Annotated in this window: 54 protein-coding genes and 1 tRNA gene (2 of these 55 cut by a window edge); 33 read left to right on the forward strand and 22 right to left on the reverse strand. The window is 60.6% G+C overall.

The window, feature by feature from the left end; translation table 11 throughout:
• Nucleotides 1–334: the 3' portion of an LPS assembly lipoprotein LptE gene (lptE, locus tag Q0677_RS01420; protein WP_298905229.1), read on the forward strand. Its footprint begins 164 nt before the window's first position; only the last 334 of its 498 coding nucleotides appear in the window; its start codon lies beyond the left edge, outside the window; its stop codon occupies nucleotides 332–334.
• Nucleotides 331–1,356 (forward strand): DNA polymerase III subunit delta, encoded by a 1,026-nt coding sequence (holA, locus tag Q0677_RS01425; protein ID WP_298905231.1) that lies wholly within the window; start codon nucleotides 331–333, stop codon nucleotides 1,354–1,356. Before lptE ends, holA begins: the two co-directional genes overlap by 4 nt.
• Here holA and Q0677_RS01430 read toward each other — a convergent pair.
• Both Q0677_RS01430 and Q0677_RS01435 read right to left on the reverse strand, forming a co-directional pair.
• The gene (locus Q0677_RS01430; RefSeq protein ID WP_298905233.1) at nucleotides 1,353–2,528 is read right to left on the reverse strand and encodes a TIGR03862 family flavoprotein; all 1,176 of its coding nucleotides are present in this window, start codon (nucleotides 2,526–2,528) and stop codon (nucleotides 1,353–1,355) included. The genes holA and Q0677_RS01430 overlap by 4 nt on opposite strands.
• Nucleotides 2,525–3,850 carry a mechanosensitive ion channel domain-containing protein gene (locus Q0677_RS01435; RefSeq protein ID WP_298905235.1) on the reverse strand — a complete coding sequence of 442 codons (1,326 nt, stop codon included), beginning with the start codon at nucleotides 3,848–3,850 and terminating at the stop codon, nucleotides 2,525–2,527. Before Q0677_RS01435 ends, Q0677_RS01430 begins: the two co-directional genes overlap by 4 nt.
• Before the next feature lie 45 nt (nucleotides 3,851–3,895).
• Between Q0677_RS01435 and Q0677_RS01440 the strand changes: the two genes are divergently transcribed.
• Nucleotides 3,896–4,228, forward strand: a complete 333-nt coding sequence (locus Q0677_RS01440; RefSeq protein WP_298905237.1) for an HNH endonuclease — start codon at nucleotides 3,896–3,898, stop codon at nucleotides 4,226–4,228.
• A gap of 18 nt (nucleotides 4,229–4,246) precedes the next feature.
• Here the strand turns inward: Q0677_RS01440 and Q0677_RS01445 are convergent, their stop codons facing one another.
• On the reverse strand, nucleotides 4,247–4,858 hold the full coding sequence (locus Q0677_RS01445) for an enoyl-CoA hydratase/isomerase family protein (protein ID WP_298905239.1): 612 nt from the start codon (nucleotides 4,856–4,858) through the stop codon (nucleotides 4,247–4,249).
• Nucleotides 4,855–5,610, reverse strand: coding sequence for an SDR family oxidoreductase (locus Q0677_RS01450; RefSeq protein WP_298905241.1), 756 nt, complete (start codon nucleotides 5,608–5,610; stop codon nucleotides 4,855–4,857). Before Q0677_RS01450 ends, Q0677_RS01445 begins: the two co-directional genes overlap by 4 nt.
• A 116-nt stretch (nucleotides 5,611–5,726) precedes the next feature.
• Here Q0677_RS01450 and Q0677_RS01455 point away from each other — a divergent pair, with 116 nt between their 5' ends.
• The 4 genes from Q0677_RS01455 to Q0677_RS01470 all read left to right on the forward strand — a co-directional run bounded on the left by Q0677_RS01455 (nucleotide 5,727) and on the right by Q0677_RS01470 (nucleotide 9,086).
• On the forward strand, nucleotides 5,727–7,073 hold the full coding sequence (locus Q0677_RS01455; RefSeq protein ID WP_298905243.1) for a TldD/PmbA family protein: 1,347 nt from the start codon (nucleotides 5,727–5,729) through the stop codon (nucleotides 7,071–7,073).
• The gene (locus Q0677_RS01460; RefSeq protein WP_298905245.1) at nucleotides 7,060–7,851 is read left to right on the forward strand and encodes a 3'(2'),5'-bisphosphate nucleotidase CysQ; all 792 of its coding nucleotides are present in this window, start codon (nucleotides 7,060–7,062) and stop codon (nucleotides 7,849–7,851) included. The genes Q0677_RS01455 and Q0677_RS01460 overlap by 14 nt, the downstream gene beginning before the upstream one ends.
• An 81-nt stretch (nucleotides 7,852–7,932) precedes the next feature.
• Entirely contained in the window at nucleotides 7,933–8,973 is a 1,041-nt protein-coding gene (locus Q0677_RS01465) for a LacI family DNA-binding transcriptional regulator (RefSeq protein ID WP_298905247.1), read from the forward strand.
• A gap of 36 nt (nucleotides 8,974–9,009) precedes the next feature.
• Nucleotides 9,010–9,086 (forward strand) — tRNA-Arg (locus Q0677_RS01470).
• Between the two features lie 744 nt (nucleotides 9,087–9,830).
• Here the strand turns inward: Q0677_RS01470 and Q0677_RS01475 are convergent.
• Nucleotides 9,831–10,682 carry a 1-acyl-sn-glycerol-3-phosphate acyltransferase gene (locus Q0677_RS01475; RefSeq protein WP_298905250.1) on the reverse strand — a complete coding sequence of 284 codons (852 nt, stop codon included), beginning with the start codon at nucleotides 10,680–10,682 and terminating at the stop codon, nucleotides 9,831–9,833.
• A 187-nt stretch (nucleotides 10,683–10,869) separates the two neighbouring features.
• Here Q0677_RS01475 and Q0677_RS01480 point away from each other — a divergent pair, with 187 nt between their 5' ends.
• A complete protein-coding gene (locus Q0677_RS01480; RefSeq protein WP_298905252.1) occupies nucleotides 10,870–11,799 on the forward strand; it encodes a bile acid:sodium symporter family protein in 930 nt (309 codons plus the stop codon).
• A gap of 52 nt (nucleotides 11,800–11,851) precedes the next feature.
• On the opposite strand, the gene Q0677_RS01485 is transcribed toward Q0677_RS01480, so the two are convergent.
• From Q0677_RS01485 to Q0677_RS01495, 3 genes are all read right to left on the reverse strand, one after another.
• A complete protein-coding gene (locus Q0677_RS01485) occupies nucleotides 11,852–13,375 on the reverse strand; it encodes an aldehyde dehydrogenase family protein (protein ID WP_298905254.1) in 1,524 nt (507 codons plus the stop codon).
• A gap of 127 nt (nucleotides 13,376–13,502) precedes the next feature.
• The gene (locus Q0677_RS01490; protein WP_298905256.1) at nucleotides 13,503–14,462 is read right to left on the reverse strand and encodes a helix-turn-helix domain-containing protein; all 960 of its coding nucleotides are present in this window, start codon (nucleotides 14,460–14,462) and stop codon (nucleotides 13,503–13,505) included.
• 78 nt (nucleotides 14,463–14,540) lie between these two features.
• The gene (locus Q0677_RS01495) at nucleotides 14,541–15,413 is read right to left on the reverse strand and encodes a LysR family transcriptional regulator (RefSeq protein WP_298905258.1); all 873 of its coding nucleotides are present in this window, start codon (nucleotides 15,411–15,413) and stop codon (nucleotides 14,541–14,543) included.
• Nucleotides 15,414–15,519: 106 nt separating this feature from the next.
• Between Q0677_RS01495 and Q0677_RS01500 the strand changes: the two genes are divergently transcribed.
• The 12 genes from Q0677_RS01500 to argE all read left to right on the forward strand — a co-directional run bounded on the left by Q0677_RS01500 (nucleotide 15,520) and on the right by argE (nucleotide 27,496).
• On the forward strand, nucleotides 15,520–16,119 hold the full coding sequence (locus Q0677_RS01500) for an amino acid synthesis family protein (RefSeq protein WP_298905259.1): 600 nt from the start codon (nucleotides 15,520–15,522) through the stop codon (nucleotides 16,117–16,119).
• Nucleotides 16,091–16,870, forward strand: coding sequence for an alpha/beta fold hydrolase (locus Q0677_RS01505; RefSeq protein ID WP_298905261.1), 780 nt, complete (start codon nucleotides 16,091–16,093; stop codon nucleotides 16,868–16,870). The genes Q0677_RS01500 and Q0677_RS01505 overlap by 29 nt, the downstream gene beginning before the upstream one ends.
• Nucleotides 16,867–17,790, forward strand: a complete 924-nt coding sequence (locus tag Q0677_RS01510) for a flavin reductase family protein (RefSeq protein ID WP_298905262.1) — start codon at nucleotides 16,867–16,869, stop codon at nucleotides 17,788–17,790. Before Q0677_RS01505 ends, Q0677_RS01510 begins: the two co-directional genes overlap by 4 nt.
• 3 nt (nucleotides 17,791–17,793) lie before the next feature.
• Nucleotides 17,794–18,828, forward strand: coding sequence for an LLM class flavin-dependent oxidoreductase (locus Q0677_RS01515; protein WP_298905263.1), 1,035 nt, complete (start codon nucleotides 17,794–17,796; stop codon nucleotides 18,826–18,828).
• An 8-nt stretch (nucleotides 18,829–18,836) separates the two neighbouring features.
• The gene (locus tag Q0677_RS01520; protein ID WP_298905264.1) at nucleotides 18,837–20,315 is read left to right on the forward strand and encodes an aldehyde dehydrogenase; all 1,479 of its coding nucleotides are present in this window, start codon (nucleotides 18,837–18,839) and stop codon (nucleotides 20,313–20,315) included.
• A gap of 249 nt (nucleotides 20,316–20,564) precedes the next feature.
• The gene (locus tag Q0677_RS01525) at nucleotides 20,565–21,842 is read left to right on the forward strand and encodes an NAD(P)/FAD-dependent oxidoreductase (protein WP_298905265.1); all 1,278 of its coding nucleotides are present in this window, start codon (nucleotides 20,565–20,567) and stop codon (nucleotides 21,840–21,842) included.
• Between the two features lie 22 nt (nucleotides 21,843–21,864).
• Complete coding sequence (locus tag Q0677_RS01530) at nucleotides 21,865–23,010, forward strand: SRPBCC family protein (protein ID WP_298905267.1); 1,146 nt, start codon at nucleotides 21,865–21,867, stop codon at nucleotides 23,008–23,010.
• 22 nt (nucleotides 23,011–23,032) lie between these two features.
• Nucleotides 23,033–23,449 carry a RidA family protein gene (locus Q0677_RS01535; RefSeq protein WP_298905269.1) on the forward strand — a complete coding sequence of 139 codons (417 nt, stop codon included), beginning with the start codon at nucleotides 23,033–23,035 and terminating at the stop codon, nucleotides 23,447–23,449.
• Nucleotides 23,450–23,522: 73 nt separating this feature from the next.
• On the forward strand, nucleotides 23,523–24,197 hold the full coding sequence (locus Q0677_RS01540) for a DUF1028 domain-containing protein (protein ID WP_298905271.1): 675 nt from the start codon (nucleotides 23,523–23,525) through the stop codon (nucleotides 24,195–24,197).
• A gap of 31 nt (nucleotides 24,198–24,228) precedes the next feature.
• Nucleotides 24,229–25,341 (forward strand): aromatic ring-hydroxylating dioxygenase subunit alpha, encoded by a 1,113-nt coding sequence (locus Q0677_RS01545; RefSeq protein WP_298905273.1) that lies wholly within the window; start codon nucleotides 24,229–24,231, stop codon nucleotides 25,339–25,341.
• A gap of 71 nt (nucleotides 25,342–25,412) precedes the next feature.
• Nucleotides 25,413–26,366, forward strand: coding sequence for a LysR family transcriptional regulator (locus Q0677_RS01550; RefSeq protein WP_298905275.1), 954 nt, complete (start codon nucleotides 25,413–25,415; stop codon nucleotides 26,364–26,366).
• Entirely contained in the window at nucleotides 26,363–27,496 is a 1,134-nt protein-coding gene (gene argE, locus Q0677_RS01555) for an acetylornithine deacetylase (RefSeq protein WP_298905277.1), read from the forward strand. Before Q0677_RS01550 ends, argE begins: the two co-directional genes overlap by 4 nt.
• 9 nt (nucleotides 27,497–27,505) lie before the next feature.
• Here the strand turns inward: argE and Q0677_RS01560 are convergent, their stop codons facing one another.
• From Q0677_RS01560 to glyA, 3 genes are all read right to left on the reverse strand, one after another.
• Nucleotides 27,506–29,131 carry a thiamine pyrophosphate-binding protein gene (locus Q0677_RS01560; RefSeq protein WP_298905278.1) on the reverse strand — a complete coding sequence of 542 codons (1,626 nt, stop codon included), beginning with the start codon at nucleotides 29,129–29,131 and terminating at the stop codon, nucleotides 27,506–27,508.
• 124 nt (nucleotides 29,132–29,255) lie between these two features.
• Nucleotides 29,256–31,685 (reverse strand): FAD-dependent oxidoreductase, encoded by a 2,430-nt coding sequence (locus Q0677_RS01565; RefSeq protein WP_298905280.1) that lies wholly within the window; start codon nucleotides 31,683–31,685, stop codon nucleotides 29,256–29,258.
• Nucleotides 31,686–31,840: 155 nt separating this feature from the next.
• The gene (glyA, locus tag Q0677_RS01570; protein ID WP_298905282.1) at nucleotides 31,841–33,115 is read right to left on the reverse strand and encodes a serine hydroxymethyltransferase; all 1,275 of its coding nucleotides are present in this window, start codon (nucleotides 33,113–33,115) and stop codon (nucleotides 31,841–31,843) included.
• A 121-nt stretch (nucleotides 33,116–33,236) separates the two neighbouring features.
• Between glyA and Q0677_RS01575 the strand changes: the two genes are divergently transcribed.
• Nucleotides 33,237–34,124 carry a LysR substrate-binding domain-containing protein gene (locus Q0677_RS01575; protein WP_298905283.1) on the forward strand — a complete coding sequence of 296 codons (888 nt, stop codon included), beginning with the start codon at nucleotides 33,237–33,239 and terminating at the stop codon, nucleotides 34,122–34,124.
• A 132-nt stretch (nucleotides 34,125–34,256) separates the two neighbouring features.
• Nucleotides 34,257–35,804, forward strand: a complete 1,548-nt coding sequence (locus tag Q0677_RS01580; protein ID WP_298905284.1) for a hypothetical protein — start codon at nucleotides 34,257–34,259, stop codon at nucleotides 35,802–35,804.
• A 111-nt stretch (nucleotides 35,805–35,915) separates the two neighbouring features.
• On the opposite strand, the gene Q0677_RS01585 is transcribed toward Q0677_RS01580, so the two are convergent.
• From Q0677_RS01585 to Q0677_RS01595, 3 genes are all read right to left on the reverse strand, one after another.
• Nucleotides 35,916–36,398 (reverse strand): hypothetical protein, encoded by a 483-nt coding sequence (locus tag Q0677_RS01585; RefSeq protein ID WP_298905286.1) that lies wholly within the window; start codon nucleotides 36,396–36,398, stop codon nucleotides 35,916–35,918.
• A gap of 227 nt (nucleotides 36,399–36,625) precedes the next feature.
• Complete coding sequence (locus Q0677_RS01590; protein ID WP_298905288.1) at nucleotides 36,626–37,330, reverse strand: helix-turn-helix domain-containing protein; 705 nt, start codon at nucleotides 37,328–37,330, stop codon at nucleotides 36,626–36,628.
• Nucleotides 37,302–37,586: a hypothetical protein gene (locus Q0677_RS01595; RefSeq protein ID WP_298905772.1), complete on the reverse strand. Its 285-nt coding sequence runs from the start codon at nucleotides 37,584–37,586 to the stop codon at nucleotides 37,302–37,304. Before Q0677_RS01595 ends, Q0677_RS01590 begins: the two co-directional genes overlap by 29 nt.
• Before the next feature lie 168 nt (nucleotides 37,587–37,754).
• Between Q0677_RS01595 and Q0677_RS01600 the strand changes: the two genes are divergently transcribed.
• The 4 genes from Q0677_RS01600 to Q0677_RS01615 all read left to right on the forward strand — a co-directional run bounded on the left by Q0677_RS01600 (nucleotide 37,755) and on the right by Q0677_RS01615 (nucleotide 40,986).
• Nucleotides 37,755–38,243, forward strand: a complete 489-nt coding sequence (locus tag Q0677_RS01600; protein WP_298905290.1) for a hypothetical protein — start codon at nucleotides 37,755–37,757, stop codon at nucleotides 38,241–38,243.
• A gap of 118 nt (nucleotides 38,244–38,361) precedes the next feature.
• A complete protein-coding gene (locus tag Q0677_RS01605; protein WP_298905292.1) occupies nucleotides 38,362–38,985 on the forward strand; it encodes a ribonuclease HII in 624 nt (207 codons plus the stop codon).
• 126 nt (nucleotides 38,986–39,111) lie between these two features.
• Entirely contained in the window at nucleotides 39,112–40,212 is a 1,101-nt protein-coding gene (locus Q0677_RS01610; protein ID WP_298905294.1) for a site-specific DNA-methyltransferase, read from the forward strand.
• A gap of 150 nt (nucleotides 40,213–40,362) precedes the next feature.
• Nucleotides 40,363–40,986, forward strand: coding sequence for a glutathione S-transferase (locus Q0677_RS01615; protein ID WP_298905296.1), 624 nt, complete (start codon nucleotides 40,363–40,365; stop codon nucleotides 40,984–40,986).
• A gap of 114 nt (nucleotides 40,987–41,100) precedes the next feature.
• Here Q0677_RS01615 and Q0677_RS01620 read toward each other — a convergent pair whose 3' ends face one another.
• Together Q0677_RS01620 and mutY are read right to left on the reverse strand one after the other, a co-directional pair.
• On the reverse strand, nucleotides 41,101–42,240 hold the full coding sequence (locus Q0677_RS01620; protein WP_298905298.1) for an alkane 1-monooxygenase: 1,140 nt from the start codon (nucleotides 42,238–42,240) through the stop codon (nucleotides 41,101–41,103).
• Between the two features lie 50 nt (nucleotides 42,241–42,290).
• Nucleotides 42,291–43,331 carry an A/G-specific adenine glycosylase gene (mutY, locus tag Q0677_RS01625; protein WP_298905300.1) on the reverse strand — a complete coding sequence of 347 codons (1,041 nt, stop codon included), beginning with the start codon at nucleotides 43,329–43,331 and terminating at the stop codon, nucleotides 42,291–42,293.
• A gap of 89 nt (nucleotides 43,332–43,420) precedes the next feature.
• Here mutY and Q0677_RS01630 point away from each other — a divergent pair, with 89 nt between their 5' ends.
• Nucleotides 43,421–43,939 (forward strand): DUF721 domain-containing protein, encoded by a 519-nt coding sequence (locus tag Q0677_RS01630; RefSeq protein WP_298905302.1) that lies wholly within the window; start codon nucleotides 43,421–43,423, stop codon nucleotides 43,937–43,939.
• 4 nt (nucleotides 43,940–43,943) lie between these two features.
• Complete coding sequence (locus Q0677_RS01635) at nucleotides 43,944–44,600, forward strand: DsbA family protein (protein ID WP_298905304.1); 657 nt, start codon at nucleotides 43,944–43,946, stop codon at nucleotides 44,598–44,600.
• A 27-nt stretch (nucleotides 44,601–44,627) separates the two neighbouring features.
• Here the strand turns inward: Q0677_RS01635 and lpxK are convergent, their stop codons facing one another.
• The 6 genes from lpxK to Q0677_RS01665 form a co-directional block, all read right to left on the reverse strand.
• The gene (gene lpxK / locus Q0677_RS01640) at nucleotides 44,628–45,626 is read right to left on the reverse strand and encodes a tetraacyldisaccharide 4'-kinase (RefSeq protein ID WP_298905306.1); all 999 of its coding nucleotides are present in this window, start codon (nucleotides 45,624–45,626) and stop codon (nucleotides 44,628–44,630) included.
• A complete protein-coding gene (locus Q0677_RS01645; RefSeq protein ID WP_298905308.1) occupies nucleotides 45,626–46,912 on the reverse strand; it encodes a glycosyltransferase N-terminal domain-containing protein in 1,287 nt (428 codons plus the stop codon). Before Q0677_RS01645 ends, lpxK begins: the two co-directional genes overlap by 1 nt.
• Nucleotides 46,913–46,995: 83 nt before the next feature.
• Nucleotides 46,996–47,913 carry an alpha/beta hydrolase gene (locus tag Q0677_RS01650; RefSeq protein WP_298905310.1) on the reverse strand — a complete coding sequence of 306 codons (918 nt, stop codon included), beginning with the start codon at nucleotides 47,911–47,913 and terminating at the stop codon, nucleotides 46,996–46,998.
• Nucleotides 47,914–47,922: 9 nt separating this feature from the next.
• Nucleotides 47,923–49,176, reverse strand: coding sequence for an organoarsenical effux MFS transporter ArsJ (gene arsJ / locus Q0677_RS01655; protein WP_298905312.1), 1,254 nt, complete (start codon nucleotides 49,174–49,176; stop codon nucleotides 47,923–47,925).
• The gene (locus Q0677_RS01660; protein ID WP_298905314.1) at nucleotides 49,173–50,177 is read right to left on the reverse strand and encodes an ArsJ-associated glyceraldehyde-3-phosphate dehydrogenase; all 1,005 of its coding nucleotides are present in this window, start codon (nucleotides 50,175–50,177) and stop codon (nucleotides 49,173–49,175) included. The genes arsJ and Q0677_RS01660 overlap by 4 nt, the downstream gene beginning before the upstream one ends.
• 76 nt (nucleotides 50,178–50,253) lie before the next feature.
• Nucleotides 50,254–51,273, reverse strand: coding sequence for an SAM-dependent methyltransferase (locus tag Q0677_RS01665; protein ID WP_298905775.1), 1,020 nt, complete (start codon nucleotides 51,271–51,273; stop codon nucleotides 50,254–50,256).
• Between Q0677_RS01665 and Q0677_RS01670 the strand changes: the two genes are divergently transcribed.
• From Q0677_RS01670 to Q0677_RS01690, 5 genes are all read left to right on the forward strand, one after another.
• Nucleotides 51,205–51,348 carry a hypothetical protein gene (locus tag Q0677_RS01670; protein ID WP_298905812.1) on the forward strand — a complete coding sequence of 48 codons (144 nt, stop codon included), beginning with the start codon at nucleotides 51,205–51,207 and terminating at the stop codon, nucleotides 51,346–51,348. The genes Q0677_RS01665 and Q0677_RS01670 overlap by 69 nt on opposite strands.
• Before the next feature lie 310 nt (nucleotides 51,349–51,658).
• On the forward strand, nucleotides 51,659–54,484 hold the full coding sequence (locus Q0677_RS01675) for a molybdopterin oxidoreductase family protein (protein ID WP_298905316.1): 2,826 nt from the start codon (nucleotides 51,659–51,661) through the stop codon (nucleotides 54,482–54,484).
• A complete protein-coding gene (locus tag Q0677_RS01680; protein WP_298905318.1) occupies nucleotides 54,484–55,215 on the forward strand; it encodes a 4Fe-4S dicluster domain-containing protein in 732 nt (243 codons plus the stop codon). Before Q0677_RS01675 ends, Q0677_RS01680 begins: the two co-directional genes overlap by 1 nt.
• A gap of 12 nt (nucleotides 55,216–55,227) precedes the next feature.
• Entirely contained in the window at nucleotides 55,228–56,097 is an 870-nt protein-coding gene (locus tag Q0677_RS01685; protein ID WP_298905320.1) for a DmsC/YnfH family molybdoenzyme membrane anchor subunit, read from the forward strand.
• Nucleotides 56,098–56,161: 64 nt separating this feature from the next.
• Nucleotides 56,162–56,756: the 5' portion of a ribonuclease D gene (locus Q0677_RS01690; protein WP_298905322.1), read on the forward strand. 17 nt of this gene lie beyond the right edge of the window; 595 of the gene's 612 nt are visible here — the first part of the coding sequence; its start codon is at nucleotides 56,162–56,164; its stop codon lies off the right edge, out of view.

Genomic DNA, 56,756 nt, shown 5'->3' on the forward strand with positions numbered 1-56,756 from the left:
GAAACGGATGGAAGAACGGCTGGGCCGTAACCTGTCTGCGCCGTATCGGTTGGACTATACGATCACCACACGCTCGGAAGGCGTCGGTGTGACGCCCGCACAGGAAATCACCCGCACACAGGTATTGGGCGCGGTTGAGTTCAGCGTGACCTCGGTTGCTACGGGCGATGTGGTCGAAAAAGGCACTGTGTCCAACTTCACGTCCTATTCGACCGAAGGCTCGACCGTGTCGACCGCCGCCGTCGAACGCGACGCGAATCGCCGTCTGATGGTGCTGTTGGCCGATCAAATCACCACGCGCTTCTCGGCCACGTTCTCGGGCTGGGGCGAATGAAGCTTTCCCCGCGGGACGCCAGCGGCTATTTCGCCAAGCCCGATCCCAAGCGGATGGGCGTGCTGATTTTCGGGGCAGACGCCATGCGTGTGGCGCTGAAGCGGCAAGAGCTGATTGCCAACCTGATCGGCCCCAATGGCGAAGACGAAATGCGCCTGACCCGCATTCCTGCCGCCGAGCTGCGCAAAGACCCCGCGATGCTGTCGGACGCAATCAAATCGCAAGGTTTCTTCCCCGGCCCGCGTGTGGCCTTTGTGGAGGACGCCACCGATACGCTCGCCAAGATCATCACCCCCGCCATTGCCGACTGGCAGGACGGCGATGCGCAGGTTGTGGTGACGGCGGGCTCGCTGACCGCGCGGTCCGCGCTGCGCAAACTGTTCGAGGGCCACCCGAACGCCTTTGCGGCGGGCATCTATGACGATCCCCCCACGCGGGACGAGATCGAGGCCGACCTGAAACGCGCCGGCATCGCACAGGTCAGCCCCGAGGCGATGAACGACCTGATGGGCCTGTCGCGCGATCTGGATCCCGGCGACTTCCGGCAAACAGTCGAGAAGCTGGGGCTGTATAAACTGTCCGATCCCGCGCCCGTCAGCCCTGACGATGTGCTGGCCGTTGCGCCTGCCTCGACCGAGGCGGCGTTGGACGATCTGCTACATGCGGTCGCCGAAGGTCGTGCAGGCGAAATAGGCCCTATTCTCGCCAAACTGCAGGCCCAGGGCGTCGCGGCCGTGGGGCTTTGCATCGGCGCCACCCGCCATTTCCGCGCGCTGCACGGCGCCAGCTCCGATCCCGCCGGGCCGGGCCAAGGCATCAACCGCCTGCGCCCGCCCGTGCATTTCAAATCGCGTGACCGGATGGTCCGGCAGGCCAATAAATGGGGGCTGCGGCGGTTGGAACAGGCGCTGGAAGTGCTGATTGACACCGACTTGACGCTACGATCGGCCCAGAAGGCCCCTCAAATGGCGCTGATGGAACGCACCCTGATCCGCTTGGCGATGATGGGTGGACGGCGTTAACGCCTAGCGTAATCCGCGGCAGCGCGCCCTGCATGGCGCCCGGTCGCGAAACATGTGGTCAACAGATAACCACCGGTCGGGGCTTCCCAATCCAGCATTTCACCGCAGGCAAAGACGCCGGGCAGCGCCTTGATCATAAGCCCCTCGTCCAGCGCCTCGAACGACAGACCGCCTGCGGTCGAGATCGCCTCGTCCAGCGGGCGCGGACCTTGATGGGGGATCGGCAGAGCTTTGATCAGCGCAGCGAGTTCGGCAGGGTCAGAGGGCAAAGGCCGCGAAAACTCCTGTAATAGAGACGTTTTTACCGGGTCCAGCTTCAGCGTCTTGCGCAGGTGGTTGGACAGGCTGGCCTTGCCGCGCGGGCGGGAGAGACGGGCGGTGATGTCCTCAAGGCTGCGCCCGGGGAGCAGGTCCAAAGTCAAAGGCGCCCCGTCGCGCATCGCACGGCTAACGGCATAAATCGCGGACCCTTCAATGCCCCGTGACGAGATGACGAACTCGCCCAGCACCGATTGATCCCCGGCAGTGACGCGTACGGATTTCACCGGCTGGCCGAAGTGACGCGCCATATGGGTGCTCCACGCGACGATGAAGCCCATGTTGGCGGGCTGGAACGGCGCGCAGGAAACACTGTTTTGGGCAAGAATAGAGACCCATTCTCCATCCGATCCCAACCGTGCCCAGCTGGCCCCGCCCAGTGCCAGGACGGTGACATCCGCCTGAACGGTTTGCAGCCCCTCGGGCGTCTCAAATTGCTTCGCACCATCTGCGATACCTACCCAACGCCAGTTCCGACGCAGCTCGACCCCGGCTTGATCCAACCGCGCCAGCCAATTGCGCAGCAGCGGCGACGCCTTCATCACCTTGGGAAAGACACGCCCCGACGACCCGGTAAAGACCTCTTGCCCCAGATCACGCGCCCAGTCCTGAACCGCGTCTGGTCCAAATCCAGCCACGATCTTCCGCAGGCTGTCTGGTCCATGAATATGGGACAAAAACGCCGAAATAGGCTCTGACTTTGTCAGGTTCAGACCCGACTTCCCGGCCATCAGGAACTTGCGCGCGGGCGATGGCTTGGCGTCAGCAACCACAACGGACAGCCCCGCCTTCGACAGCTCCTCTGCTGCCATCAGCCCTGCCGGACCTGCCCCAATGACCAGCGCAGTCTTCACGAGGATTTGGCCCCATCACCCAGCATCTCGACCACGCGGTGTGGATAGGGGATCTCGATGTGGTTGGCCTTAAGCGCCTTCCAGATCTGCATCATGACCCGCGGCGTGAACTTGTTGCGCCCGTCATCTATGCCGTTCACCCAGAACTCCAACGCGAAATCGACACCGCTGTCGCCAAAGGCGCGCAGCTCGCAATCGGGCATGTGTTCTTCAGTATCGGTCAGAACGAAATCCAGTTCGGCCACGGCTTTTTCGATGATGTCCGGCACGGCCACGATGTCGGCCTTATAGCTGACCGAGAACGGCGCCTCGTAGCGATTGGCGCTGCCTGCATCCGAGTAGTTCACCACACGAGTGGTGATAAAATGCTCGTTCGGCACCACGATCCATTTGCCGTCATACGTCTCTAATATGGCGGCGCGGGCGGTCATTTTGACGATCGTGCCGGTCTCGCCCCCGTCCAATTCGACGTAGTCGCCGACCGTGGCCTGCCCTTCCAACAGAAGGATAATGCCCGAGATAAAGTTCGACGCAATTTGCTGTAGCCCAAAGCCCAGCCCGACGCCAATCGCGCCCCCAAGAACAGCCAGAGAGGTCAGATTGACGCCCATGATGTTCATCAGGATCAGGAAGGCGGCACCGAAAATCGAGATTTCTGCGGCTTTGACGGCCAGCTCGCGGGTGGCCGGGCGCATCTCTTCCTGTTTCTTGATCGCTTGTGCGGTTTGGTCGTTCGACCAGCGCCCCAGCCAGAAGATGACGCCGCCCAGCACGGCAAAGCGGATGGCGAACAGCAGCGAGAAGCTCATATTCCCCAGCGGTACGACAGTTTCGTCCAGTTTGGTCGTCACCAGATCCAAAAGCCCGACGGTATAGAGCGCAGCCATTGGGATCAGGATGTATTTGCCCAAAAGCTTCAGGAACGGATCCTTGATGATCTCACGCGCGAAGGCGCGCACGGCGAGGAACAAGAACACGCGTTTCCCGAAGGCGATCACCGCACCCGAGCCAAAGATCGAGCGCGTGACCTGCTCGCCCATCGCCGTAAACGCCCAGGCCAGAAGCGGCATGGTCAAGGGCAGGAAGATCAACGCGAACAGGCGGACCTTGGCGATCGGATGGTTGCGATCGCCGTTCGGCGTCAGAATGCGGGTCAGGAATGGCTCGAGCTTCTTATCGGTGAAGCGCGCGGCCAGATAGGCAACGACCAAGAGCCCGAACTGAGACCACGCGGCGGGGGACAGAAGCCAGCCTTCAGCGATCTCCCACCCCTGGTTCAGATAGTCCAGCGCGGTGTCCACGATCTGAGGTCGATTTTCCATCTGCTTTTCCTTGCCTTCACGCGAACACTGATAAAACCTTTGGAAATGGATAGCGGTTTGACCTCAAAGGGCAAGGCTTCCTTGCCGGAATGCGCGCTGTGCGGGCGCGTGATCCCGCCGGATGTGGCGCAAAGCCAGCACCATCTGGTGCCGAAGCTGAAGGGCGGGAAAGGCGGGGAAACTGTTCTGCTGCACCAGATCTGTCACAATCAGATTCACCTTGAACTGAGCGAGGCCGAACTGGCGCGCAGCTATCACACGCCTGACGCCCTGCGCGCCCATCCGGTGCTGGCCAAGTTTATCCGCTGGGTCGCCAAACGCCCGCCGGATTTCTACGCCGTCACCAAAGGGGCGCGGCGTAGAAAAGGGCGACGTTAGGCCGGATTAGAGCCTATATTAGGGGATCATCCGCTTCATCGCCGCCACGTGATCGGCGCTTTGCGATCGGGCGTGGTCGGCAAGCTCTAACGCAGCGTCCATCAAGCTGTCAGGCGCGACCACGCGGTCGATCAGCCCCCATGAAAGCGCCTCGTCCGTTTGGATTTTCTGGCCCGCCATCAAAATCATCTTGGCCCGCGCGGGACCGACCAGCGCGGCCAGACGTGCGGGGTCGGACGGCTGAGGCAGATAGCCCAGCTTCATCACCGGATAGAAAAACTTGGAACTGGGGACCGAGATACGCAGATCACAGGCCAAGGCCATGCCGAACGCACCGCCTGCCAGCGTGCCGTTCAGGGCGGCGATGGTCAGGCAGGGCGCGGCGGCGATGGCACCGGACAGACGTTCCCACACATCGTCGGTGGCCAAACCAGCCTTCGCCTCGTCCAGATCCGCACCAGCGGAAAACACCTTGCCCGCACCGGTCAGCACCAACACGCGCGCATCCCCCGCCGCGTCCTGCGCGATCTGGGCGAGCCGCTCCAACATCGCCTTGGTCAACGAGTTCGCCTTGTCCGGACGGTTTATGGTCACCACCCAGACGCCATTTTCTTTCGTGAGGTCTATCATCCGAATACGTTCGCTCTTTTCCTGATATCCATGTCGCGGAGCGAGATTTCCTTGCCCAGAAACTCGTCTGCATCATCTGTGCACATCCACAACAGCGCGCGGGCGGGCCATTCGGCGGGGATGTGTTCTTCCCAGTTCAGCCGCGCCACCGCGTTGATGCCCGAGGCTTTGATCTCGCGCTGCATTTGGGTGGCAACGGTGCCCGGCGACAGACCGATCGCACGGATGCCCTTGCCCGAGGTTTCAAGGTGCAGAGCCTCGTTAAACATATGCATGCCCGCCTTCGAGGTGCAGTAATGTGCCCAGCCTTCCAGCGGGCGATGGGCGGCCCCAGAACTGATCGTCAGGATCGAGCCTCCGCCCTGTTCGATCATATGCGGCAAGGCGGCTCTTGCGCCGTAATAGACACCTTTTAGGTTTACATCGATGACATGGCTCCAGCCCTCGGGGTCCGAGGTTTCAAGCGGACCGATGGGTTCAATGACGCCCGCATTGTTGATCAGCACATCCACGCTGCCAAAGCGCCCGTGGGCCATATCAATGGCGGCTTTCACTTGGCTCCAATTCGACACGTCGCAAGTGACGGCCAAAGCACGCTCGCCAATGGATTCCGCGATGGCTTGGATCTGCGCCGCGCTGCGGGCGGTCAGCACCACGTTGGCCCCGGCCTGCGCAAAGATGTGCGCGGCGGCTTCTCCGATTCCGCGGCTTGCGCCCGTGATCACAACGGTTTTCCCTGTCAAATCATGCATATGGTGCCCTCCCTTCCTTTAATGCTAGCGCAGCATTCGCGCAGATGCCAGAGACACATCTTGCGAGCGGGGGGTGCAGAGGTTACCTGAGAGGCACGCAATTGAAAGGACGCCCCATGCGCGCATCGCTTGATAGCCTGACCCAACAGCTTTTGGACGCCGCCCGGAAGGCGGGGGCGGACGCGGCGGATGCGTTGGCGGTGGACGGGACGTCCGTGTCGATTGATGTGCTGAACGGCAAGCTGGAGCACGCCGAACGCTCCGAGGGCGTGGACATTGGCCTACGCGTGATGCTGGGCCAGCGACAGGCCTGTGTGTCGGCGTCAGATGTGTCCGAAGCGACAATCAACGCGATGGCCGAGCGCGCCGTGGCGATGGCCAAAGAAGCGCCCGAGGATCCCCATATCGCGCAGGCAGACCCAGCGGATCTGGCGAGCGACTGGGATCTGGAGGCCTTGGAAATGGCCGACCCCAGCGCCGAACCCGACCCCGCCGCGCTGGAACGTGATGCGCTCGAGGCCGAGGCCGCTGCGCTGGCCGTCAACGGCGTGTCGCAGGTCAGCAGCTCGTCGGCGGGTTACGGGCGGCATCAGTTCCATTTGGCATGCTCAAACGGGTTTTCGGGGGGCTATGGCCGCACCAACCGCGCAATCTCGACCGTGGCGATCACCGGCGAAGGCGCGACGATGGAACGTGACTATGCTGGCGAAATGCGCATCTTTCAGGCCAATCTGCCCAGCGCGGAAGAGATCGGCACCAAAGCGGGCAACCGTACTGTCGAACGGCTGGGCGCGAAGAAGCCGCCAACGGGCGCTTATCCTGTGCTCTATGACGAACGCATTTCGGCATCCTTGATCGGGCATCTGCTGAGCGCCTCGAACGGCGCGATGATCGCGCGTGGGTCGTCGTGGTTGCTGGATGCGTTGGGCGAACAGGTGCTGCCCGACGGCATTGACCTGATCGAGGATCCACACCGCAAACGTATTTCCGGCTCGCGCCCGTTCGACGGGGAAGGCCTGCCCACGCAACAGCGCAAGATCGTCGATAGCGGACTGCTGACCGGCTGGACGATGGACATCGCCACAGCACGCCAACTGGGGATGCAAAGCACCGCCAGCGCGTCACGCGGGACGTCTGCGCCGCCGTCACCGTCGATCTCGAATGTGGCTCTAACGCAGGGGAATTTGACGAAAGAGGACCTGATCGCGCAGATGGGCACCGGGCTCTTGGTGACATCGATGATCGGGTCCACGATCAACCCGAACACCGGTGATTATTCGCGCGGCGCATCTGGCTTTTGGATCGAGAACGGCGAAATCGCCTATCCCGTCAACGAATGCACCATCGCGGGCAATCTACGGGATATGCTGAAGCGGATCATCCCGGCGAATGATGCCGAACCGCATCTCAGCCGTATGATCCCCAGCCTGCTGGTCGAAGGGATGACCCTTGCCGGTGACTGATGATCTGAAACTTCTGATCGACGCGGCGCAAGCAGCGGGCAAGATCGCCTCGGGCTTTTTCCACGGCTCGGCCGAACGTTGGGACAAACCCGGCGGCCAAGGCCCCGTGACCGAGGCGGATCTGGCCGTGGATCGCATGTTGCGAAACGAACTGACCGGTGCCCGACCCGACTATGGCTGGCTGTCGGAAGAAACCGAGGACAACCCCGAACGTCTTGAGGCCGAACAGGTGTTCATCGTCGATCCGATCGACGGCACGCGCAGCTTCATCGAAGGCTCGACCACATGGGCGCACTCGCTGGCCGTGGCGCGCGACGGGATTGTCGAGGCCGCCGTGGTCTATCTGCCCGAACGCGGCAAGCTTTATGCTGCAGCCCTTGGGCAAGGTGCCACGCTGAATGACACTGCCCTGACCGTCAGCCAGAAGACCCGGATCGAAGGTGCCACGGTGCTCGCCGCAAAGCCCAATTTGAACCCCAGTTTCTGGCAGAATAGAGACGTTCCCCCAGTCGAGCGGGTGTTCAGAAGCTCGCTGGCCTATCGGCTTTCTCTGGTGGGCGAGGGTCGATTTGACGCGATGATGACACTGCGGCCCACTTGGGAATGGGACGTCGCTGCCGGAGCGCTGATCGTCGAAGAAGCAGGCGGAAAAGTGACCGATCAGGTCAAAGGATCCGCGCGCTTCAACAACCCGCATCCGCAGCTGCGCGGCATGGTCGCGGGCACCCCACCGGTGCAGGACGCGCTGGTCACACGGTTAGCGGAACCGTTAGTCTAACATCCCTTTGAAATTGGGGCATTGCCAAGCGGATATCTATCGCTAACATACGGCAACCCCCATATGTTCAAGGATGCCTACGTGACAGACAGACAGACCCCCCCGAACCGCCGCCCATTGACCCTTCGTGACGTGTCTGAAGCCTCGGGCGTCAGCGAAATGACGGTCAGCAGGGTGTTGCGAAACCGGGGTGATGTCAGTCAGGCGACTCGTGACCGCGTGCTGGAAGCCGCGAAAGAGCTGGGATATGTGCCCAACAAGATCGCGGGCGCGCTGGCCTCGCAACGGGTGAACCTTGTGGCGGTGATCATCCCGTCCCTGTCCAACATGGTCTTCCCCGAGGTCATGATGGGCATCAACGAGATTCTGGACGAAACCCCTTTGCAGCCCGTTGTGGGCGTCACGAACTACGACCCCAAACGCGAAGAAAAAGTCCTGTATGAGATGCTGTCCTGGCGTCCCTCAGGCGTAATTATCGCAGGGTTAGAGCATTCTGACGCTGCCAAGGCGATGCTGAAGGCCGCGGGCATTCCGGTGGTCGAAATCATGGACACCGACGGCGACGCGATCGACGCCTGCGTCGGCATCTCTCACCGTCGCGCGGGACGCAAGATGGCCAAGGCCATCCTGAAAGCGGGTTACAAAAACATCGGATTCCTTGGCACCAAGATGCCGCTGGACCACCGCGCCCGCAAACGTTTCGAAGGCTTCACCGAGGTACTGGCCAAAGAAGGGATCGAGATCGCGGATCGCGAATTCTACGAGGGCGGATCGGCGCTGGCCAAAGGTCGCGAGATGACCGAGGTCATGCTGGAACGCACGCCCGAGCTGGATTTCATGTATTATTCCAACGATATGATCGGCGCGGGCGGGCTTTTGTATTGTCTGGACAAGGGCATCAGCGTACCGGGTCAGATCGGCCTTGCGGGCTTTAACGGAGTCGAGCTTCTGGACGGTCTGCCGCGCCAGCTGGCCACAATGGACGCCTGCCGCAAGGAAATCGGCCGTGCGGCGGCCCAGATCATCGCGGATCGCAGCACCGAAGCCGGTGACACCGGCGGCGGCGAACGGATCGAGCTTTCCCCCAAGATCGAAGCTGGCGAGACCCTGAAACGCCGCTAGACAAGCCCGACCCGCTTGCCTATTTGCTGCGCAAACGGCCCCGTGGCTCAACTGGATAGAGCAGCCCCCTCCTAAGGGGCAGGTTGCAGGTTCGAATCCTGCCGGGGTCGCCAGAATAAGCTATTAATTATCTAACACTTGACGATTGCCAACCGCACGCACTTACCACACTTTTCGTGTGAGCTACATTTAATTGCGTGCATTCGAGGCCCTAGAGCCGTTTATAATTTAAAACCTTGATCCACGAGGATCTCAAACAATCTCAGAGAGATATGAGATACCTCAGCCGAACAAACTGCCAGCTGAGGTCAATTGGCCAAAAGCGAGTCCTATAATTACAAGCAAAGATACAGATTGTAGTTTTCGTAGGTATTCTGGTTCATGCGAGTTGACGCATACTCTGCCCTACTACGGCCACCAGTGCGGCAAATCCGGGTCGCCTCTGCTTGAGCGGCGGCCTTAGCTTCATCAACGTTTGACAAAGCTGAAGTGACAATAGTTACGCTATCTCCATTATACTCGGAGACGATTGGATTTGCTTTAACGCAGCCCGACAAAGCGCCAACTATCGGGAGAATGGCAACGATTTTGCGCACACGGATTTTCCTTCTTCTAGTAATGTCTATTTCTCAAAAAGTGACATTTTGAGACTCTGGAAGCTCAAATAGATTTTCTGTTTAAATTCAAGGTAACACACTCATTTTAAGATTTCCTCCTTAATCTATGGTGTTAATGCCACATTAATTACTAGTTTTACGGGCGTACTCAATATGTCCTGAAATTCATCTGATGATTGAAGTGCATCAATGCCTAACAACGGAGCAGCTTTAGGCATTGGCTTGCACAAAAACACTGCGTTATGCTGAACGATAAAGCCCGGGGATCAACTCCTCGGCCAATTCCTGCAATGCTTCCGGGGAAGATCCTGGTGGCTGCGTAGCCCCGTAAAACACCTCGTAGCTACCACCCAGTTTCGCCAGCAACTCGGACACATAACGCAGCGAAGCGACCTCGCGGCCGATATATTCGTTGTTGCCGCTGAGTACTCGGGCGAGCTTTCGGGTGCGGTAGTAATGACGCGAGTTTCGAAGGTCGGCGGAGGCAGGCACGATCGGGGCACCCGTTTCCGCAGACACGCGGGTGATGCCGGTGCGCCACGGGGGTTCGACCAGCAACCCACCTGCCATATCCGCCACGCGCCCAGAGCCGAAGACCAGCAACGCCCCGCCTTGTTCCAGATGCGCCTGCATGTCGGCACGCGTCTGCCGCGCGCCCAGCACCTTGTCCGAGCGGTCAAGGTCCACTGCGACGATGCGATCCGCACCCAGAAATCGCTCGGCCTCGCGGTTGGCGACGACTTTCAGATCGGGCCGGTGATCCAGCAACGCACCCGCGTGCGAGATGAAATCGAACGTGCCGACGGGATGCGTTGCGCCGATGACCACGGCCCCTTGGGCGGGAATGTTCTCGATCCCGCGCGCGGTGATCTGCGTGCCGCCCTGCATCTCCAACAGCGCTTTCACAAGATCCGGACCGGTACGGCCATCGAGGTCTCGCAACACCTGTTCCGTCTCGCGCAGGGCGAAGAAGGCCTGACCCGTCAGGGTGCGGCTGAACAGGTCGACGGACCCCATCAGAAGGCGCAAACCCTTTAGCCGGAAATGCGCACGATCCGTCAGCCGAAGGCGCGCGCGCAACAGTTCGTCCATTGGGTTTTCGGTCTTCTGTCGGGGCAAAATCGGCTCAGCGCTTGGAAGTGGGAATCCAAGACTGCAATCCAGTGCACCCTTGGTCAATTCGTTTATTGCTTGCCCAGAGGGCAGTCGGTGTACAAAACTTGACGTGTCACCAATCGGTTACAGGCCGAGACGGCAAATAAGGGACGGGGGAAGCAGCATGAGTACACCAGCACAAGCTGGCATTGACGAGGTGATGCTGAACTTCTCGCCCACAAGTCTGCAGATCCTGAACGCCGTGCTTGCCATCGTCATGTTCTCGATCGCGATTGACCTGAAACCCAGTGATTTCAAGAAGCTGGCGCGGGAGCCCAAGCCCTTGCTGACCGGGTTGGCGTCGCAATTCCTTGTGCTGCCCGCGCTGACTTTCTGTCTGGTTCTGGCGACCACCCCGCGCCCGTCGATTGCCTTGGGATTGATGCTGGTGGCGGCCTGTCCGGGGGGCAATATCTCGAACTTCATCACTCATCGGGCGGGCGGAAACGCGGCGCTTTCAGTGTCGATGACCGCCTTTGCGACGATCTTTGCGATCTTACTGACGCCTCTGAACATCGCGTTCTGGGGCAGCCTTTATGAACCGACGCGGGCGATCCTCCGGCAGACCTCAATTGATCCGGTGTCGGTGGCGATCACCGTGGGCGTCATGCTGGTGCTGCCCTTGTGCCTTGGGGTGTTGCTGAACGCCAAACGGCCCGACATCACGCGCCGTCTGCGCACGCCGCTTCAGTATCTGTCGATGGGGATTTTCATCGCCTTCGTCGTACTGGCGCTGGCCGCGAACTGGGCGCTGTTCTTGGAATATGCCGAGGCCGTCGCCGCCCTTGTCATTGCCCACAACGCGCTTGCGCTAGGGGCTGGGTTTGGTGTCGCCACGCTGGCCGGGCTGTCCGCCTTTGATCGCCGCGCCATCATGATCGAAACCGGCATCCAGAATTCGGGCCTTGGGCTGATCCTGATTTTCGGGTTCTTCAGCGGGCTTGGGGGCATGGCCGTAGTCGCGGCGTTCTGGGGGATCTGGCACGCGGTGTCTGGTCTGGCACTGGCCGGCGTGCTCGCGCGCGGGGGTGCGATCCATCCGTCCTATTCCTAGGCACAATCGCCATAGATAGGCCGGGGACCGCTTGGCCCCCGACACTTTTGTCCTAGAAGAAGCCCAACTTGTTGGGGTTGTAGCTCATCAAGATATTCTTGGTCTGCTGATAGTGATCCAGCATCATCTTGTGGGTCTCGCGCCCGATGCCGGACTGCTTGTACCCGCCAAAGGCCGCATGGGCCGGATAGGCGTGGTAGTTGTTGACCCAAACACGCCCGGCTTCGATCGCGCGGCCGAAGCGATAGCAGGTGTTGGCGTCCCGCGACCAGACACCGGCGCCAAGGCCGTACATCGTGTCATTGGCAATCGCCAGCGCCTCTTCTTCGGTTTTGAAGGTGGTGACGGACACCACGGGGCCGAAGATTTCTTCCTGAAAGACGCGCATCTTGTTGTGACCTTTCAGGATGGTCGGCTGGATGTAGTTGCCACCCGACAGCTCGCCATTGAAGCGGGCCGCGTCACCACCGACCAGTACCTCGGCGCCTTCTTCGCGGCCGATGGTCAGATAGGACAGGATTTTCTCCTGCTGCTCGGTCGAGGCCTGCGCGCCGACCATCGTGTCGGGGTTGCGCGGGTCGCCATGTTTGATGGCCTTCACACGCTCGATGCAGCGGGCGATGAACTCGTCATAGATGTCTTCCTGAACCAGCGCGCGCGAGGGGCAGGTACAGACTTCGCCTTGGTTGAAGGCAAACAACACAAAGCCTTCGACGGCCTTGTCCAAGAAGGCATCATCCTTTGCCATCACGTCCGAGAAGAAGATGTTCGGGCTTTTGCCACCCAGCTCCAACGTGACCGGGATCAGGTTTTCCGTCGCGGCCTGCATGATCTTCTTGCCGGTTTCGGTCGAGCCGGTGAAAGCGATCTTGGCGATGCGGCTGGATGTGGCCAGCGCGGCGCCGACCTCGGCCCCGTAGCCGTTCACGATGTTCAGAACGCCTGCGGGCAGGTATTCGGCCATGATCTCGGCCAAGATCATGATGGCGGCGGGGGTTTGTTCGGCGGGTTTCAGCACGATGCAGTTGCCGGCGGCCAGCGCAGGCGCCAGTTTCCACGCAGCCATCAGGATCGAGAAGTTCCACGGGATGATCTGCCCCACCACGCCCAAGGGTTCGTGGAAGTGATAGGCCACGGTGTCGGCGTCGATTTCGGACATATTGCCTTCTTGCGCGCGCAGAACACCTGCAAAGTAGCGGAAATGGTCAGCGGACAGCGGAATGTCTGCGGCCATAGTCTCGCGGATCGGCTTGCCATTATCCCATGTCTCGGCCTGAGCGAGGCGCTCCAGATTGGCGTCGATGGCGTCTGCGATTTTCAACAGCGTGTTCGAGCGTTCCGCAGCCGAGGTGCTGCCCCATGCCCCCTTAGCGGCGTGGGCGGCGTCCAGCGCCAGTTCCACGTCATCCGCATCAGACCGCGCACATTCGCAAATCTTTTCGCCCGTGATCGGGGTCACGTTGTCGAAATAGCGACCATTCACCGGCGGCGTGAAGGCGCCATTGATAAAGTTGTCGTAACGCGTGGCGAAGGGCGAGACATAGGTGCCTGCCTCGGTATGTGTCATGTCGTTCATGTATTTCCTCCCAAAAAACCCGGACCTCCTCCGGGCGTGGGAATGACCATGACCTATGGGGTTTTGGCTGTCTGTGGGTGGAAAGACGCGCGGCCTGCGATCTGTCTCAGGCCTGAGACAGGCGCGGTCAGTTTTGTTCCAAACCCAACCGTTTCATGCGGCGATAGAGCGTGGCCCGTCCGATCCCAAGCTGGCGCGCTGCGGCCGAGACATTGCCCCCTGCACGCGTCAGCGCGCGCACCACAGCGGCGCGTTCGGCTTTTTCAAATCCGGTGGGTCCATCTGTCCGACCTAAGACGTCGCTGGCCGGTTGCGGAGCCAATGCACCGCTCCGGTCAAAACCAAAAACGCGGCGGGCTTCGCGGGTTGCGCCGACGATCAGATCGTCTTCGTTGATCGCCAGAAGGGTCGCAGCCTCGGCGTCTTCGCTTTCGGCCACCACGATGCGGGCGGTGTCGAAGGCGGCGCGGAAGTTTGCCTCTTCAATGGCGCGCGCGGTTTGAGCCACTTGCGCGCCGATCAGGCGATTGAAGGCCTCGGTCTGGTCGGCCCGAGCAGAGGACACATCAAGAGCGGCCATGATCTCTCCGTCAGCACCATAGATGGGCGCGTCGATGCAGCTCATCGCGGTGTTGCGGGCAAAGAAATGTTCGTCGCGGTGGATGATCAGCTGGCGGTTTTCCTCAAGGCAGGTGCCGATGCCGTTGGTGCCTTCCTCGGCCTCGCTCCAGACCGCGCCGACGCACAGCCCCCACGCTTCAAACACCGCCGTATCCGCGTCCGAGATCCGCTGATCCAGCACCACCCCGTCATCATCCGTCAGCAAAACCGCGCAGCCCGATTGCCCGACCAGCGAAAACAGGCTGTCCAAACGAGGCGCGGCGACGGTCATGAACTTTTCAAACGCATTCACGCGCTCATACAGCTCGGTCCCGGACAGACGGTTGGGGCTGCGATGCTCGCCCGGATCCAACCCGTGCTTGTCTGCCGATCGCCGCCAACTGGCCGCCAAGCGCGACCGCGCCGCAGCAGTGGGCGAGTTCGCGACCTTCAGGACCTTGTCGATATGCGCGACGGTCCGGGTCATGGCGTGGTGAGCGCGTTAAACATTGTGAAAACCTAGGGGAAGATCGCCCACCGCGCAAATTTCCCCCCAAGACCTGTCTCACTTCTGAGACAGTTTCGGCCCCTCTGCCGCGTTCGACAGCACATCCAGCAGCCACGCGCGGAAATCTCTGGCCGCCGGGTTCTGGTCATTGACCGACAGGTAATACCCCTCGTTACTGGGGATCGAGGCCGGGTGCGCGCGGGTTAACTGGCCCGTTTGTAGTGCGTTCTGGATCAGAAGCTCGCTGACCAGCGCAACGCCGTTTCCTTCCGCCGCAAGGTGCAAGGCCATGCCGAAAGAATCGGCAAAAAGCGTCGGTTCACACCGCGCACCGATCTGTTCCGACCAGCTTTTCCACCCGCCCGAGGTGCCAACGGCCTCGATCAGTGGCAAGTCTTCCAGCGCGCCGGTCAGGGCGGGGGATTTCATCGCCACCAGCCCGTCCGGCGTCAGCAGCTCGGCATTCTTGCCGACCTGTTTGGCAGAGCCAAAACGGATTTCCACATCGGCGCGTGAGGCGTTGAACTCATCCGGCCAGATCGCGCTGAGGAACCGCACACGCACATTTGGATGCGTTCGGGTGAAGTCCTGCAGATGCGGGGCAATGATCCATTGCGCGACGCTGACCGAGGTCGCGATGGTCAACAGGTTTTGGGTGGGGCCTGCGTCGAACACCTCGGTCGCGCTCGCAAGGGTGCCCAGCGCTGCGCCCACCTGAGGCAGCAATTTGCGCCCGTCATCGGTCAGGGACAGCCCGCGTGCATGGCGGGTAAACAGCGAGACACGCAGCCGCGATTCCAGCGCTTTAACCTGCTGGCTGACCGCCGATTGGGTTAGACCAATCTCGTCCCCCGCAGCGGTGAAACTCAGGTGCCGGGCGGCGGCTTCAAAGGCGCGAAACCATGTCAGGGGGGGAAGCGATTTCTTCATGGGTCAAACCAGCCAGTAGTCTTTTTAATACCTAAGCCAGCAAATCTATCATTTGTCAAAATATCAGGGCGTTCCGATGATGTCGCCAAGCGAACAGGAGACCAAGATGACGCCCGAAATCCGCAAAATTGTGACCTATGACGAAGAGGTTTTGATCGAAGGCTTCAAGCCCGCCGACACACCGTGGCGCATGTTCGCCGTGGCCGCCGTGGTCAAGAACCCGTGGGCCGGACGCTTCGTCGAAGACCTGAAGCCCGAGATCCACGCCTTTGGCCCGGTGTTGGGCGAAATGATGACCCAGCGGATGATCGCGCTGGCCGGCAGCGGCGACGCGATCGAGGCCTATGGCAAAGCTGCCGTCGTCGGTCTGGATGGCGAGGTCGAGCATGCCTCGGGCCTGATCCACACCCTGCGGTTCGGCAATTTCTATCGCGAGGCCGTGGGCGCGAAATCCTATCTGGCCTTCACCAACACGCGCGGTCCGGCGAACGCGCCGATCATGGTGCCGCTGATGGACAAGAACGATGCCGGGCGCCGCTCGCATTACCTGACCTTGCAGTTTGCAATCCCGGATGCTCCCCGCGCAGACGAAATCGTCGTGGTGCTGGGTGCCGCCACCACCGGCCGCCCGCATCACCGGATCGGCGACCGTTATCAGGACCTGAAGGATCTGGGCCATGACCTGGACAACCCGGCCGCGGTCTGATCACGCCACCCTGTCCGAGATCACCGCTGGGCAGGGGGCGACCATCCTGTTCATCCACGGCGTCGGCCTGCGGGCCGAAGCATGGGGCGCGCAGCTGGACGCGCTGTCACCGCATTATCACGTGGTGGCCGTGGACATGCCGGGGCATGGGGACAGCGCTCTGCCCGCGGGCGATTTGGGCCTGTCCGATTACACCGACGCCATCGCCGCCGGGATTGACGGGCCGGTGATGGTGGTCGGGCATTCCATGGGCGCGATGATCGCGTTGGACATGGCGATCCGGCACCCCGGGAAGGTGCAGGGCGTCGTTGCCCTGAACGCCATACACCGCCGCCGCCCTGACGCGTCCGAGGCCGTGAAGGCACGGGCCGCAGAGTTGGATGGGACCAGCATGGCAGACCCTTCGGGCACGTTGGAGCGGTGGTTTGGCACCGACACCTCGCCCGAGCGGGACGCTTGCCACACGTGGCTGAGCGAGGTGAACCCGGCGGGATACAAAGCCGCCTACACCATCTTCGCCCATCAGGACGGGCCGGACACGGACGCCCTGACCACCCTGCCCTGCCCCGCCCTGTTCATGACCGGCGCGGACGAGCCGAACTCGACCCCCTCCATGTCTCAGGCCATGGCGGCGCTGGCCCCGAAAGGTCGCGCGATGATCGTCGGGGGCGCCGCGCACATGATGCCGATGACCCATGCCGCTGACGTCAACGCGGCCCTTCTGGATTTCGCAAAGGAGATTTGGCCATGACCGAGTTTGATCCCCGCGCCCTGCGCCAGGCCTTTGGCCGCTTCATGACCGGCGTCACCGTGGTCACGACGCGCACGCCGGACGGCATGCCCTTCGGCTTCACCGCGAACTCGTTTTCATCGGTGTCGATGGACCCGCCCCTGCTGCTCGTCTGCCCCGGCAAGTTCCTGTCGTCTTTTGACGCCTTCGCAAGCAGCATGCATTTCGCCGTGAACATTCTGGCTGAGGGACAAGAGGACGTGTCCAACACCTTCGCCAGCTTCAAGGGCGACCGCTTTGCCCAAGTCAGCCATCGCGACGACGCCAATGGCATCCCTTTGATCGACGGCGCGATTGCGCAGTTTTCCTGCGCCACGTGGAAATCCCTGCCCGCAGGCGACCACCAGATCCTGATCGGAAAGGTGACGGATTTTGCCCAGTCCGAGGGCCCCGGCCTTGGCTATGCGGGCGGGCAGTATTTCAGCCTCGGGCTGGAACGCGCCGCGCTAGAACAGACCGAGGGTCGGGCGATTTGCGGGGCCATCATCTCGGTCGGTGACACGGTGCTGCTTGAACAAACGCCGGAGGGATACCGTTTGCCGCAGATCGAGCGCTCGGACCGTGGGCAAATGCGGCAGGGGCTGCAGGACGATCTGGCCGCGCGCGGGATTTCGGCCCGGTTGGGACCGGCCTATTCCGTCTATGACGACGCTGATCGCGGCCAGCATTTCGCCTACTTCCTGGGCACCAGCGATGACGTGCAAGTGGACGCCCCGCTTCAGGCCATCCCCGTCGCCGACCTTCCCACCCTTACCTTCACCACCCCCGCCATCGCCGACATGATGGCGCGCTACGCCCTTGAATTCCGCACCCGCAGCTTTGGCCTCTATCTGGGCAATGCAAAGCGCGGCGATGTGCATGCTCTGTCAGAAAGGACCTGATCCATGGAATTTTCGCTGTTCGCCCATATGGAGCGCATCACCCCCGACCAATCGCACGCGCAGCTGAATGAAGAGTTCATCGAACTGTGCAAGATGGCCGACGACGCCAAGATGCGGGCGGTCTGGACCGGGGAACATCACGGGATGGATTTCACCATCGCGCCGAACCCGTTTCTGACGCTGGTCAATCTGGCCCACCACACCAAGCATGTGCGCCTTGGCACCGGCACCGTCATTGCCCCCTTCTGGCATCCGATCAAGCTGGCGGGCGAGGCCGCGTCGGCCGACCTGATGACCGACGGACGGATCGAGCTGGGCATCGCGCGTGGCGCGTATTCCTATGAATACGAACGCCTGATGCCGGGTCTGGATGCGTGGGAAGCCGGGCAACGGATGCGCGAAATGGCACCGCTGGTTCCGCAGCTGTGGAAAGGCGATTGCGCCCATGAAGGCGAGTTCTTCCAGTTCCCCGCCACGACCTCGGCCCCCAAACCCGCGCAGGAAGACGGCCCGCCGATTTGGATCGCCGCACGTGATCCCAACAGTCACGAATTTGGCGTGCAGAACGGGTTCAACATTCAGGTTACGCCGCTGTGGCAGGGAATCGAAGAGATCGAAAGCCTGATGGATCGCTTCAACGCGGCCTGTGATGGCTATGACGGCAAGCGCCCGAAGATCATGCTGTTGCACCACACCTATGTGGGCAAAGACGCGGCGGATGTGGATCTGGCCGCGAAAGAGCTGTCGCGCTTCTATTGCTATTTCGGCGCATGGTTCCAGAACAAGCGCCCGGTCAGCCAAGGTCTGATCCAAGAACTGACCGAGGACGAAATGGCCGCCAACACAATGATGGCGCCCGAGAACCTGAAGCGCGACCTGACCATCGGCACCGCGCAAGAGGTCATCGACCAGATCAAACGCTACGAAGATTTGGGCTATGATGAGTATTCGTTCTGGATCGACAGCGGCATGAGCTTTGAGCGCAAGCGCGAGTCGCTGGCACGGTTCATCGACGACGTCATGCCAGCGTTTCAGTGAGGGATCAGATGGAACAAAAACCGCATTATCAGCTGTTCATTGACGGCCAGTGGGTCGATGGGGCCGACGGGCAGGTCATGGCCTCGCAAAACCCGGCGACAGGCGAAAATTGGGCGACATTTGCCTGTGCCGCGCCCTCGGACGTGGATCGGGCGATTGCCGCCGGGCGCCGGGTTCTGAACGATCCCGTCTGGAGCGATATGACGCAGACCCAGCGGGGCAAACTGCTCTATCGTTTGGCCGAACTGATCGAGGAAAACGCCCAGCGCATTGGCGAAATCGAGACGACGGACAGCGGCAAACTGCTGGCCGAGACTGCGTCTCAATCGGCTTATGTGGGCGATTACTATCGCTATTACGCCGGGCTGGCGGACAAGATCGAGGGGGCGGTTTTGCCCATCGACAAGCCCGACATGCATGTCTTTACCAAGCGCGAGCCCATCGGCGTGGTGGTCGCCATCGTGCCGTGGAACGCGCAGATGTTTCTGACCGCGACCAAGTTGGGTCCGGCCTTGGCGGCGGGCTGTTCCGTGGTGCTGAAAGCGTCTGAGATCGCGCCCGCACCGATGCTGGAATTCGCGCGTTTGATTGAACAAGCAGGCTTCCCGCCCGGTGTGGTCTCGGTCATCACCGGGGACGCAGAAAACTGCGCCATTCCCCTGACCCGTCACCCGGATGTGGACCGCATCGCCTTTACCGGCGGGCCGGAAACGGCACGGCATGTGGTGCGCAACTCGGCGGAAAACTTCGCGGTGACCTCGCTGGAACTGGGCGGCAAATCCCCCATTCTGGTGTTTGAAGACGCCGATCTGGACGGCGCGGCAAATGGGTTGATTGCCGGGAACTTTGGTGCGTCTGGACAAAGCTGTGTGGCCGGGTCGCGCGGGTTGGTGCATCGGTCGATCTTTGATGCGCTGGCCCAGCGGATCGAGGACAAGATGCAGTCGGTGGTCGTGGGCGATCCCCTGTCGGCCGACACCCATATCGGCCCGCTTTGCACGACGGCTCAGGTGCAAACCATCGAAACCACCCTGCAAGCCGCCCGCGACGGCGGGGCAACCATCCGGTTCGGAGGCGCGCCCTTGGATCGCCCCGGCAACTACATGGCACCGACGCTGGTGGAATGCCCCAACACCGACATCGAGACCCTGAAGGTCGAGATGTTCGGCCCCGTCATGTCGCTGATCCCCTTCGACACGGAAGAGGAAGCCATCGCGATCGCCAACTCAACGCCGTTCGGGCTGGGGTCGGGCGTGTTCACCGAAAACGTCGCCCGCGCGCATCGCGTGTCCTCGCGGCTGAAGGCAGGGATTTGCTGGGTAAACACCTATCGCGCCGTGTCCCCGATTGCGCCGTTCGGCGGCTATGACCAGTCGGGCTATGGCCGCGAGGCGGGGCTTGAGGCGGTGTTGGATTACACCCGCACGAAAACCACGTGGATCAGCACCTCGGATCAGCCGATGGCCAATCCGTTTGTGATGCGTTGATCAGCCCGGGGCGTGCGTGGTCACGCCCCGTTTTTTTGTGTCTGGGTTAGGGCGCACCCAGCATTTACAACTGCCCGATTAGGTTTTTCCTTTTTCACAAGTGCGATCATTAGGTTTTACCTAACCTAGGCTGACTTATAACTTTCTTTCCCGTCGGTCCCAAAATGACAATGTAGGGCGACCGCAAGACGAAGGCCGACTCACCCCTTCCATTGCGCCGCGACGACATTCAGACAAAGGACCAGACACATGCCCGTTGAAACCATCGATACGCTTGTTGTTGGTGCCGGACAGGCCGGAATTGCCCTGAGCGAACACCTTGGAAACAGTGGCGTGCCTCATCTGATTTTGGAAAAGAACCGCGTGGCCGAGGCATGGCGGTCTGCACGCTGGGACGCGCTGGTCACCAACGGCCCTGTTTGGCACGACCGCTTCCCCAGCCTTGAGTTCAAAGGCGATGACCCCGACGCGTTCGTAACGAAAGACCGTGTGGCGGACTATCTGGAAGAATACGCGCAGATGGTGAACGCGCCCGTGCGCACTGGGGTCGAGGTGCTGAAAGCCGAACGTCTGCCCGGTCAAGCCGGGTTCCGGATCGAAACCTCGGAGGGAGAGATTCACGCCAAGCGCATTGTCGCTGCAACCGGTGCTTTCCAGCATCCCGTGATCCCGCCCATCGTGCCGGAAACCGCGAAGGTCACTCAGATCCACTCCAACCACTACAAGAACCCCGCGCAGCTTGCCGAGGGCGCGGTGATGGTGGTTGGGGCCGGATCGTCAGGCGCCCAGATCGCGGACGAGCTGAACCGCGCGGGCCGCAAGGTGTTCCTGTCGGTCGGACCGCATGACCGCCCGCCGCGCCGCTATCGTGGTCGCGATTTCGTCTGGTGGCTGGGTGTGCTGGGTTTGTGGGATATGGCGGCCCCTGCACCAGGGACCGAGCATGTGACCATCGCTGTCAGCGGCGCTTATGGCGGCAACACGATGGATTTCCGTCGCTTGGCAGGCGAAGGCGTCACGCTTCTGGGCATGGCCGACGGGTTTCTGGATAACACCCTGACCTTCCGCGACGACCTGCAAGCCAATGTAGCCGCAGGTGACGCGAATTATCACGGGATGCTGGACGCCGCCGACGCCTATCTGGACCGCACCGGGCTGACCCTGCCGGAAGAACCCGAAGCCCGCGCGGCCTTCCCCGATCCTGACTGCCTGACCAATCCGATCCGCACCGTTGATCTGGCCAAAGAGGGAATCACCACGATCATCTGGGCCACCGGATTCCGGCAAGATTTCGACTGGATGAAATTCGACGCCTTCGACGAGAAAGGCGCACCAATCCACCAGCGCGGCGTTTCGGTCGAACCCGACGTCTATTTCCTTGGCCTACCGTGGCAATCCCGACGCGGATCAACCTTCCTGTGGGGGGTCTGGCACGACGCCAAACATGTCGCTGATCAGATAGCAATTCAGCGCGCCTATCTGGACTATGAGGGCCCGGCAGCTGTCGTGTCCTCGGCTGCAGAATAAGTTACACGAGAGAGATACACAGATGGCAAAAGATCACATCGACCCCGTAGAAGAGCTTCGCCAGAACACCGCCGAACCGTTCGAGCAGGCCCATGCCATGCCGCCCTCGGTCTACACCTCCGAGGAATTCCTGAAGGAAGAGCTGAAGCACATCTTCTCGAAAGATTGGTTCTGCGTGGGCCGGGCGGATGCGCTGAAAGAGCCGGGCCAATACACCACTTGCGAGCTTGCCGGTCAGCCGGTTTTGGTCATCCGCGACCGTGACGGCGAGCTGCGCGCCATGTCGAACGTCTGCCTGCACCGCATGTCGACGCTACTGCACGGAAACGGCAAGGCCCGCGCCATTGTCTGCCCGTACCACGCCTGGACCTACAATCTGGATGGCAGCCTGCGCGGTGCGCCTGCGATGACCCTGAACGAAGGGTTCTGCAAGGACCAGTACCAACTGCCGCAGGTGAGATGTCAGGAATGGCTGGGCTGGGTGTTCATCACTCTGAACCAAGACGCGCCCGACGTATCTGATCAGCTTCGCCAAGTCGAAGACATGGTCGCGGGCTATGACATGACCAACTACACCGAAGCGTTTTACGAAGAACACGTCTGGGACACCAACTGGAAGGTGCTGGCCGAGAACTTCATGGAAAGTTATCACCTGCCGGTTTGCCACGCGGGCACCATTGGTGGTCTGTCGAAGCTCGAGGATATGGTCTGCCCGCCGGGTCTGCCCGCGTTCAACTATCACACCATCCTGAAGGACGAGACGCTGCGCATCGCGATGGCGCATCCATCAAATGATCGACTGAAAGGCGAGGAACGGCGCACGACCTTCCTGCTGGCGATCTATCCCAGCCTTCTGATCACTCTAACGCCCGGCTATTTCTGGTACTTGTCGTTGCACCCCAAAGGACCGGGCCAAGTACAGATCCGGTTTGGCGGCGGGATGTCGGATGACTATGCCGATGACGCCGACGCGCAAGAGAACTTTGCCGCCCTGAAGGCGCTTCTGGATGACGTGAATGTCGAAGATCGCGGCTGCACAGAGAAAGTGTTCAAGGGCCTGTCGTCCGACCGCGCCGTGCCGGGGCATCTAAGCCACCTTGAACGCCCCAACTATGACTTCGCGCAGTATCTGATGGCCCGGATTGAAGCCGGTCGCGCCGCCACCTGACAACCACATAAAGGGACGCCCAATGGCCCATACCCGCATTCGCAAGTTCAACACCTCGGACACCTACCCCGAACAGAACCTCGACAATGATCTGTGTCAGGCCGTGGTCACGCAGGGCGGCAAGACCGTCTATCTGCGCGGCCAGTGCCCGCAGAATCTGGACGATGCCGTCAATATCGATAGCCACGATCCGGTCGAACAGACCCACAAGGTGATGCAGAACATCCGCCAGCTGATCGAAGAGGCCGGGGGTGGGATGGAGCACTTGGTGAAGGTGGTGGTCTACATCACCGACGTGCGCCACCGCGAGGCCGTCTATCGCACCATGGGCGAGTATATCAAAGGCGTGCACCCTGTCTCGACGGGCCTGGTGGTGCAGGCGTTGGCGCGGCCCGAGTGGCTGGTTGAGATTGACGGAACGGCCGTAATCCCGGACTGAACACAAGCGAGGGGGCTGTCTGCCCCCTCGCGCTCCCCCGAGGATATTTCGGACAAGAAAAAAGGAAGCTTGGATGACGTTTTCACTGGTGGCCCGTTGTGCAGAGACCGGCATGTTCGGGATCGCGATCTCGTCGTCATCCCCTGCGGTGGCGGCGCGCTGCGCCTATGCGCGGGCCGGGGTCGGCGCGGTGGCCTCGCAGAACGTGACAGACCCAACCCTTGGCCCCTTGGCGCTGGACATGATGCAAGGCGGCATGTCCGCAGGCGAGGCGATTGCCGGCGTGAAGGATCTGGGCCGGTTTATCGAATATCGGCAGGTTCTGGCGGTGGATAAGACCGGCGCGACAGCCATCCATTCTGGGCCGAACAGCCTTGGGATTTGGACGCAAGCGCAGGGGCCGGACGTGGCCTCGGGCGGGAACTTGTTGGCGAATGACGGCGTACCGCAGGCGGTTGTGGATGGTTTTTTGGAAAGCTCCGGCCATCTGGGCGACCGCTTGATTGCCGCGATGCGCGCGGGGCTGGTGGCAGGCGGCGAGGCGGGCCCCGTGCATTCCTCTGGCATGATGCTGGTCGACAAGGTCGCGTGGCCCGTCGCCGATCTGCGCTGCGACTGGACCGAGGCCTGTCCGATCGAAAATATCGCCACCGCATGGGAGATCTATAAGCCGCAACTGGACGCCTATGTTCAACGCGCGCTCGACCCGCGCGAGGCGCCGTCCTACGGCGTGCCCGGCGACGAATAACCCCAAAACGCAACAGGAAACGGAGGGTAAGATGGGTGATTTAAGAACGAAACTTCAGGATTTGGCCGCCTTACCGGCCGACCGCCCGATGGGCATGCCTGGGGCGTATTACACAAGTCAGGCGCAATTCGAGCACGAGGCTGCCACGGTGCTGCGCTGGAATTGGCATTGTCTGGGCCGTGCGGATGAAATCCCCGAGCCCGGCGACTTTTTCACCGTGCAGCTTTTGTCCGAACCGCTGATCGTCGTGCGCGGCGATGATGGGGACATCCGTGTGCTGGCCAATGTCTGCCGTCACCGCGGCATGCCGCTGGCCGAAGGGCGGGGGAATGTGAAACGGTTCGTCTGTTCCTATCACGCCTGGGCCTATGGCCGTGACGGGGCGCTGTTGCGCGCCGCGCGGATGGAAAACGCTGGGTTTGACACCAAAAACTGCCGCCTGCATGGGCACAATGTGCATATGTGGAACGGCTTTATTTACGTCAATCTGGACACCAACGCGGCCCCGTTTGACCACCCGGATCTGGACGGGTTGCTGGCCCCTTACGAGACCGAGGGCTTCCGCCTTTTGCATGTCGCCGAAGAGAACTGGCAGACCAACTGGAAGTGCCTCGTCGAGAACTTCATGGAAGGCTACCACCTGTCGGTGGTGCACCCGCAGACGCTGCATGGCTACACGCCCACGGGGCTGGCGCGCAAGTTGCTGGCGGGCGAGGATTTCACCTCTTACGCCGCGAATTATCCCGCCACGATCCCGCCACGCGGACATGGGGCCGAGGGGCTGAGCGATGACGAACGCATGCGCTCGACCCTGTTTGCGAAATTCCCGACGCAGGTGGCCAGCCAAGCGGCCAGCCTATTGGTTTCGCTGTCTATTTTCCCGCTCAGCGCGGGCGAGATCCGCGTGAAATGGACCATGTCCGTCTATGGCGACGATCTGGACGACGCGACCATCGCCGCCCGCATCAAGCTCTGGGAAGAGGTCAACCGTGAGGATCGTGAGAAACTGGAACGCATGCAGGTGGCGCTTGGGTCCGAACATGCGCTGGAGGGTCCGCTGGCGGGCGATGACTATGAAGGCACGATCCGTGACTTCCAGATCTGGCTGGCGCGCCAAGACCGGGACGTCGTCGCCGCCGAGTAGAAAGGTGATGCTGGATCCAATGGACCACGTATCGGGCTTGAACCATGTGAACCGAAAGGCATAATCGCACGATGGCTTTGCGGTTCACTCTTCGTCAGTTGGAATATTTCGTCGCCGTGGGCGAGGAAGGCTCGATCTCGCAGGCAAGCGCGCGGGTAAACGTGTCGTCGCCGTCGATCTCGGCGGCGATTTCCCAGCTAGAGGACGAGTTCGGCCTGCCGCTTTTCGTGCGCAAACACGCGCATGGGCTTAGCCTGACGCAAGCCGGGCGGCAGTTCATGGCGCAAGCCAAACTGGTGCTGCAGGAAGCGGACGCGCTGAACCGGCTGGCGGGGGATATCTCGGGCAACGTGCAGGGGCCGCTGAGCATCGGTTGCCTTGTCAGCTTTGCGCAGGTGCTTTTGCCCGCGATTCGGCGGCAGTTTGAACTGAGATACCCGGATGTGCGCGTCAGCCAGATTGAAACCGACCAGCTGAACCTGATCGAACAGCTTCGTCGCGCACAGATCGATGTCGCGCTGTCCTATGATCTGGAAATCCCGCCGGATCTGGAATTCGTGCCGCTGCGCACCCTGCCCCCCTATGCAATGGTACCCGAAGGCCACCCGCTGGCCCGCCAGAACGAGGTCGAGGTGGCCGAGCTTTTGGACTATCCGATGGTCCTGTTGGACCTTCCGCTCAGCACCAACTATTTCCTCAGCTTCTTTGACCAGACGGGCCGTAAGCCGCGCATTGTCGAACGCACGCGGGACATGGCGGTGATGCGGTCGATGGTGGCCAACGGGTTTGGCTATGCAATCGCCAATATTAGACCCTATTCCGACCTTTCTCCGGACGGGCGGCGGCTGGTGTTCATCCCCTTGAAGGGCGAACAGCGCCCCATGCAGTTGGGTCTGATCATCCCCGAAGGCGCGCGCAACGTGCTGACGGTCAACGCCTTTATCGACCACGCCGCAACGGTCATTCGTGACTGGAATTATCCGGGACATGCCATCCCGCCGGCATCAGACGGAAAAACCGCATGAGAACACTGGACATTCTTGAGCGATTGATAGGTTTTCCGACCGTCAGCAAAGATAGCAATCTGGACCTGATCCACTATGTGCAGGATCTGCTGCACAGCGCCGGGTTCGCCGTGGTGCGCATTCCCTCGCCTTGTGGTCAAAAGGCCGGATTGTTTGCGCGGATTGGCCCCGAAACAGGGGGTGTTTGCCTGTCTGCGCATACGGATGTGGTGCCTGTCGAGGGACAGGATTGGTCCAGCGATCCGTTTACCCTGACCCGCCGTGGGGATCGCCTGCATGGGCGGGGGGTGACGGATATGAAGGGTTTTCTGGCCTCGGCCCTTGCGATGGCGGAACGTGCTGCGAAAGCACCGCTGATCGAACCGCTCAGCCTTGCAATTTCCTATGACGAGGAAATCGGATGTGTGGGCATTCGCCAGATGATGCCTACTCTGGCACCGCTACTGGGCAGCCCCCGTGCGGTGATCGTGGGCGAGCCGACCTCGATGCAGGTGGCGACCGGGCATAAGGGCAAAGTAGCGCTTAAGGTAAACTGTCATGGGGAAGCGGGCCACAGTGCGCTGGCGCCCAACTTCACCAACGCGCTGCACGTTGCCGCACGCTTCATCGACGAGGTTCGCGCGCTGCAAGGTCGGCTGGCAGAAGGCGCGACGGACGCGGCCTATTCGATCCCTTACTCCACCGTCCATATCGGGCGCATGAGCGGCGGTCGCGCGTTGAACATTGTCCCGGATTCCGCCGTGTTAGAGATGGAATTCCGTCATCTGGCGCAAACCCCAGCCGACGAAATCCTGTCCGAGTTGAACAACATCGCCCAGCGCGTCGGTGCCGCGTTCGGCAGTCCCAACGCGGTCGAGATAACGCAGACCAACGCCTATTACGGGCTGGACACGCCCGCCAACGATCCGGTCGTCCGTTGGGCCGGTCAGATGGCAGGCACCCAAGGCACCACCAAGGTCGCTTTCGGGACCGAGGCCGGGTTCTTCGCTGCCGAAGGCATCCCTACAGTGGTCATCGGACCCGGCGACATGGCGCGCGACGGCCATAAGGCGGACGAGGGCGTAGACCTGTCCGAACTGGCCGCCTGCGACGCGATGATGGACCGGATCCTGACCGATCTCAGTACGTAAACGCCCGCGTTAGATTCGCATCCGCGGCACGTCATTCGGATCCAGCCGCAGCTCGATCAGCAGGGGTTTCGTGCGGGTATCAATCGCAGTGATCGCGCTTTCCAGCGTCTCGACACTGTCCACATAGATGCCCTGCCCGCCCAGCGCGGTGCCGATCTCGGCGAAGGACGGCCAGTCGAACATCGACAGGCCCGGGTCCATCTTCCGGTCGAGGAACTGGATATGCTCGGCCCCATAGGCGCTGTCATTGGCGACGATCACCACCAGATCCTGCTTCATGCGCACGGCGGTGTTGAATTCGTTGATACCACCCATCATGAAGCCGCCGTCCCCGGTAAACAGGACGACCGGACGGTCTTTCACCGCAAAGCCTGCGCCGATCGCGACCTGAAGTCCCAGCCCGATCGAGCCGAAATTGGTCGTGGCAATGAAGCTTTCGGCATTGGGGGCGTCGACGCGGCACCAGACCTCGGTCATGAAGCGGCCACCGTCTGTGGTCAGGAAGCGATCCTTGGGCAGTGCGGCGTCCAAACGGTCCAGCGCGTATTCGAAGTTGACGAAACCCGGTGCGGCCTTGTCGGGATTGCCTTTTGGATGGGCGGTCAGAACCTCCATATCCAGTTCGGCTGTGAAGCCGCTGGCAGGGATTTCGGCCTCGTCCAGCCACCAGACGATGTTGTCGGCGGTCAGGCCCGCGTCGGCCACCAAGGCCGCGTCGGGGTGATAGTTCTTGGACACCTCGGTCACGGTGTCATTCACCTGCACCACGCGCTTGCCCTTCATCAGGGCACCTTTATCGGTGGTGAAGTGGTGCAAAGACGTGCCGAAGGCCACAACGCAGTCGGCCTTGGCGATGGCTTCATACGCGGCAGGGGTCGAGAGGGTGCCGAAGATGTCGATGTTGAACGGGTGGTCGTTGAACATCCCCTTGGCTTTCAGCGTGGTCGCCAGCGGGGCTTCCAGACGGTCGGCCAGTTTGATGATCTGATCCACCGAGTCCTTCGCCCCGATCCCCGCCAGAATAATTGGGCGCTTGGCCGACGCGATCATACCGATGGCTTCGTCCAGATCGTCGCCTTCGGGCACATGCGCAGGAGCGGAAAATGCCGGGAAGACATGCTTTTCATGCGTGGCCTCTTCCCACATGAAATCGGCAGGCATGTTCAGCACGATGGGCCGCTTTTCGACCTGCGCGCGGTAGATGGCATGCGCCACGTCATAGGATGCGGTTTCTGGCGAACGCATCTGTTCAAACCCGGCACCCGTCACCTTCACGGTCTCACGCTGGTCGATGTTTTGAAGGTTCTGCGGGTTGGACACGGCGGTGTCGCCCGCCAACAGCACCATCGGCACACGCCCGCGCACACCCTCGGTCAGGGCGGTGACACAGTTGGTCAGAGCGGGGCCGTGGGTGACGGTGGCAATGCCAACGCTGCCGGACACGCGGCCATAGGCCAGCGCCATCAATACGGCGCTACCTTCAAACGCGACGGGGACGAATTCGCCCCCGCATTCGCGGACATAGTGATCCACCATGAACAAGTTCGCATCACCCATCAGGCCGAACATGGTCGTATGATTGTGATCCACCAGCGACTGGGCGATGGACTGATATACATAAGCTGAGGCGCTCATCTATGGGACTCCCTTAAATAGACCCGGCTTTGGGAATTGGCCGGCCTCACTTCTATTCTGGGTCCCTATGTATGTGCGCTAACATGACGAGGTCCACTGTTTTCTTGCAAATGAAACGATCCAATCAGGCGCGCGGGCGCAGGTTCTGTGGGTCATAGGCGCAGATGTCGATCACCTCGCCCTCGCGCAATTCATTGTGGATTTTCACCTGAAGCTTGGTGCCCGGCGCGGTCAATTCCTGCGGCACCAGCGCCATTGCGATGTCATGCTGACAGGTGTACGAGAACCCGCCCGAGGTGACGCGCCCGACGATCTGACCGTCGTGATAGACCGCCTCGTGCGCGATCACCGATGTCTCGCAGAAGGGTAGTTTCAGCGTGATTAGTGTCTTATGTTCGCCGTCTTCCTTCTGTTTCAGCAGGGCGTCTTTGCCGATGAAGTCCCGATCTTTCATCGCCACGAAACGCCCCAGATCCGCCTCGAACGGCGTCATGTCCTTGCAAATCTCGCGGTTGATCGCGCGATAGGATTTGTCCAGCCGCATGCTTTCCAACGCCAACGCCCCGAAGGGCCGCACACCTGCCTTTAACAGCAGATCGACGATGTGGCGGTTGTAGTTCACGGGGTGGTGAATTTCCCAACCCAGTTCTCCGGTATAGCTGACCCGCAGAAGGCGCACGCCCTTGGCATAGCCGACCTCGCCCATCTGAGCGGACAGCCACGGAAACGCCTCGTTCGACAGGTCATTGTCGGTCAGCGGCTGCAAAATCTCGCGCGATTTCGGACCTGCTAGCGCGACGACGCCGTATTGCTCGGACACATCTTCCATCTGCACCGAGCCATCCTTCGGTAGGCGCTTGGACAGCTCGTCCCAGTTATAAACCTGCCCGTTGGGGGTCGAGACCAGATAGAACGCATCCTCGGCGTCGCGGACGATGGTGTATTCGGCATCCATCCCGCCCCGCTCGTTCAGCATTAAAGACAGCGTCATCCGCCCCACTTTGGGCAGCTTGTTCGCCATCAACCCGTCCAACCACGCCGCCGCCCCCGGCCCGCGCACCGTGAACTTGGTCATGGGGGACATTTCGATGAAACCCGCTTCCTCGCGGGTCGTTTTCACCTCGCCCGCGACATGATCCCATGCGTGGGTCTGGCGGAAAGACGCAACCGGAATCGCTTCCTCAGGCGTCGGCGCGAACCATTTGGGGAACTCATAGCCGTTATAGGTCGTCCAAACCGCCCCCTTAGCGGTCAGCAAATCATACGAGCCAACAGTGCGCATCGGGCGCGCGGAATAGAGATCCTCGCCGGGGATATGCGCGTGCATATGGGTGCCCCACGTCTCGCGCACCTTGTCCATCGTCCAGCGTTTCGAGGCATAGTCGCCAAACCGGCGCGGATCGAGCTCGGACATATCAATGGCGGGACGCCCATTCAGGATCCATTGCGCCAACTGATTGCCTACGGTTCCGCCCCACAGAATCCCGCCCGGCATGCCTTCGGCCAGCCACAGGTTGTCATGCCCCGGCGCAGGCCCGGCCAGCGGCAGCTCGTCCGGCGTCATCTGGAACGGGCCGCGGGTGTTGGCCTTGATGCCAACCTCGCCCAGCACCGGGACACGGTCGATGGCGCGTTCCCACTGGGTTTCCACGGCCTCGAAATCCTCGGGCAGCAGATCGGCGCCAAAACTCGGAGGCACGCGGTCCTCGGCGAACAGCTTCAGGTCTTTCTCGAACTCGTAAGGGCCGAACTGAAGGCCGCCCGTGTCTTCACGCAAATAGGCGCCGTAGTCCTCGTCCCGCAGGATCGGGTATTCGGGCAGCCCCTGTTTCTTGCGGTCGATCAGATGCGGTACGGTTTCAGTGGTCCAATACTGGTGCACGATCGGGATGCAGGGCAGGTCCAGCCCCACCCGGCGCGCGTTTTCCCGCGCGTAGTTGCCGGTCGCGAATATCAAGTGTTCACAGGTGATTTCGCCTTGATTAGTGACTACTTTCCACAATCCATTGTCGAGCTTCTCATAGCTCTGCGCCTCGGTGTTCTGATACACTTTGGCGCCTGCATCACGGGCCAGCTTCGCCATCGCCTGCGTAATGTCGGCCGGGTTCACATAACCGTCTTCCGTGTGCAGGATGCCGCCCTGAATGCTGTTGCTTTGGTTCAGAAGCGGATGCACCTCGGCGATTTCTTCCGGGGTCAGAAGTTTGCAGGGAACGCCCGCGGCCTCGGCCACGGACAGATAGCTTTGGAATTCGTCCCAGCGTTCCGGCGTGTTGGCGACCCGCAGCTGCCCGACCTTCTTCAGGCCGACCGACGCGCCCAGTTTTTTCTCAACCTCGGTATAAATCCGGATCGTTTCCAGCGTCATTTTTGACACGTTGTGCGACCGCACAAAGGTCACCAACAGCCCCGCCGCGTGCCATGTGGACCCCGCCGTCAGCTGCGTGCGCTCCAACATCACCGCGTCCGAGCACCCATGTTCCGTCAACCCATACAGGATCGAGGCGCCAACGCAGCCGCCTCCGACAACAACGACTTTCGCATGAGACTGCATGGGATCCCTCCGGTTCAACACTCTTGTTACGAATCACTCTAGTGGCAAATCACCCCCTGACTTCTCTGAAAACGACACCTGCGTGCAGGTCAGATAACGCGAAAACCCCGCCTGAATTCACAGGCGGGGCACAACAGGTCGACTAAGGATCCGTGTCAGCCAGTGTAAGCGGGGAAGGAGGCACAGAGCGTGGCAACCTTGCCTGCCGCCTTGGCTACAACCGCGTCGAGAGCCGCCGCATCACCCGCAGCCTCGGCGTCGATCAGGTCGGCAATGATCTCGCCCAGCTGCGCGAACTCGGGTTCTTTCATGCCCCGCGTGGTGGCCGCACTGGCCCCTAGGCGCAGGCCGACCCATTCCGGAGGACGCGGGCTGTCATAGGGGATTGCGTTTTTGTTTGCGGTGATATTGGCGCGCTCCAGAACCACCTCGGCGCGCTTGCCGGTCAGGCGCTTCCCGCTGAGGTCCAGAAGCACGATATGTGAGTCTGTTCCACCAGAAACGATGCGAACACCGCGTGCGGCCAGCGTGCTGGACAAAGTGGCCGCATTCGCCTTGATCTGATGCGCATAGGCTTTGAACTCGTCCGTCATCGCCTCGCCCAAACACACTGCTTTGGCGGCCAGAACCTGCGTGTGAATCGAGCCCTGAACGCCGGGAAAAACCGCGGATTGCAGGCGCTTGAACCAGTCTTCGTTGTTGGTCAGGATCAGGCCGCCACGCGGACCGCGCAGGGTTTTGGTGGTGGTGCAGGTGACGATATCGGCATGCGGGAACGGCGAGGGATGCGCCCCACCCGCGACCAGCCCCGCAATATGCGCCATGTCCACATGGAACCATGCGCCTACCTTCTTGGCGATCTGACCCATGCGTTCGAAATCAATCTCGCGCGGATAGGCCGATCCACCAGCGATCAGCAGCTTAGGTTTCAGCGCGATGGCCTGTTGTTCCAGTTCATCATAGTTGATCACCTCGGTTTCCGGATCGACCCCATAGTGATGCGGCTCGAACCAGCGGCCCGAGAGGTTAGCCTTCAGCCCATGCGACAGATGCCCCCCGGCTGCCAGATCCAGCGACAGCACTTTGTCGCCCAGTTTCAGCAGCAGAAAGAACACCGCCAGGTTGGCTTGCGAGCCGGAATGGGGCTGCACATTGGCGTAATTGCAGTGGAATAGAGCCTTTGCGCGGTCGATCGCGGCTTGCTCGACCACATCCACGAAACGACCTCCGCCGTGGAAGCGGTTGCCGGGATAGCCTTCCAGCGTTTTGTTCGTCATCTCGTGCCCCAACACGTCCAACACCGCACGGCTGACGATGTTTTCGGACGCGATCAGCTCGATCTGATCCTGTTGGCGTTGCTTTTCATTGTTCAGCGCATCCGCAATCAGCGGATCGGTTTGGGCGACCGGCGTATTGAATTGAAGTGTCATCTGCGTACTCGCTTTCCTGAAAGGGGTGTCGTCCTCAGGATCAGGCAGAGGGGCTGGATCGCGCAAATCAGTATTGCTATTATTTTGGTGTAGAAAAACTCAACCTAGCTGAAAGCGCGCCATGCCCGTCTCGCCACCCCGTCCGAAAGGCCCACATCTGAACGCCCTGCGCGCGTTCGAGGCTGCAGCGCGTTTGGGCAGTTTCTCGGCAGCGGCAGAGGAGCTATCGGTCACGCCCGGTGCGATCACCCAGCACATCAAAACGCTCGAGGCCTGGGCCGAGACCCCTTTGTTCACGCGGAACGCCCGTGGCGTCGCGCTGACCCCAATGGCCGAAGCGCTGGTGCCCGAGTTCACCCGCGCCTTCGACCAACTGGGCCTTGCCGTTCATGCGTTGCGCAAGCAAGTCGCGCCCAACAAGATCAAGCTGGCGACGCTACCGTCGCTTGCCCAGTACTGGTTGCCCGCCCGTCTAGGAAAGCTGCGCCAGATCGCCCCGGATTTGCAGGTATCTGTAATTGCTTTGGAAGAACCGCCAAATCTGGTGCGCGAGCCCATTGATATGTCGCTGTTTTTCACTTCAGACCCCTTGGGGCCAAATGATATCGAGGTGCTGCGGGATCGGATCTTCCCAATTTGCACCCCAGACGTGGCCGCCCGCCTGACCCGCCTTGAAGACCTGCGCAATGAAACGCTTCTACGCGACAGCACATGGTCCGACGATTGGGAGCATTGGCTGTCCGCGCAGACGGATCTGGGCGGCATCGCCTCGGGTGGGACGGAACACTCGTTATTTGCCGTCGCGCTGGAAGAAGCCCGGCATGGTGGGGGCGTCTTGATGGCGCACGAGGCGCTGGTGCAGCGGTTTCTGGACAGCGGCGAGCTGGTGCGCCCCTTCGCTGGCATTGTCGATCTGCCGCGAAAGCTGGTTCTGCACCTGTCGCCTAAGATGGTCCGCTCGGATCAACTGGCGCAAATCCGTGACGTTCTGATGGAAATCGCCAAGTAGGTTGGTGGTTCAACGGTTCATGCTCGGATGTGTTGAGCCACTTACCGCCAATACCCTGAAAGGTGTTGTAACCCCAAAATCACTGACATACCTTCGCGCCAATTACACATAGAGTGCAAAGGATTATCGCACATGCAAACACTTGCCACCCGACTGACCCGCGCCGCTTTTCTGGGCGCAACTTTCCTGCCCGGTACCGCTTTTGCGGATCTGACCACAGGGGACGTCTGGACGCATCTTCAGCAAAGCTCGACCACTTTCGGTGGCGCGCTCAGCGCCGAGACGTCGGCGCGTGGCGACGGCCTTACCCTGCAGAACGTGACGTTCGACATGTCGCTACCGTTTGATATCGGTGCCGTGAAAGTCGATCTGGGTGCGTTCGATTTGATCGATATGGGGGATGGCCGGGTCGAGATGATCGTGCCCGAAAGCAGCACCTATACACTGACCTACACCGGTCCAGAGGGCGAAAGTTTTGGCGGTGCGATGACGATGAGCCACCAAGGGTTCACCAACATCTTCTCGGGCACCTCGGAAGAGATCACCTTCGACCAGAAAGCCGCACGGTTAGATATCTCGATCGATGTTGGCGGCCTTCCGGACGAGATCCAAGATTTCTCGATGAACGGCACATATCTTGGCCTTGTGGGTCAGTCGGTGACCAAATCGGGGCAGATGACAAGTTCGGACATTACCTTCGCGTCAGACGAACAGAGCATCACGTTCAACCAGTCGATGATGATCGACGGCGAGGGGCCGATCACCACTACGTCCGTCATGAAATCGGGTCGTATCGAAGGCGAGATGCGCATGGTGACCCCGTCCACTGGAATCGATTTTTCCAACCTTGCCAAGGCGTTGCGGGACGGGATGGTGATGGACATGACCACCCGTATGTCTGACTACAGCACAGAACAAGTGACCTCGCAGGGGGATACGATGATGATGGCGCAGTCGTCCTCGGCCAAGTCCTATGACTCGTCCATGAAGCTGGATGCAAGCGGTGTCACCATCTCGGGTCCGGTCGAAGATTTCCGTCTTCAGATGGAAATGCCGATGATGCCGGGTCTGGCGCTGGGTGGAAACATCGCGTCGATGTCGGCCACCATGCAGGCGCCGCTTTTGGCGGATGACAGCTTTGGTCCCGTGGCGGTCAAGCTCGATCTGAACGGGCTGACGCTGGACGATATGGTCTGGGCGATGGGCGACCCGATGGGCGCCCTGCCGCGCGATCCGATCCACATGACGCTCGATCTGACTGGGACACTGAAGCACAACATCGAATGGCTTGATTTCGCGAATGTCGAAGCCAGCCTGATGGCGCTGGACGACATGCTGCCGGTCGAGCCGGGCAGCGCGACGCTGAACGCTTTGCGTCTGTCGGCTGTGGGGGCCGAGATCACCGGCGAGGGTGCGTTTACCTTTGATTCCACCGATCTCGAGTCCTTCGACGGCCTGCCGCGCCCGGAAGGCAAACTGACCCTGCGCGCCAAAGGTCTGACCGCCCTGTCGCAGAAACTGGCACAGATGGGCATTCCGGCGGAACAGATTACCGGGTCAATGATGATGCTGGAGATGTTCTCGGCTGCTGATGCCGCGAACGGAGACGATGCCCGCATCACCACGTTGGAAGTCACCCCCGACGGATCGGTCTTCGCGAACGGGATGCAGCTTCAGTAAGCCACGCGCCCACGTTTCAACGCAGCAAAATTGCCCGGCAAGAGGTTCTCTCCTGCCGGGCATTGTTTTTCATGCGGTCTTACCGTGCTCCGTAACTAACGGCGCAAAATATCAACGGTCATCGTCGTTCTTGTTTGACTTACCCGGAACGCCATCGCCGCCGCCATTGCCTTTGCCGTTGTTGGCTTTCGAACCTTTGCCGTTGCCGCCGTCGCCATCTCCGCCGTCGCCGCCGTCACCGTCTCCAGTGTCGCCGCCGTCACCATCTCCGGTATCGCCGCCGTCACCGTCTCCAGTGTCACCGCCGCCACCGTCTCCAGTGTCACCGCCGCCACCGTCTCCAGTGTCACCGCCGCCACCGTCTCCAGTGTCACCGCCGCCACCATCTCCAGTGTCACCGCCGCCACCATCTCCAGTGTCACCGCCGCCACCATCTCCAGTGTCACCACCGCCACCATCTCCGGTATCGCCACCGCCGCCGTCACCATCGCCACAGCTAGACGTACAGCCCGGATCGGCTGCCTGAAGGTTTGCAGGCATAATCAAAATAGCTGCCAAAAGTGCCACAAAAAGGCCTGGGATCTTTGTGCTCATAATTCCCCTCCTAAAAAATGGTCCGCCCAACCACGCGGGTACAAATGTCTGGTTGTGCGCAATAGTTTACTAAAATAGCACCTCTTCGTCCAATTTTCTGCCGCACTGCTGACACATTCTCGCCCCAATTGAAAAATCAGAGCGCGTCCCAAACGCAAAACAGGCCAGCTCTGTGTCGGGCCGGCCTGTATGGCGTTTAAAGTGAAGATGCTGGCAAGCAGCGCGGGTCAGATCATCCGGATGACGTCCTTATCAATCGACAGCATATAGCCGCGGCGGGCGATGGTTTTCACCAGAAGCTCGCTCATCAACTGGTTGCCCAGCGCGTCGCGCAGACGTTTGATGCGGGTGGCACCGGCGGCCTCGTCACACTCGGACGGATCACGACCCGAGATCAGCCCCTCAAGCTGCGAGCCAGACAGAACATCCTCGTCCATCCGCGCTTCGGCCAATGCAGACAGGGTTTCGATGGCCGCTTCCGTCAGCGAGAACTCCATGTTGTTCAGATACACGGTGCGCTCTTCGCGGCTGATCAGAAGCGAGTTCACCTGAATACCGGCGCGTTCGATCTCGCCCATACGGCGGTTCAGGCCGAGGATGGTCAGAAGGAACAGAAGCGCCGCAACCAAAAGCGCGGTGGCGAAGATCAGCAGCACGAAAATCACCATGCGATAGCTGGTCAGCGTGTCAGCAAAAGCGGTGCCGGACTGCGCCAGAATCTCAAGCAGCTTGATTTCCGCGCCCGAAGTCAGTCCGTCATTTTCCACAAAGATCTGTTCAACCCGCGCGTTAAATGCATTCGCATCCGGCAAGGTCAGGAACAGGAACACGGCCGCCACCAGCAGAATCGCAACAATCGCCGCAATCCCGATAACAACCACCCGATTCGAGCGCTTCAGCGCGTCAGTAGCGAAGGAAGAATTGTCCGGCACTGTCTTTCCTTTCCTCAAGGCCCGTGGCGTCAAATATGGATTGGACTTTCAGAAGGGACCAGCCATTGGCCTCCAACCGGTCACTTATCTGCCGACTTGCGGCCTTGCGATTGTCGCAAGCGTCGTCGGGCAGTTCGATCACACCATAGTGGAGCTTTAGCGGGTTATCCCGTTTGGCCTTGTAATCCGCATAGCACGCGGCCTGCGCCGTCGATGCCAGTGCGACAAGGATAAGAGTGAGTGCTGTTTTTTTCATCATGGTCTGACCATGCGGCGCAGGGACTGGTTATTCAATAACAAACCCCGTCTGGGCGCGCTGATAGGGGATAACAGACCCCCGTTATTGCCTGTCTTTCAGGGGGATCCGCATGTTGGGGGCATGACAAGCGCCTGCTCGCGCCGAACCAACAGATAGGAGGGTCCGATGATCCTGAACACAATGCCTCGCTCTATTCTTAAGCTCGTTCTCAGCGCTGCTGTCGCGGCCACATTGGCTGCTTCACCCGTTCAAGCGCGCGACGCCACAGACGGGGATGACAGCGCCGCCATCGTCGCAGCACTTCTGGGTCTGGTTACACTTGGTGTTTTGCTGTCCGAGAATGACGACAAGCCGTCCTATCACGGCCATGTCTCGCGCCCCTACGACCCGACACCTCCGCGCCGCGATCACCGTGTCAGCAAACGCAAAGCCCTGCCCGAACGCTGCCTGCGCGAATTCCGCACGCAAACTGGCCGCAAGGTCATGTTCGGCAATCGCTGCCTAGAGAGAAACTTCAAATACGCCAGCGACCTGCCCCGCAGCTGCAAACGCAATCTGGTCGTGAAGAACCGCAAGGGCATTTACGTCAACCGCAAAGTGTACAAGCCCGCATGCCTCAGCAAACGCGGCTACCGTATCGTACATCGCTATTAAGAATATCGAGCAGCGGCGTAGCGGTCCCTTTCACGTCACGCGCCGTTTAACTTGGCAGAGGCTTCGGCCTCTGCCCTTTTTACTTGCGGGGCTCGCCGGTTTGCGCCACCCCAATGGAATGACAAAAACAGCTCCTGATTTCAGCTTCGAAGCCGCCGCGATGGATCGTGGCTTTCAATATATCGCCGGGGTGGACGAGGTTGGGCGCGGCCCGCTGGCCGGCCCTGTCACCGCCGCCGCCGTCATCCTGAACCCTGATGACATCCCCGAAGGGCTGAATGATTCCAAGAAGCTGTCCGCCAAACGGCGCGAGGCGCTGTGGGACGCGATCCATGAAAAGGCCTGTGTGTGCATCGCCCATGCGTCCGTTGAAGAGATCGACGAGCTGAACATCCTGCGCGCCAGCCATCTGGCGATGGAGCGCGCGGTGGCTGGGCTGTCGCAACAGGCGGACTATCTGCTGATTGACGGAAACCAAACCCCGCGCGGACTGACCGGGCCATCTGAAACCATTGTGAAGGGCGACGCGCGATCCGTGTCGATTTCCGCCGCATCCATCGTGGCGAAAATTGCCCGCGATCGGATCATGGTGGATTTAGCGCAACAGTTCCCCGGCTATGGCTGGGAGACGAACGCCGGATACCCGTCAAAAAGCCACAGGTTGGCGCTCCAAAATCTTGGTGTGACCCCACACCATAGACGTTCGTTCAAACCGGTGCACAATATCTTGTATCAACAGTAAAATGTAAGTTGCTGATTCAAAAAAGAATTTGACGGCGAATCCTCTTTGACTCATCCTGTTCTCATCAAAACGAGCGTGAAAACACGCCGCTGATAGAGCGCAAAAGCGCCGGTACATGAGGCAGAAATGGTAACCAAAACCAAAACGAAGGCGGCTGTAGAGCTGCCCCTGAACCAGATTCTTGATGGCGACTGCATCGAGGTGATGAACAGTCTTCCGGAAAACTCGGTCGACATGATCTTCGCGGATCCCCCCTATAATTTGCAGCTAAAAGGCGAACTTCACCGCCCCGACAATTCGAAAGTCGACGCCGTCGATGACGAATGGGACCAGTTCGACAGCTTCAAAGCTTACGACCAGTTTACCCGCGCCTGGCTGAAAGCCGCGCGCCGCATTCTGAAACCAAACGGTGCGATTTGGGTCATTGGCTCGTATCACAACGTGTTCCGCATGGGCGCAGAACTTCAGAACCAAGGATATTGGATCCTGAACGATGTTGTTTGGCGCAAGTCGAACCCGATGCCGAACTTCCGCGGCAAGCGTTTCACCAACGCGCATGAAACGATGATCTGGGCCTCGAAATCCGAAGGCGCCAAGTACACATTTAACTATGAAGCCCTGAAAGCGCTGAACGAAGGTGTTCAGATGCGGTCCGACTGGGTTCTGCCGATTTGCACAGGTCACGAGCGCCTGAAAGACGAAAACGGCGACAAAGCACACCCGACCCAAAAGCCCGAGGCCCTGCTGCATCGCGTTCTGGTCGGCGCCACCAACCCTGGCGACGTGATCCTTGATCCGTTCTTTGGCACCGGCACCACCGGCGCGGTTGCGAAGATGCTGGGCCGTGACTTCATTGGCATCGAGCGCGAAGAGGCCTATCGCAAGGTGGCCGAGAAACGCATCTCGAAGGTGCGCAAGTTCGATAAAGAAGCCCTGACCACCACGCCGTCGAAACGCGCCGAACCGCGCGTCCCCTTCGGCCAGCTAGTTGAGCGCGGCATGCTGCGCCCGGGCGAGGTTCTGACCAGCCCGCGTGGCAAAACCGCCAAGGTTCGCGCCGACGGTACGCTGATTTCCGGCGAAGCCCGTGGCTCGATCCACCAGGTAGGTGCTGCGTTGGAAAGCGCGCCCAGCTGCAACGGCTGGACCTACTGGCACTTCAAGCAGGACGGAAAGAAAGCGCCGATCGACCTGCTGCGCCAGCAGATCCGCGCGGAAATGAACTAAGCAGACTTCCATTCACAACAGAATTTGCGTGGCGCGCATCAGACGCGCCCGCATCATCAGGTACCGCCTGTGCCTGTGGCCCGCCGCCACAGCACAACCTGACTGACCCTGCCTCCTTGCGAGGCAGGGTTTTTTTTGCTTTCTGGGGGCATGACCGCGATCCTCTATTCCTTCCGCCGCTGCCCCTATGCGATCCGCGCGCGTCTGGCGATTGCCAGCGCCGGCGTTCCCGTCGAACTGCGCGAGATCCTGCTGCGCGACAAACCCGCCGCGTTTCTTGATGCCTCGCCCAGCGCGACGGTGCCGTGTTTGGTCTCTAATTCGGGGGTTTTGGACGAAAGCCTGGACGTGATGACATGGGCATTGGGCCAATCCGACCCCGAGGGACTGTTGGACATACCCGATGCCGGGCACACCCTGATCGACCTTTTCGATGGCCCGTTCAAACGCGCGTTGGACCTGACGAAATACGCAGTACGTCATCCCGACAGCGACCCTGAAACCACGCGGGCCGAGGCGATGGAGATGCTGGGAGATCTTGAAGACCAACTGGCCGAGGGCTGGCTGTTTGGCACCCGCCCGACGCTCGCGGATCTGGCCATCCTACCTTTTGTGCGCCAATTCGCCATGATCGACAAACCGCGCTTCGATACCGAGGTCACACCCAAAGTTTCTGCATGGTTAGAGACGTTTTTGACCAGCGACCGCTTGGCGTCCGTGATGAATAAGAACCCGGTTTGGGCGGATGGTGAAGCGCCGTTGATATTTCCTTAGACCGGTACCCAAGCCACGAACAATGCAAGGTCAGCGCCGATCCGAGGGGTGGCGCAAACGCGCCGCCCCGTGGGGGCGGATCGGCGCGGCGGAACGCGTTGCGTCCCGCTGAGTCTAACGGATCACCGGCGGCGGCAACGTGCCCGACTTGTACGCGCTCCAATCACTCACTTCGGGATAGTGCAGCTTGCGCCATGCACGTACGCGCGGGTTCATCACGCGCCGCCAGATGGGCGGGATGAGCGCCGCGACCGTCATCACCGGATAGCCATAGGGCAGCTGCGGCGCCTCGGCATCCGGATAGGTCTGCAACAGCGGGAAGCGGCGCGCGGGTTTATAGTGGTGATCCGAGTGGCGCTGCAAATTGATCAACAACCAGTTCGACGCCTTATGATCCGCGTTCCAGCTATGATGCGGCATCACGCGTTCGTATTTTCCATCGCCCAGATGCTTACGGGTCAGGCCGTAATGCTCGACATAGTTCACCAGTTCCAACTGCCAGACGGCGACGAACGCCTGAAAAGCAAACAGCGCAAGGCCCAGCCAGCCACCGATCCAGACCGCCAGAATGATCGCCACGAACTGCAGCGTGCCATAGCGCCAGAACGGGTTGGCGCGATCAAAGACCGACAGCCCGCGCCGCGCCAACATCGCCTTTTCTGCCCTCCACGCCGAAATCGGCGCTTCGGTCAGAACGCGAAAGAAAAAGCGGTGGAAGCCTTCGTTATACCGTGCGGTCACCGCGTCGCGGGTGGTGCCGACATGGGGGTGGTGCACCAGCAGATGTTCAGTACGGAAATGGCTGTAGAGCACGGTAGCCAGCAGCAGATCACCCAGCCAGCGCTCAAACCTGTTGGATTGGTGCATCAGCTCGTGGCTATAGACGATCCCCACCGTGCCGGACAGCACGCCAACGCCGAAGAAGGCCGCGAATTTTTCACCCGTTGACAGGTGCTCGGCCCCAGTCACGTACCAAATCATGCCGTAAATCATAACGAACTGGATCGGGAACCAGATCATGGTGATCAGGCGATACCAGAACAAATCCGCATCCTCGATCATCGGGTCCGCGTTTTCCGTATAGCGTCCGGTGATCGCGTCGAGGATGGTATAAAGCCACCACGTCCCCAGCGGCGGTAGCAGTAAAAACCACCCGCCTTTCGTCACCGCGATTAGCACCAAAAGCGGCAGAGCGATCGAGATGCCGAAGGGCGCGGCGTTGCGAAAGCGCGAGATCGTGGACGCAGGAAGCATGACATTTGTCCTTCTGTTGACGCGCAGGTTAGCGGTGAACTCGCGTCCGCTCAATGCGACAGATGGGTTGTCGCCACGTCAAAGGCTTTGCGCATCACCGTCGGCAGATCCGAGCGTTTGATGTCCAAAAATCGACCCTGTTCCGGCTGAACTTGCCCGTTCACCTGCACAACCCGCAGCGATAGATGCAGGTTAAAATGCGTAAAAACGTGTCGAACTTCCACGCCGGGATCCTGCCAATCGGCCTTGAACGGTGGCTGTTCGACCGCGGCGTCGCCCCAATCGGCCCCCGGCCAGCCCAGCATGCCGCCCAGCAATCCCTTCTCGGGCCGCCGTTCCATCAACCACTCGCCCGCCGCGTTCCGCGCCAGATACGCCACCCCGTACCGCGTGGGTTTCTTGGCCTTGGGCTTCTTCTTGGGAAGTTCGGCCTGAACACCTGCTTTCCGGGCCAAACAGTCTCTATTCCAGGGACAAATACCACACGCGGGCGATTTCGGCGTACAGATCGTGGCCCCCAAGTCCATCACGGCCTGCGCGTAATCCCCTGCCCTTTTTTTCGGGGTTAGCGTTTCAGCCAGTTGTGTAAGCTCAGGTTTGGCATCGGGCAGAGGCGTTTCAACGTGAAACACCCGCGACATCACGCGTTCGACATTCCCGTCCACCACCGTTTCCGGCAAATCATACGCGATGGCCGAGATCGCAGCCGAGGTATAGGGCCCGATCCCCGGAAGCGCCTGAAGCCCGTCGCGCGTGGTCGGGAATGCGCCCAGCGCCGCCACCTCGCGCGCGCATTTCAACAGATTGCGCGCCCGCGCATAGTAGCCCAGCCCGGCCCATTCCCCCATGACACGCTCATCCTCGGCCCCGGCCAAGTCCTGAACCGTGGGCCAAATTGCCATGAATCGGGTGAAATAGTCTCTTACAGCCGCGACGGTGGTTTGCTGCAACATGATCTCGGACAGCCAGACGGCGTAGGGATCCGGCACCACACCCAGCGCCCGGTCGCCCGGACTGACGCGCCACGGCAGATCGCGGGCATGGCGATCGTACCAGTCCAGAAGATCGGCAGTTTTCGGCACGTCACGCACGTGTTATCTCCTATCCGTCGTTTGTTCTGGCATAGCAAAGTGATGCGCCTAGAATAAGCGAAAAGAAACGAGTCACACCTATCTGCCAAATGGAAAAGCCCAAAGCATATCCCCGCCGCAAAAAGGGGTTCGAGCGTACCTCGTCCCTGCTGTCGGCCCGGATTCGCAAAGCCAGCGAGACGCGCGGCTTTGCAGTGACGCGTGTGCTGACCCATTGGGCGGAAATTGTGGGCGAGGCAACGGCCGGCATCTCGCGTCCCGTGGACATATCCTATGGGCGCGGCGGCATGGGCGCGACGCTGACGGTACTGACCACCGGCGCGCAGGCACCGATGCTGGATATGCAAAAGGACCAGCTGCGCGAAAAGGTGAACGCGGTCTATGGCTATAACGCCATCTCGCGCATCCGGATCACGCAAACGGCGGCGACTGGCTTTGCCGAAGGGCAGGCCCAGTTCACCCACGCCCCGAAGAAACACTCCCAACCTGACCCCAAGGACTTGGCGCGCGCAACAGACGCGACCAAGGACATAGGTGATGACGGGCTTCGCTCTGCGCTCGAGCTATTGGCGCGGAACGTCATAACAAAAAACAAACACAAGGCTTAAACAGATGAATCGTATCCTTCCGATCCTGATCGCAGCGGTGATCGCCATTGGCGGCGCGTTCTATATGACGCAAAACAACGGCTCGCTTCCCGGCGTGTCCGTGGCCGAGGCGCAAACCAGCGACGCAGCCATCGAACCGGCCGCAGATATGTTCCTTGGCGATGAAAATGCGCCGCTCACCGTGATCGAGTACGCGTCTTTCACCTGTCCCCACTGCGCCAACTTCCACAAAGACACGTTCAAGAAGCTGAAGCAGAACTATATCGACACCGGCAAGATCAAGTTCGTCCACCGCGAGGTCTATTTTGATCAGTTCGGCCTGTGGGCGGGCATGGTCGCACGCTGCGGTGGCGACGAACGGTATTTCGGTCTGGTTGATCTGATCTATGGCGGTCAGAAAGACTGGATCGCCGACGGATCGCCCACCACCATCGTGGCCAACCTGAAGAAACTGGGCCGCACCGCGGGCATGACGGACGAGCAGATGGATGTCTGCCTGCAGGACGAAGACTCGGCCCGCAGCCTGGTCGCTGCCTATCAGCAAAACGCTGGCGCGGACGAGATCACCGGCACCCCGTCCTTCATCATCGACGGCACCAAGTACTCGAACATGAGCTACAGCGATTTCGCAGCTATTCTGGACGAGAAGCTGGGCGAATAAGCCAATTGGGTTAGGGCCTATAAGGCTCTAACCCGCCAAAATACGCGCGAGAGCCGCGTCAACAGCGCCCCAATCCTCCAGCTCCAATCGCACCGGCACGGTCAGCACCTTGCGGCGGAACCCGTCCGGCAGGCGCACGGCGTCTTTCTCGGTCGTGACAAGTTGCGCGCCCAGCGTGGCGGCCTCAAGTTCCAACCGCTTCATCAACGCGTCCGTCAGGGGCTGATGATCGGCAAGCGCCTCGGCCCGCAGCAGGTTGGCGCCCAGATCGCTGACGGTGGCAAAGAACTTCTCGGGCAGGCCGATCCCGGCAAAGGCCAGTACGTCCATCCCGTTCCAATCCATCCCAGTTTGCAACGGTTCAAGCTGTCCAGTGACATGCGAACAGGGGATCGATTTGCCCCATTTCTGCTGGAATAGGGTCTGTGCGCGGGCATGACCAACCGAAAGCAGAAGGTCGGCACGCTTCATCCCAGCAGCCACCGGTTCGCGCAGCGGTCCCGCGGGAATACAGCGCGCGTTCCCAAACCCCTTCACCGCATCAACCACGACGATAGACAGTGATTTCTGCACGCTCGGGTTCTGGAAACCATCATCCATAAGGATGATCTCAGCCCCGGCCTCTTCCGCGGCCTGTACGCCTGTCACACGATCGCGGGCAATCCAGGTGGGCGTGAAAGCAGCCATCAAAAGAGGCTCGTCCCCGACCTGATCGGCCTTGTGTTGACGTTCGTCGACCAACAGCGGCCCTTCTTCACTTCCGCTGTGCCCGCGCGAGACGATATGCACCGCCCTGCCCTGCGAGATCAGCCTCTGCGCCAGCGCAATCGTGGTCGGCGTTTTCCCGGTGCCGCCCGCATTGATATTGCCGATGCAGACCACTGGAACCGAGGCGCGATACCCCTGACCTGCACGCGCAACGCGGCGCGCGGTGCCAAATCCGTAAAGCCACCCCAAAGGCGACAGCAGACGGGCGCGCCAATTGGGTTTGTCCGGATCGGTGAACCAATAACTGGGTGTGCGCATCAAAGACCCTTTCGACTTTCGGCTTCGTCCAGCAAATCCAACAAGCGCCGCATCATAAATTCGCCAACTTCCGCGCCCTTGGTGGTGACGTCCCAGGCAGCCATTGCCATCTCGGCCGCTTTGTCGGGCGCCAAAAGGTGCTCGATCTCGAGCGCCAGAGTTGCGGCATCGCGCACGCGGCGCGCAGCACCCGCGCGGGTCAGGCGGTCAAGCGAGGCCGCGTGCCGTCCCCCCTCGGGGCCAAAAAGAACAACAGACCCCAAAGCAGCAGGGCTGAGCGGATTTCGGTTCGCCCCACCTGCCAAAGTCCCCCCTATCAAAGTGATCGAGGCCAGATGCATCCAAAGCGCGCATTCATCGTCGCGATCAACGACAAAGATCTGATCATCGCGATGCGGGGCATCAGTTTTGGACCGAGACGAGATGATCCAGCTGTCCCCTTCAAGCTGCGCGGTCAACTCAGACGCACGGGCAGGATCCTGAGGGATCATCACCAGCAAAAGCCGATGCGACTTGCGGATCAACAGGCGGTGGGCTGACAGAATGGCATTTTCTTCACGTGGGTCTACACCAGCGGCCAACCAGACCGGCCGCGCGTCCAGTTTCTGCGCAATGCGGTCGCGCTCCTCGGTGTCGCAGTTCGGCACCTGACTAAGCGGCTGAAGAATGCCGGTGACTTCCATCTTCTCGGGTGGGACGCCAAGTTGCAGCAAATCGCGTCGCGATGCCCCATCTTTGGGCAGAATAGAGTCTAATTCAGCCACTGCATCGCGCAGCGCAGACAGCTTGAACCGCTGTGTCAAACCGCGATCTTTAGGGGTACCAGCGCCAGCCCAAATAACCCGTATGCCCTTCGCCTTCAGTGCGCCAAGCGTCACCAGATCAAGTTCAGGTTGCATCCAGACGACAACATCCGGCTGCCAATGCTCCAGAAAATTGCGGACCGCGGCGGGCTCGAACTTGGGGCTGACCTGATGCAGGGCGTCATGCGGGACGGCATCGGCCGTCTGCGCGTTTTGCGTGGTCAGCAGCAAGGACACATCGCCCATTTCCGCCTGCAAAGGGGGAAGAAGCGATGACAGCGCCTCGGCCTCGGTCAGATCGTGGAGGCAGGCCCAGATGAGCAACCCTTCTGGGCGCTGTTGATCAGACTTGCCCTGCCGTGCACGCGCAAGCGTCAGCGCGGCATCGTCCTCAGCCGCACGCTCGGTCGCGCGGCCCTTGGTGGACGCCTTGCCCTGCAATGCCTGCAAGCGCCGCAACAGCGATGATCGGATCAGCGACATGGCCTGCCTTTTCTTAATACGCCCAACCGGCGCAGGTACCGTGTGTCAGATTACGGGAAGCCGCGACAGGGGGAAAGACGCGATCAGTGATGCCATTCGCCACGGGCCAACATGGTGATTTGCTGAATGATCCGCGCGAAACTGCGGCGTGCGCGCTCGGACTGGTGGCGGGCGCGCAAATAGCCGTGCACCAACCCAGCTTCGTTGAACCAAACAGCCTTGCCGCCCGCGTTCAAAATGGCGTCACGATAGTCGCGCCCGTCATCCGCCAAGGGATCACATTCTGCTGTAATAGAGACTGTTGGCGGCAGGTTGCCAAAATCCGTATCCTCGAGCGGGGCCGCCGTGGGGTCTGGTCCGTCGGGCGGCGTCGCAAAGCGGATCTTGTTGTAGAACTTCAGATCCTCCATCGACAGCATCGGCGCGTTGGCGTGGTCGATATAGGACCCCTTCGTCATGTCTCCGCCCAATCCCGGATAGATCAGAAGCTGTCCGGCGATCTCGGCACTCCCACGCAGCGCATGACAGCAGGCTGCGACCAGATTTCCACCCGCGCTATCGCCAACCAAAACAAGCGGTTTGGGCCAAGTTAGAGACGCATATCGAGCAACAGCCAATGCATCTTTGAATGCGGCGGGATGGGGATGTTCTGGGCAGAGGCGATAGTCGGCGCTGACCACACGCAGCCCGGTTTGATCGGCAATCTCTGCGCAGACATCATCGTGGCTTTCCAGCCCGCCGACCACGAACCCACCCCCGTGGAAATAGACCACTGTGCCCTGCGGAACGTCCGGTTCATAGATGCGCGTCGGAACGGTATCGATCAACTCGTCCCGCACATTCAGCCCGTCGGGATAGCCCGCGAAGAAGGCGCGGCACATGTTGTTGTAAACCTCGCGCTGTTGGGCCGCGGTTCGGTTCACCGCGTCGGGGGGATAATGGGCGTCCGTCTCGCGAATGAAGCGCCAGATTTCGTCGTCGATCAGCTTTGAATAGTCCATACGCGCACGCTAGGCGGCATGATCCAGCTTGGCAAGCTGTCGCGCGGACAGCCAACTGGCAGCAGACAGGGTGGCGGCGGTGCCAAGGCACAGAGGCAAGCCCCCGACTTGATAGGACAGCCCGGACAACAGCGTCCCGATCAAACGACCTGCCGCGTTGGACATATAGTAAAAGCCCACATCCATCGTCACACGCTCGGCCTTGGTGAAGGCAAGGATCAGATAGGAATGGAGCGAGCTGTTCACCGCAAAGACAAAGCCAAACACCAGAAGACCCGCGACCAGAACCGGGGTCAGCCACGGGCCGGGGAACAGGGCGGCAACGGTCAGCGCGGCAATCACCACGGTCAGAATGCCAACCCAAAGTGTAGCAAGGCGCGGGAAATCATGCGGGTCGCGCTGTGCGGCTTTCAAAAGCTTTGGCGCCCAGGCCTGCACGGCGCCATAGGCGATGATCCACACCGCCATGAAGCTGCCGATCAGGAAAAACGCGCTGCGATCGCCCGCATGGGTACCGTCCGAGACCACCGCGTGGAAGTACACCGGAATGCCCACGACGAACCACACATCGCGTGCGCCGAACAGGAACATCCGTGCCAGAGACAGTCGGTTGATCCGCACGTCTTTCGACCAAACTTGCGAGAATTTGGCTGATTTAGAGCCTTTTGGAAGCCCCGCCGGCATAAACGCCACCACGCCGATCAAGATCGCGCCCAGCACAATCGCCATCGCGATGACGGAAGGTGTGAAGCCGATCAGCGCCAGCAACGCGGCGCCCATCAGGAAGCCAAAACCCTTCACTGCGTTCTTCGATCCAGTCAGGATCGCCACCCAACGGAACAACCCGTCACCCTCGGGCGCCAGCAGTTTCACCGCGCTTTTGGACGACATCTTGGACAGATCCTTCGCCACGCCGGACATGCCCTGCACCACCATCACATAGATGACCGAGGTCACGACCGCCCAGTCTGTCGACAGCTGCGACAAAGCGATCAGGGCCATAATCTGCAGGGATAGACCCGCATAAAGCGTCGAGGTCAGGCCGAACCGTGCGGCGATCCAGCCCGCGGACAGGTTGGTGACAACGCCCATGAACTCGTAAAGCAGGAACAGCCATGCCAAGGTGAAGGGCGAAAAGCCCAGCGTGTGGAAATGCAGCAGCACCAGCATCCGCAACGCACCATCCGACAGCATGAACGCCCAATAGGCGGCTGTGACGGCGATATATGCGGCAAGCCCCTGTTTGGGCTCGGTTAGGGTCACATTGACGCTCCGACCATGCGGGCAACATCGGCCAAACGGCAGGCGTAACCCCATTCGTTGTCGTACCACGCATAGACCTTTACCTGCGTGCCGTTGATCACCATCGTCGACAGCGCATCAATGATCGAGCTGCGCGGGTCGTTGGTGTAATCGGCGGACACAAGCGGGCGTTCCTCGTACCCCAGAATGCCATTCAGATCGCCCTCGGCCGCTTCTTTGAAGAAAGCGTTGATTTCCTCGGCAGTGGTTTCGCGCTCGACCTCGAACACGCAATCGGTCAGCGAGGCATTCAGCAGCGGAACGCGTACGGCGTGGCCATTTAAGCGCCCGGTCAGCTCGGGGAAAATCTGGGTGATCGCCTTGGCCGACCCGGTCGAGGTCGGGATCAGCGAGTTCAGCGCGGAACGTGCGCGTCGCAGATCCTTGGCGGGGCGATCGACGATGGTTTGTGTGTTGGTCACGTCATGGATCGTGGTCATCGAGCCGTGCTTGATGCCGATCCGATCCAGCAGCACCTTTACCACCGGGGCCAGACAGTTTGTCGTACAGGACGCGGCCGTCACCAGATCATGTCTGTCATAGAGGTCATGGTTCACGCCATAAACGATGTTCAGGGCGTTCTCTTCCTTGACCGGGGCCGACACGATCACCTTTTTCACGCCCGCTGCGTAATACGGGGCCAGTTTTTCGTTGGTTTTGAACGCGCCGGTGCAATCGATCACCATGTCGATGCCCATTTCCTTCAGCGGCAGACCTTCCAGCGTCCACGATCCCGTCAGCGCCATTTCCTGACCGTTGATCATGATGCTGTCTTCACCTGCCGAGAACTCGGCCGGCCAGCGGCCATGCACGGTGTCCCATTCCAATAGATGCGCGTGCTGTTCGGCATTTCCGACAGGGTCGTTCAGCAGAACGATCTCGCCAGGGGCACCGTTGTCGATCAGGTCCCGCAGAACCAGCTTGCCCATGCGGCCCAGTCCGTTGATTGCGATACGTGTCATGTCATGCCCCTTTCGATGTTTCCTGTGCGGGATATGTCGAAGGCGTAACAGATTTATGACGCTGTAAACAATGGTGTCAGAGCGAGGCGCGCGGGGACAAGCTCATCGCGTGGGACGCGGTTTCCGAGGTCTGGGTCAGCGAGATCACATTGCCCTGCGAATGGGTGGAATAGCCCGTGTTAGAGACACCTGGGACCACCTGAACCTCGGCCCCCTGCCCCGTCAGACGCGCGATCCACGACTTTGCATCGGCACGGTTTGCGGGGTCACCCGAAACCAGCCAGACCACGCGACGGCCAGCATTCGCCATCCCGGCATAGTCAGTCAGCGCGGCGTCATCTGCGGTCATGCGAGTCGCGTCACGGCGGGTCAGCGCCAGAATGTCAGCATTGGCCGAGCCATCATAGATGATCACATCGGCCCGCTGCATCACCGACAGCGCGCGGAAGGTCAGCAGATCCTGAGCGCCCGAGCCGATACCCACCAGCCAGATCCCACCCTTCTGATCCGGGTCTTCACCGGTCAGGGACTGGTCGATCAACTCTTCCGCGCGGTCTTTGTCACCCGCCAAGAAGGCATCGCCAATCGGGCCTTCGATCATCTGTTCCCAGAACCGACGACGGGCGCGGCCCGAGGTAATGTGATCCTCGATCTTGCCGCGAAAACCGCTCAGGAAGCTGGCAAGGCGGCCATATCCGGACGGCAAAAGCGATTCGATCCGCGCGCGCAGAATACGGGCGATGACGGGCGCGGCGCCTCCGGTCGAGATGGCGATCGTAACGGGGCTGCGATCAACGATCGACGGCGTGATGAAATCACACAGCGGCTTCACATCGGCCACGTTCACCAGCGCGCCTTCGGCTTTGGCCGCGGCATGCAGGAACTCGTCCCGCTCGGCAATGTCGGATGCGCCATACGCGATGATGCAGCCCTTGAAATCGTCCTTTTCCGGCAGGCGCGCATGGTGCGTCACGCCCGGTCGCCCAAGCAACCCCAGCAGTTCAGCCTGCGGGTTGGGTTCAAACACATGAACCACAGCGCCGGCATCCAAGGCACGTTCAACACGCCGGGCAGCGGTCGTACCGCCCCCGTCTATGACCACTTTTCGGCCCTTTATATCCAGAAATATTGGCAGGTGATCCATATCGCGCCTCCGATGAGTTGCGTGTGATATGCACCCGGATGGGAAATATTTCCATAGATTCGCCAATCTTGACCATTTGAAAAGGACGGAACGCGCATCAGGCGGCCCCGTGAGGGCTAATGTTCCATATCCGGCGGTTTTTCTGGTCTGTTTTTGCGGCGCAATCGTAGACTCGGGCGAGTCGCCAGCACCCGAAAACTGGCTACATCCGCAAGAGCTTCTGGACCTACCGCACCCCCTGCTCAACTCGGCATTTTAGGAACAAGACCAACAGGATCGCGCCACCATGCGTCCGCCAACCGAACCGCAAAAGCGGCATTAGGACCAGCAACACGTGATGAGCAAACCGGAAAACATTCAAATCGACACCTCTCCGCCCGTCTCGGACGAGGTGCGCAAGACGACGTGCTATATGTGCGCCTGCCGTTGCGGCATCAACGTGCACATGAAGGACGGCAAAGTCGCCTATATCGAGGGCAACCGCGATCACCCTGTGAATAAGGGCGTTTTGTGCGGCAAGGGGTCCTCGGGGATCATGCAGCACTATGCGCCATCGCGTCTGCGTGCGCCGCTGAAACGGGTCGGCCCGCGTGGATCGGGCGAGTTTGAAGAGATTTCCTGGGACGAAGCGCTGGAGATGGCCGTCGGTTGGATGGGTCCACTGCGCAACGAAGATCCCTCGAAGCTGGCGTTCTTCACCGGGCGTGACCAGAGCCAAAGCTTCACCTCGTGGTTTGCGCAAAGCTATGGCACGCCCAACTATGCGGCGCATGGTGGCTTCTGTTCCGTGAACATGGCGGCGGCGGGCATCTATACGATGGGCGGCGCGTTTTGGGAGTTCGGCCAACCCGACTGGGATCGCACCAAGCTGTTCATGTTGTTTGGCGTGGCGGAAGACCACGACTCGAACCCGATCAAGATCGGTCTGGGCAAGCTGAAAGAACGTGGCGCGCGTGTGATTGGCGTGAACCCGATCCGCTCGGGCTATAACGCGATTGCGGATGAATGGGTGGGGATCACCCCCGGCACGGACGGGCTGTTCATCCTTGCGCTGGTGCACGAGCTGTTCCGTGCGGGGCAAGTCGATCTGAACTATCTGTCACGCTATACCAACGCGGGCTTCATCGTGAATGAAGAGCCTAACACAGCGGAAACCGGCCTTTTCATCCGTGGTGCAACCGGCAAGCCGCAGGTCATTTGCCGCAAGACCGGCAAGCTGGCGGACTATGACACACCCGGTGTGATGCCCAATCTGGCGGCGACTTACGAGTCCGAGGGCCAGACCCATCGCCCAGTCTTCCAATTGATGGCTGAACGCTATCTGTCGGAGGAATATGCCCCCGAGGCCGTCGCCGAGCGAACCGGCGTGTCTGCAGATAAAATACGCTCTATTGCAGCCGAACTTGCCCGTGTGGCGTTCGAGGAAGAGATCGTTCTGGACCAGCCTTGGACCGATTGGAAGGGCGAGAAACACGACAAGATGATCGGGCGTCCGGTCAGCTTCCATGCGATGCGCGGGATCTCGGCGCATTCGAATGGCTTCCAGACCTGCCGCGCGCTGCATGTACTGCAAATCCTGCTCGGCTCGGTCGAAGTTCCGGGCGGGTTCCGCTTCAAGCCCCCCTACCCCAAACCGGTCGAGGCCCATCCCATTCCGCACGTCGGCGTAACCCCCGGCCAACCGCTGAACGGCCCACATCTAGGGTTTGTGCGCGGGCCGGAGCATCTGGCGTTGAAAGATGACGGAAGCCCAGCGCGGATCGACAAGGCATTTACGTGGGAAAACCCGATGTCCAGTCATGGGCTGATGCATATGGTGATCTCGAACGCGCATGCCGGCGATCCGTACAAGATCGACACGCTGTTTCTGTATATGGCCAATATGGCGTGGAACTCGTCGATGAACTCGACCGAGGTGATGCGGATGCTCACCGACAAAGACGAGAATGGCGATTATGTGATCCCGCATATCATCTATTCCGACGCCTATAGCTCGGAGATGGTGGCCTATGCGGATCTGATCCTGCCCGACACGACATATTTGGAACGTCACGACTGTATCTCGCTGCTTGATCGCCCGATTTGCGAGGCAGACGGCGCGGCTGATGCGATCCGTTGGCCGGTGGTTGAACCCGACCGCGACGTGCGCGGCTTCCAGACGGTGCTGATCCAGCTTGGCGTGAAAATGGGCCTGCCCGGTTTCGTGAATGAAGACGGGTCCGCCAAGTACGAAGATTACGCCGATTACATCGTCAATCACGAACGCCGTCCGGGCGTTGGACCGCTGGCCGGGTGGCGCGGTGAAGACGGCAACGGCAAGGGTCGAGGAGAGCCTAATCCAGCCCAAATCGACAAGTATATCGAAAATGGCGGCTTCTGGATCAACCACGTGCCCGACAACGCCAGCTTCTATAAGCCGTGGAACAAGCACTATCAGGAATGGGCGGTAAAGCGCGGGATATTCGATGCGGAAAGCCCCTATGTCTTCAGCCTCTATGTCGAGCCCATGCGCAAATTCCAACTGGCCGCCGAAGGGTTCGGAGACCGCCAGCCCCCCGACAATCTTCGCGCGCGGATTGGCGAGACGATGGACCCTCTGCCGATCTGGTACGAACCGTTTGAAGAGGGCAATGTCGACACCGACGAATACCCGATCCACGCACTAACCCAGCGCCCGATGCACATGTATCACTCGTGGGGCACGCAAAACGCGTGGCTGCGGCAGATTACCGGGAAGAACTACCTCTACCTGCCCACCAAGATCTGGGAGGAGCACGGATTTGAAGACGGCGATTTCGCCACCGTGTCCTCGGTTCACGGCCAGATCGCCGTGCCGGTTGCGCATCACGCGGGCCTGAACGGAGACACCGTTTGGACATGGAATGCGATCGGCAAGCGCAAAGGCGCATGGGCGCTGGACGAAGACGCGCCCGAGGCAACCGAAGGCTTCCTTCTGAACCACCTGATCAGCGAGCTTCAACCGCCAAAGGGTGACGGGCTGCGCTGGACGAACTCGGACCCGATTACCGGGCAAGCCGCATGGTTTGATCTGCGCGTGAAAATCGAGAAATGTGAGACTAAACCAGCGGAAAGCCAGCCTGCGCACCCGCCGATCAAGTCCCCTGTGGGCAAAGGTCCCAAAACTGTGGCGAGGAAGATCTGATGACTGCTTTGCCTTCGAAAACCGATAAGAAACTGGGCCTGGTCATCGACCTTGATACCTGCGTGGGCTGTCATGGTTGTGTGACCGCCTGTAAGGGCTGGAACACGCAGAACTATGGCGCGCCGCTGTCCGATCAGGACGCCTATGGCGCGGACCCGTCGGGCACCTTCCTGAACCGGGTGTTCAGCTACGAGGCCCAACAATCCGGCTACGCCTCGCAAACCGTGCATATGCCGCGGTCTTGCCTGCACTGCGAAGACGCGCCCTGCGTCACCGTCTGCCCGACCGGGGCAAGCTACAAGCGCGAGGAAGACGGGATTGTTCTGGTGAACGAAGACCGCTGCATCGGTTGCGGCCTTTGCGCGTGGTCCTGCCCTTACGGCGCGCGGGAACTGGACCGCGAAGCGGGTGTCATGAAGAAATGCACCCTGTGTGTGGACCGAATTTACAACGAAAACCTGCCGGAAGAGGACCGCGTTCCCGCCTGTGTACGCACCTGCCCTGCCGGCGCCCGCCATTTCGGCGATTTGGGCGACCCGGACAGCGATGTGTCGAAACTGGTCGCCGATCGCGGCGGGTTTGACCTGATGCCGGATCTGGGCACCAAGCCCGTAAACAAATACCTGCCGCCCCGCCCCAAGGATCAGTTGGACACAGCACCCCTGAACACGGTCGCGGACGAACCCAAAGGGTTCCTTGGCTGGCTGGACAAAGCGCTCGACAAGCTCTGACGGAGGAAACGGATGCATCCCGCACCCAGTGTTATCATCTTCACCACCTTTTCCGGGCTTGGCTTCGGGCTTTTGGCCTGGATGGGTCTTGGTATTCCTGACGTCGGCGGCATGACGCTGCTGGCGTTCTTCGTCATCGCCTATGTGCTGGCGGCGGGCGGGCTTTTGGCCTCGACCTTTCACCTTGGGAACAAGAAGAACGCGATCTATGCGTTCAGCCAATGGCGGACCAGCTGGCTGAGCCGCGAGGGCGTGGCCGCCGTCGTCACGCTTCTGCTGTTTGGTCTGATCGCCCTTGCCCGCGTCTTCATGGGCGCAGACATGGCGTTTTCCGGTGTAATAGGCTCTGTTTTGGCGCTGATCACCGTCTTCACCACCTCGATGATTTACACCCAGCTCAAGACGATCTCGCGCTGGAGCCAACCACTCACACCTATTTTGTTCCTGCTGCACGCAATTGCAGGCGGGGCGCTCTTGGCTGGGGAAGTAAAGATCGCAGGCGTGCTGCTGGCCGCGCTTGCCGTCGTGATGTGGCTGCACTGGCAGCAAGGTGACGCGCGCGCCGCGAACCGAGGCACGCTGGGCGACGCCACCGGGCTGGGCCATCTGGGCGAGGTTCGGATGTTCGAGAGCGGCCACACTGGCGGCAACTATGTGCTGGACGAGATGGTCTATCGCGTCGGCCGCAAACACGCGCAGAAGCTGCGGATGATCGCGCTGGGCGCGGGCGCTGTCCTGCCCGCTGCTATCCTGCTGCTGACCCCAGCCGGCCACGCCACCGCCTTCATCGCCTTGGCGCTGCATATCGCAGGCGCGATCGTCGGCCGTTGGCTGTTCTTCGCCGAAGCCGAGCATGTTGTCGGGCTTTATTACGGCAAGTAAGCCTTTTCGTTGAACCTGTTCCCCTCTGGCCCTATGCAGAGGGGAAACAGATTACGAGGGCGACATGGCCAACCATCTCTACAAGCGCGACCTTCCCGATGGGCTGGACCTTGGTCCGGTCGTAGCCATCGATTGTGAAACCATGGGTCTGAACCCGCATCGTGACCGTCTGTGCGTGGTGCAGATGTCCGGCGGGGACGGCAATGCGCATCTGGTGCAGGTCGAGAAAGGCCAGACCAGCGCGCCGAACCTTGAGAAGATGCTGACCGACCCTAATGTGCTGAAGATCTTCCACTTTGGTCGCTTCGACATCGCCGCCATGCTGAACGCGTTCGGCGTGGTCACGGCGCCCGTTTATTGCACCAAGATCGCCTCGAAACTGGTGCGGACCTACACGGATCGGCACGGGTTGCGGAACCTGCTGGATCAGTTGCTGAAAGTCGACATCTCGAAACAGCAACAGATGAGCGACTGGGGCGCGGAAGAGCTGACCCCGGCGCAGCTGGACTATGCGGCGTCCGACGTGCTGCACCTGCACCGTCTGAAAGAAGAGCTGGATATGCGTCTGGCCCGCGAAGGTCGGACAGAGATGGCACAGGCCTGCTTCGACTTCCTGCCCATGCGTGCCCGGCTGGATCTTGCCGGTTGGCCCGAACAGG

Source organism: uncultured Aliiroseovarius sp. (assembly GCF_947492455.1).
In the GTDB taxonomy this organism is placed as follows: domain Bacteria; phylum Pseudomonadota; class Alphaproteobacteria; order Rhodobacterales; family Rhodobacteraceae; genus Aliiroseovarius.

Coding starts and splice junctions, on each gene's coding strand:
- Q0677_RS01540 (WP_298905271.1), top strand. CDS start 23,523: ATGACGTTTTCACTGGTGGCCCGTTGTGCAGAGACCGGCATGTTCGGG.
- Q0677_RS01525 (WP_298905265.1), top strand. CDS start 20,565: ATGCCCGTTGAAACCATCGATACGCTTGTTGTTGGTGCCGGACAGGCC.
- Q0677_RS01435 (WP_298905235.1), bottom strand. CDS start 3,850: ATGGAAAATCGACCTCAGATCGTGGACACCGCGCTGGACTATCTGAAC.
- Q0677_RS01585 (WP_298905286.1), bottom strand. CDS start 36,398: ATGAGCACAAAGATCCCAGGCCTTTTTGTGGCACTTTTGGCAGCTATT.
- Q0677_RS01545 (WP_298905273.1), top strand. CDS start 24,229: ATGGGTGATTTAAGAACGAAACTTCAGGATTTGGCCGCCTTACCGGCC.
- Q0677_RS01670 (WP_298905812.1), top strand. CDS start 51,205: ATGAACCACAGCGCCGGCATCCAAGGCACGTTCAACACGCCGGGCAGC.
- Q0677_RS01575 (WP_298905283.1), top strand. CDS start 33,237: ATGCCCGTCTCGCCACCCCGTCCGAAAGGCCCACATCTGAACGCCCTG.
- Q0677_RS01445 (WP_298905239.1), bottom strand. CDS start 4,858: ATGATAGACCTCACGAAAGAAAATGGCGTCTGGGTGGTGACCATAAAC.
- Q0677_RS01675 (WP_298905316.1), top strand. CDS start 51,659: ATGAGCAAACCGGAAAACATTCAAATCGACACCTCTCCGCCCGTCTCG.
- Q0677_RS01630 (WP_298905302.1), top strand. CDS start 43,421: ATGGAAAAGCCCAAAGCATATCCCCGCCGCAAAAAGGGGTTCGAGCGT.
- Q0677_RS01615 (WP_298905296.1), top strand. CDS start 40,363: ATGACCGCGATCCTCTATTCCTTCCGCCGCTGCCCCTATGCGATCCGC.
- Q0677_RS01580 (WP_298905284.1), top strand. CDS start 34,257: ATGCAAACACTTGCCACCCGACTGACCCGCGCCGCTTTTCTGGGCGCA.
- Q0677_RS01650 (WP_298905310.1), bottom strand. CDS start 47,913: ATGGACTATTCAAAGCTGATCGACGACGAAATCTGGCGCTTCATTCGC.
- Q0677_RS01550 (WP_298905275.1), top strand. CDS start 25,413: ATGGCTTTGCGGTTCACTCTTCGTCAGTTGGAATATTTCGTCGCCGTG.
- Q0677_RS01450 (WP_298905241.1), bottom strand. CDS start 5,610: ATGCATGATTTGACAGGGAAAACCGTTGTGATCACGGGCGCAAGCCGC.
- argE (WP_298905277.1), top strand. CDS start 26,363: ATGAGAACACTGGACATTCTTGAGCGATTGATAGGTTTTCCGACCGTC.
- Q0677_RS01495 (WP_298905258.1), bottom strand. CDS start 15,413: ATGAAGAAATCGCTTCCCCCCCTGACATGGTTTCGCGCCTTTGAAGCC.
- Q0677_RS01500 (WP_298905259.1), top strand. CDS start 15,520: ATGACGCCCGAAATCCGCAAAATTGTGACCTATGACGAAGAGGTTTTG.
- Q0677_RS01620 (WP_298905298.1), bottom strand. CDS start 42,240: ATGCTTCCTGCGTCCACGATCTCGCGCTTTCGCAACGCCGCGCCCTTC.
- Q0677_RS01480 (WP_298905252.1), top strand. CDS start 10,870: ATGAGTACACCAGCACAAGCTGGCATTGACGAGGTGATGCTGAACTTC.
- Q0677_RS01685 (WP_298905320.1), top strand. CDS start 55,228: ATGCATCCCGCACCCAGTGTTATCATCTTCACCACCTTTTCCGGGCTT.
- Q0677_RS01635 (WP_298905304.1), top strand. CDS start 43,944: ATGAATCGTATCCTTCCGATCCTGATCGCAGCGGTGATCGCCATTGGC.
- Q0677_RS01530 (WP_298905267.1), top strand. CDS start 21,865: ATGGCAAAAGATCACATCGACCCCGTAGAAGAGCTTCGCCAGAACACC.
- Q0677_RS01600 (WP_298905290.1), top strand. CDS start 37,755: ATGATCCTGAACACAATGCCTCGCTCTATTCTTAAGCTCGTTCTCAGC.
- Q0677_RS01490 (WP_298905256.1), bottom strand. CDS start 14,462: ATGACCCGGACCGTCGCGCATATCGACAAGGTCCTGAAGGTCGCGAAC.
- Q0677_RS01680 (WP_298905318.1), top strand. CDS start 54,484: ATGACTGCTTTGCCTTCGAAAACCGATAAGAAACTGGGCCTGGTCATC.
- Q0677_RS01660 (WP_298905314.1), bottom strand. CDS start 50,177: ATGACACGTATCGCAATCAACGGACTGGGCCGCATGGGCAAGCTGGTT.
- holA (WP_298905231.1), top strand. CDS start 331: ATGAAGCTTTCCCCGCGGGACGCCAGCGGCTATTTCGCCAAGCCCGAT.
- Q0677_RS01535 (WP_298905269.1), top strand. CDS start 23,033: ATGGCCCATACCCGCATTCGCAAGTTCAACACCTCGGACACCTACCCC.
- Q0677_RS01515 (WP_298905263.1), top strand. CDS start 17,794: ATGGAATTTTCGCTGTTCGCCCATATGGAGCGCATCACCCCCGACCAA.
- Q0677_RS01510 (WP_298905262.1), top strand. CDS start 16,867: ATGACCGAGTTTGATCCCCGCGCCCTGCGCCAGGCCTTTGGCCGCTTC.
- Q0677_RS01455 (WP_298905243.1), top strand. CDS start 5,727: ATGCGCGCATCGCTTGATAGCCTGACCCAACAGCTTTTGGACGCCGCC.
- Q0677_RS01505 (WP_298905261.1), top strand. CDS start 16,091: ATGACCTGGACAACCCGGCCGCGGTCTGATCACGCCACCCTGTCCGAG.
- Q0677_RS01605 (WP_298905292.1), top strand. CDS start 38,362: ATGACAAAAACAGCTCCTGATTTCAGCTTCGAAGCCGCCGCGATGGAT.
- Q0677_RS01645 (WP_298905308.1), bottom strand. CDS start 46,912: ATGTCGCTGATCCGATCATCGCTGTTGCGGCGCTTGCAGGCATTGCAG.
- Q0677_RS01520 (WP_298905264.1), top strand. CDS start 18,837: ATGGAACAAAAACCGCATTATCAGCTGTTCATTGACGGCCAGTGGGTC.
- Q0677_RS01610 (WP_298905294.1), top strand. CDS start 39,112: ATGGTAACCAAAACCAAAACGAAGGCGGCTGTAGAGCTGCCCCTGAAC.
- Q0677_RS01440 (WP_298905237.1), top strand. CDS start 3,896: ATGGATAGCGGTTTGACCTCAAAGGGCAAGGCTTCCTTGCCGGAATGC.
- Q0677_RS01485 (WP_298905254.1), bottom strand. CDS start 13,375: ATGAACGACATGACACATACCGAGGCAGGCACCTATGTCTCGCCCTTC.
- Q0677_RS01595 (WP_298905772.1), bottom strand. CDS start 37,586: ATGAAAAAAACAGCACTCACTCTTATCCTTGTCGCACTGGCATCGACG.
- glyA (WP_298905282.1), bottom strand. CDS start 33,115: ATGACACTTCAATTCAATACGCCGGTCGCCCAAACCGATCCGCTGATT.
- Q0677_RS01560 (WP_298905278.1), bottom strand. CDS start 29,131: ATGAGCGCCTCAGCTTATGTATATCAGTCCATCGCCCAGTCGCTGGTG.
- Q0677_RS01565 (WP_298905280.1), bottom strand. CDS start 31,685: ATGCAGTCTCATGCGAAAGTCGTTGTTGTCGGAGGCGGCTGCGTTGGC.
- Q0677_RS01475 (WP_298905250.1), bottom strand. CDS start 10,682: ATGGACGAACTGTTGCGCGCGCGCCTTCGGCTGACGGATCGTGCGCAT.
- lpxK (WP_298905306.1), bottom strand. CDS start 45,626: ATGCGCACACCCAGTTATTGGTTCACCGATCCGGACAAACCCAATTGG.